54 protein-coding genes, 1 tRNA gene and 1 pseudogene (2 of these 56 cut by a window edge) are annotated in these 57,671 nt (G+C 41.6%); 18 read left to right on the top strand and 38 right to left on the bottom strand.

Annotation, left to right across the window (positions count from 1 at the left end):
- The 3 genes in view from mutL to QVH07_RS12405 are tightly spaced (at most 2 nt apart) and all read left to right on the top strand, a layout consistent with a single transcriptional unit that may run on beyond the window.
- Positions 1-1,236 carry the 3' portion of a DNA mismatch repair endonuclease MutL gene (mutL, locus tag QVH07_RS12415; RefSeq protein ID WP_290000802.1) on the top strand. 597 nt of this gene lie to the left of the window's left edge, so the window shows 1,236 of its 1,833 coding nt (coding positions 598-1,833); its start codon lies off the left edge, out of view; its stop codon occupies positions 1,234-1,236.
- A gap of 2 nt (positions 1,237-1,238) precedes the next feature.
- Entirely contained in the window at positions 1,239-2,030 is a 792-nt protein-coding gene (locus tag QVH07_RS12410) for a rhomboid family intramembrane serine protease (RefSeq protein ID WP_290000801.1), read from the top strand.
- 1 nt (position 2,031) lies between these two features.
- Complete coding sequence (locus QVH07_RS12405; protein WP_290000800.1) at positions 2,032-2,967, top strand: rhomboid family protein; 936 nt, start codon at positions 2,032-2,034, stop codon at positions 2,965-2,967.
- A gap of 9 nt (positions 2,968-2,976) precedes the next feature.
- Here the strand turns inward: QVH07_RS12405 and QVH07_RS12400 are convergent, their stop codons facing one another.
- The 9 genes from QVH07_RS12400 to QVH07_RS12360 all read right to left on the bottom strand — a co-directional run bounded on the left by QVH07_RS12400 (position 2,977) and on the right by QVH07_RS12360 (position 11,785).
- Positions 2,977-3,453, bottom strand: coding sequence for an outer membrane beta-barrel protein (locus QVH07_RS12400; RefSeq protein WP_290000799.1), 477 nt, complete (start codon positions 3,451-3,453; stop codon positions 2,977-2,979).
- A 52-nt stretch (positions 3,454-3,505) separates the two neighbouring features.
- Positions 3,506-6,184, bottom strand: a complete 2,679-nt coding sequence (locus QVH07_RS12395; protein WP_290000798.1) for a TonB-dependent receptor plug domain-containing protein — start codon at positions 6,182-6,184, stop codon at positions 3,506-3,508.
- A 65-nt stretch (positions 6,185-6,249) separates the two neighbouring features.
- Positions 6,250-7,308 (bottom strand): dual-specificity RNA methyltransferase RlmN, encoded by a 1,059-nt coding sequence (rlmN, locus tag QVH07_RS12390; protein WP_290000797.1) that lies wholly within the window; start codon positions 7,306-7,308, stop codon positions 6,250-6,252.
- A gap of 63 nt (positions 7,309-7,371) precedes the next feature.
- Complete coding sequence (locus QVH07_RS12385) at positions 7,372-8,949, bottom strand: M1 family metallopeptidase (RefSeq protein WP_290000796.1); 1,578 nt, start codon at positions 8,947-8,949, stop codon at positions 7,372-7,374.
- 24 nt (positions 8,950-8,973) lie between these two features.
- On the bottom strand, positions 8,974-9,573 hold the full coding sequence (locus tag QVH07_RS12380; protein ID WP_290000795.1) for an HdeD family acid-resistance protein: 600 nt from the start codon (positions 9,571-9,573) through the stop codon (positions 8,974-8,976).
- Between the two features lie 36 nt (positions 9,574-9,609).
- Entirely contained in the window at positions 9,610-10,104 is a 495-nt protein-coding gene (locus QVH07_RS12375; RefSeq protein ID WP_290000794.1) for a GNAT family N-acetyltransferase, read from the bottom strand.
- A gap of 81 nt (positions 10,105-10,185) precedes the next feature.
- Positions 10,186-10,620: a UPF0158 family protein gene (locus QVH07_RS12370; RefSeq protein WP_290000793.1), complete on the bottom strand. Its 435-nt coding sequence runs from the start codon at positions 10,618-10,620 to the stop codon at positions 10,186-10,188.
- A 46-nt stretch (positions 10,621-10,666) separates the two neighbouring features.
- Positions 10,667-11,314, bottom strand: coding sequence for an alpha/beta hydrolase (locus QVH07_RS12365; RefSeq protein ID WP_290000792.1), 648 nt, complete (start codon positions 11,312-11,314; stop codon positions 10,667-10,669).
- The gene (locus tag QVH07_RS12360; RefSeq protein WP_290000791.1) at positions 11,315-11,785 is read right to left on the bottom strand and encodes a cytidine deaminase; all 471 of its coding nucleotides are present in this window, start codon (positions 11,783-11,785) and stop codon (positions 11,315-11,317) included.
- A 123-nt stretch (positions 11,786-11,908) separates the two neighbouring features.
- Between QVH07_RS12360 and QVH07_RS12355 the strand changes: the two genes are divergently transcribed.
- Positions 11,909-13,249: a saccharopine dehydrogenase C-terminal domain-containing protein gene (locus QVH07_RS12355; RefSeq protein WP_290000790.1), complete on the top strand. Its 1,341-nt coding sequence runs from the start codon at positions 11,909-11,911 to the stop codon at positions 13,247-13,249.
- A gap of 4 nt (positions 13,250-13,253) precedes the next feature.
- Here the strand turns inward: QVH07_RS12355 and QVH07_RS12350 are convergent, their stop codons facing one another.
- The 10 genes from QVH07_RS12350 to QVH07_RS12305 form a co-directional block, all read right to left on the bottom strand.
- Positions 13,254-14,303: a DUF4249 domain-containing protein gene (locus QVH07_RS12350; RefSeq protein ID WP_290000789.1), complete on the bottom strand. Its 1,050-nt coding sequence runs from the start codon at positions 14,301-14,303 to the stop codon at positions 13,254-13,256.
- A gap of 27 nt (positions 14,304-14,330) precedes the next feature.
- Complete coding sequence (locus QVH07_RS12345; RefSeq protein WP_290000788.1) at positions 14,331-15,392, bottom strand: DUF4249 domain-containing protein; 1,062 nt, start codon at positions 15,390-15,392, stop codon at positions 14,331-14,333.
- 3 nt (positions 15,393-15,395) lie between these two features.
- Entirely contained in the window at positions 15,396-17,798 is a 2,403-nt protein-coding gene (locus tag QVH07_RS12340) for a TonB-dependent receptor (protein WP_290000787.1), read from the bottom strand.
- Positions 17,799-17,808: 10 nt separating this feature from the next.
- On the bottom strand, positions 17,809-19,269 hold the full coding sequence (locus QVH07_RS12335; protein ID WP_290000786.1) for an IPT/TIG domain-containing protein: 1,461 nt from the start codon (positions 19,267-19,269) through the stop codon (positions 17,809-17,811).
- Between the two features lie 118 nt (positions 19,270-19,387).
- Positions 19,388-20,095 carry a tRNA1(Val) (adenine(37)-N6)-methyltransferase gene (locus tag QVH07_RS12330; protein ID WP_290000785.1) on the bottom strand — a complete coding sequence of 236 codons (708 nt, stop codon included), beginning with the start codon at positions 20,093-20,095 and terminating at the stop codon, positions 19,388-19,390.
- Positions 20,095-20,700, bottom strand: a complete 606-nt coding sequence (locus tag QVH07_RS12325; protein WP_290000784.1) for a DUF2179 domain-containing protein — start codon at positions 20,698-20,700, stop codon at positions 20,095-20,097. Before QVH07_RS12325 ends, QVH07_RS12330 begins: the two co-directional genes overlap by 1 nt.
- Before the next feature lie 69 nt (positions 20,701-20,769).
- Entirely contained in the window at positions 20,770-21,933 is a 1,164-nt protein-coding gene (locus QVH07_RS12320; RefSeq protein WP_290000783.1) for a CynX/NimT family MFS transporter, read from the bottom strand.
- A 55-nt stretch (positions 21,934-21,988) separates the two neighbouring features.
- Positions 21,989-23,017, bottom strand: coding sequence for a ferrochelatase (gene hemH / locus QVH07_RS12315; RefSeq protein ID WP_290000782.1), 1,029 nt, complete (start codon positions 23,015-23,017; stop codon positions 21,989-21,991).
- A 116-nt stretch (positions 23,018-23,133) separates the two neighbouring features.
- Complete coding sequence (locus QVH07_RS12310) at positions 23,134-24,366, bottom strand: cation:proton antiporter (protein WP_290000781.1); 1,233 nt, start codon at positions 24,364-24,366, stop codon at positions 23,134-23,136.
- Between the two features lie 5 nt (positions 24,367-24,371).
- Positions 24,372-25,202, bottom strand: a complete 831-nt coding sequence (locus tag QVH07_RS12305) for a universal stress protein (protein WP_290000780.1) — start codon at positions 25,200-25,202, stop codon at positions 24,372-24,374.
- Between the two features lie 178 nt (positions 25,203-25,380).
- Between QVH07_RS12305 and QVH07_RS12300 the strand changes: the two genes are divergently transcribed.
- From QVH07_RS12300 to QVH07_RS12290, 3 genes are all read left to right on the top strand, one after another.
- On the top strand, positions 25,381-26,973 hold the full coding sequence (locus QVH07_RS12300) for a M14 family metallopeptidase (protein ID WP_290000779.1): 1,593 nt from the start codon (positions 25,381-25,383) through the stop codon (positions 26,971-26,973).
- Positions 26,974-26,976: 3 nt separating this feature from the next.
- Positions 26,977-28,710 (top strand): M14 family metallopeptidase, encoded by a 1,734-nt coding sequence (locus tag QVH07_RS12295; RefSeq protein ID WP_435367063.1) that lies wholly within the window; start codon positions 26,977-26,979, stop codon positions 28,708-28,710.
- 87 nt (positions 28,711-28,797) lie between these two features.
- Entirely contained in the window at positions 28,798-29,706 is a 909-nt protein-coding gene (locus QVH07_RS12290) for a lipid A-modifier LpxR family protein (RefSeq protein WP_290000778.1), read from the top strand.
- Between the two features lie 55 nt (positions 29,707-29,761).
- Here the strand turns inward: QVH07_RS12290 and QVH07_RS12285 are convergent, their stop codons facing one another.
- On the bottom strand, positions 29,762-30,328 hold the full coding sequence (locus QVH07_RS12285) for a hypothetical protein (protein ID WP_290000777.1): 567 nt from the start codon (positions 30,326-30,328) through the stop codon (positions 29,762-29,764).
- Between the two features lie 395 nt (positions 30,329-30,723).
- A complete protein-coding gene (locus tag QVH07_RS12280; protein WP_290000776.1) occupies positions 30,724-31,281 on the bottom strand; it encodes a T9SS type A sorting domain-containing protein in 558 nt (185 codons plus the stop codon).
- Positions 31,282-31,619: 338 nt separating this feature from the next.
- Here QVH07_RS12280 and QVH07_RS12275 point away from each other — a divergent pair.
- Positions 31,620-31,901, top strand: a pseudogene (locus QVH07_RS12275) (DUF427 domain-containing protein).
- 53 nt (positions 31,902-31,954) lie between these two features.
- On the opposite strand, the gene QVH07_RS12270 reads toward QVH07_RS12275, so the two are convergent.
- The 6 genes from QVH07_RS12270 to QVH07_RS12245 all read right to left on the bottom strand — a co-directional run bounded on the left by QVH07_RS12270 (position 31,955) and on the right by QVH07_RS12245 (position 34,788).
- Positions 31,955-32,440, bottom strand: coding sequence for a DUF4252 domain-containing protein (locus tag QVH07_RS12270; protein WP_290000775.1), 486 nt, complete (start codon positions 32,438-32,440; stop codon positions 31,955-31,957).
- A 14-nt stretch (positions 32,441-32,454) separates the two neighbouring features.
- Positions 32,455-32,964 carry a hypothetical protein gene (locus tag QVH07_RS12265; RefSeq protein ID WP_290000774.1) on the bottom strand — a complete coding sequence of 170 codons (510 nt, stop codon included), beginning with the start codon at positions 32,962-32,964 and terminating at the stop codon, positions 32,455-32,457.
- 21 nt (positions 32,965-32,985) lie between these two features.
- Positions 32,986-33,519: a DUF4252 domain-containing protein gene (locus tag QVH07_RS12260; RefSeq protein WP_290000772.1), complete on the bottom strand. Its 534-nt coding sequence runs from the start codon at positions 33,517-33,519 to the stop codon at positions 32,986-32,988.
- Entirely contained in the window at positions 33,516-33,962 is a 447-nt protein-coding gene (locus QVH07_RS12255) for a PG0215 family putative anti-sigma factor (RefSeq protein WP_290000770.1), read from the bottom strand. Before QVH07_RS12255 ends, QVH07_RS12260 begins: the two co-directional genes overlap by 4 nt.
- Positions 33,963-33,964: 2 nt before the next feature.
- Complete coding sequence (locus QVH07_RS12250; RefSeq protein ID WP_290000768.1) at positions 33,965-34,450, bottom strand: GFO_1088 family ECF-type sigma factor; 486 nt, start codon at positions 34,448-34,450, stop codon at positions 33,965-33,967.
- Positions 34,451-34,715: 265 nt separating this feature from the next.
- A tRNA-Phe gene (locus QVH07_RS12245) sits at positions 34,716-34,788 on the bottom strand.
- A gap of 96 nt (positions 34,789-34,884) precedes the next feature.
- Between QVH07_RS12245 and QVH07_RS12240 the strand changes: the two genes are divergently transcribed.
- From QVH07_RS12240 to QVH07_RS12215, 6 genes are all read left to right on the top strand, one after another.
- Positions 34,885-36,219 carry a 4Fe-4S dicluster domain-containing protein gene (locus QVH07_RS12240; RefSeq protein WP_290000766.1) on the top strand — a complete coding sequence of 445 codons (1,335 nt, stop codon included), beginning with the start codon at positions 34,885-34,887 and terminating at the stop codon, positions 36,217-36,219.
- Between the two features lie 108 nt (positions 36,220-36,327).
- On the top strand, positions 36,328-37,122 hold the full coding sequence (locus QVH07_RS12235) for a (Fe-S)-binding protein (RefSeq protein ID WP_290000764.1): 795 nt from the start codon (positions 36,328-36,330) through the stop codon (positions 37,120-37,122).
- A 76-nt stretch (positions 37,123-37,198) separates the two neighbouring features.
- Positions 37,199-37,687 carry a hypothetical protein gene (locus QVH07_RS12230; RefSeq protein ID WP_290000761.1) on the top strand — a complete coding sequence of 163 codons (489 nt, stop codon included), beginning with the start codon at positions 37,199-37,201 and terminating at the stop codon, positions 37,685-37,687.
- Positions 37,688-37,725: 38 nt separating this feature from the next.
- On the top strand, positions 37,726-39,657 hold the full coding sequence (locus tag QVH07_RS12225; protein ID WP_290000759.1) for a CHU_0125 family OmpA-like outer membrane integrity protein: 1,932 nt from the start codon (positions 37,726-37,728) through the stop codon (positions 39,655-39,657).
- A 119-nt stretch (positions 39,658-39,776) separates the two neighbouring features.
- Complete coding sequence (locus QVH07_RS12220) at positions 39,777-40,940, top strand: AIR synthase related protein (protein WP_290000757.1); 1,164 nt, start codon at positions 39,777-39,779, stop codon at positions 40,938-40,940.
- A gap of 2 nt (positions 40,941-40,942) precedes the next feature.
- Positions 40,943-42,301 (top strand): neutral/alkaline non-lysosomal ceramidase N-terminal domain-containing protein, encoded by a 1,359-nt coding sequence (locus QVH07_RS12215; protein ID WP_290000755.1) that lies wholly within the window; start codon positions 40,943-40,945, stop codon positions 42,299-42,301.
- Here QVH07_RS12215 and QVH07_RS12210 read toward each other — a convergent pair.
- Positions 42,291-42,893, bottom strand: a complete 603-nt coding sequence (locus QVH07_RS12210; protein WP_290000753.1) for a methyltransferase — start codon at positions 42,891-42,893, stop codon at positions 42,291-42,293. The two genes, QVH07_RS12215 and QVH07_RS12210, sit on opposite strands and share 11 nt — an antisense overlap.
- A 39-nt stretch (positions 42,894-42,932) precedes the next feature.
- Here QVH07_RS12210 and QVH07_RS12205 point away from each other — a divergent pair, with 39 nt between their 5' ends.
- Positions 42,933-44,291, top strand: coding sequence for an acyl-CoA dehydrogenase family protein (locus QVH07_RS12205; RefSeq protein WP_290000752.1), 1,359 nt, complete (start codon positions 42,933-42,935; stop codon positions 44,289-44,291).
- Here QVH07_RS12205 and QVH07_RS12200 read toward each other — a convergent pair.
- Positions 44,288-45,121 carry a UbiA prenyltransferase family protein gene (locus QVH07_RS12200; RefSeq protein WP_290000750.1) on the bottom strand — a complete coding sequence of 278 codons (834 nt, stop codon included), beginning with the start codon at positions 45,119-45,121 and terminating at the stop codon, positions 44,288-44,290. The genes QVH07_RS12205 and QVH07_RS12200 overlap by 4 nt on opposite strands.
- A gap of 91 nt (positions 45,122-45,212) precedes the next feature.
- On the opposite strand from QVH07_RS12200, the gene QVH07_RS12195 reads away from it, so the two are divergent.
- Complete coding sequence (locus QVH07_RS12195; protein WP_290000748.1) at positions 45,213-45,848, top strand: GDSL-type esterase/lipase family protein; 636 nt, start codon at positions 45,213-45,215, stop codon at positions 45,846-45,848.
- Positions 45,849-45,858: 10 nt separating this feature from the next.
- Here the strand turns inward: QVH07_RS12195 and QVH07_RS12190 are convergent, their stop codons facing one another.
- From QVH07_RS12190 to QVH07_RS12150, 9 genes are all read right to left on the bottom strand, one after another.
- Positions 45,859-47,436, bottom strand: a complete 1,578-nt coding sequence (locus QVH07_RS12190) for a sulfatase family protein (RefSeq protein WP_290000747.1) — start codon at positions 47,434-47,436, stop codon at positions 45,859-45,861.
- A 99-nt stretch (positions 47,437-47,535) separates the two neighbouring features.
- Positions 47,536-48,402, bottom strand: coding sequence for an ATP synthase F1 subunit gamma (gene atpG / locus QVH07_RS12185; RefSeq protein WP_290000746.1), 867 nt, complete (start codon positions 48,400-48,402; stop codon positions 47,536-47,538).
- A gap of 57 nt (positions 48,403-48,459) precedes the next feature.
- Positions 48,460-50,034, bottom strand: coding sequence for a F0F1 ATP synthase subunit alpha (atpA, locus tag QVH07_RS12180; RefSeq protein ID WP_290000744.1), 1,575 nt, complete (start codon positions 50,032-50,034; stop codon positions 48,460-48,462).
- Between the two features lie 27 nt (positions 50,035-50,061).
- Positions 50,062-50,622: an ATP synthase F1 subunit delta gene (gene atpH / locus QVH07_RS12175; protein WP_290000742.1), complete on the bottom strand. Its 561-nt coding sequence runs from the start codon at positions 50,620-50,622 to the stop codon at positions 50,062-50,064.
- Between the two features lie 8 nt (positions 50,623-50,630).
- Positions 50,631-51,125, bottom strand: a complete 495-nt coding sequence (locus QVH07_RS12170) for a F0F1 ATP synthase subunit B (protein WP_290000740.1) — start codon at positions 51,123-51,125, stop codon at positions 50,631-50,633.
- A 73-nt stretch (positions 51,126-51,198) separates the two neighbouring features.
- Complete coding sequence (gene atpE / locus QVH07_RS12165; protein WP_290000739.1) at positions 51,199-51,456, bottom strand: ATP synthase F0 subunit C; 258 nt, start codon at positions 51,454-51,456, stop codon at positions 51,199-51,201.
- A 38-nt stretch (positions 51,457-51,494) separates the two neighbouring features.
- Positions 51,495-52,517, bottom strand: coding sequence for a F0F1 ATP synthase subunit A (atpB, locus tag QVH07_RS12160; protein WP_290000738.1), 1,023 nt, complete (start codon positions 52,515-52,517; stop codon positions 51,495-51,497).
- 19 nt (positions 52,518-52,536) lie between these two features.
- Positions 52,537-52,920, bottom strand: coding sequence for a hypothetical protein (locus tag QVH07_RS12155; RefSeq protein WP_290000736.1), 384 nt, complete (start codon positions 52,918-52,920; stop codon positions 52,537-52,539).
- A 30-nt stretch (positions 52,921-52,950) separates the two neighbouring features.
- Positions 52,951-53,244 carry an AtpZ/AtpI family protein gene (locus QVH07_RS12150; RefSeq protein WP_290000734.1) on the bottom strand — a complete coding sequence of 98 codons (294 nt, stop codon included), beginning with the start codon at positions 53,242-53,244 and terminating at the stop codon, positions 52,951-52,953.
- Positions 53,245-53,325: 81 nt separating this feature from the next.
- Between QVH07_RS12150 and porW the strand changes: the two genes are divergently transcribed.
- Together porW and QVH07_RS12140 are read left to right on the top strand one after the other, a co-directional pair.
- Positions 53,326-55,941, top strand: coding sequence for a type IX secretion system periplasmic lipoprotein PorW/SprE (gene porW / locus QVH07_RS12145; protein WP_290000732.1), 2,616 nt, complete (start codon positions 53,326-53,328; stop codon positions 55,939-55,941).
- 3 nt (positions 55,942-55,944) lie between these two features.
- Positions 55,945-57,671, top strand: partial view of a penicillin-binding protein 1A gene (locus QVH07_RS12140; protein WP_290000731.1) — the 5' portion only. The gene runs 577 nt beyond the window's last position; 1,727 of the gene's 2,304 nt are visible here — the first part of the coding sequence; the start codon lies at positions 55,945-55,947; the stop codon falls past the right edge of the window.

The raw sequence follows: 57,671 nt of genomic DNA, 5'->3' as shown, positions 1-57,671 counted from the left end.
CTGAACCCCGGAAAACTAAGTCAACGGATCGTTGGGATTTTTGGAAAAAACTATCAGGATAAATTGATTCCTGCTGAGGAAAACACCCCTCACCTAAAGGTCAAAGGATATATTGGTAAACCTGAGAACGCGAAGAAAACTCGTGGAGAACAATTTTTCTTTGTAAATAATCGATACATCAGAAGCAGCTATCTTCACCATGCGGTCCACACTGCATTTGAAGGACTCATTCAGCCCGATCAGCACCCCTTTTACGTGCTATTTCTGGAGATAGATCCCTCGCACATTGACATCAATGTACATCCGACCAAAACCGAAATAAAGTTTGACGATGAGCGTACCGTGTATGCCGTTCTTCGATCTTCAGTAAAGCAAGCCCTAGGGGCTCACCATGTCGTGCCTTCCCTCGATTTTTCTATTGATGTAAACTTTCAGGATAAATGGGATAAGGATACAGAAAAACGAGAACAAGTCAGTCGAGAATACAGCTACAGAAGCTTTAATACCCCTGAATACAAAAAAGCGAATCCCTCAGGCTGGGAAAAACTATTCGATGTGGGCCAAAAAGAAGGAAAGTCCGAATCAAGAAAAGATGATGACCTGGAAGTACTTACCTTCCCTAGCAGGGCTATGGAACAAAACGAACCTGGTTCTGAGGCTCTCAGTGAAAATACAGGAGCGACCTTTCAAGTAGAATTGAACTACATAGTAGCCCAATTTTCTTCTGGATTTATCATCATAGACCAGCAAACCGCCCACGAAAGGATTCTTTATGAGCGATATCTGAAGCAGCTACACTCAGCTAAAGGACCCTCCCAACAATGTCTTTTCCCACCGGTGATTGAACTAAGTTCCAATGATTTTCAGTTGGTCAGTGATATTAAGGATGAATTGATAAGTTTAGGATTCCAAATTGAAGAATTCGGAAAGAGTGCTTATCTGATTCAAGGAGTCCCAGCCGACATACAGGTGAAAAATGAAAAAGAGCTTTTTGAGGGACTGGTAGAACAATATAAAAACTTTAAAAATGAGCTCTCTCTGGATAGCAGAGAAAATCTAGCCAGATCTTTAGCGAGAAAGGCATCCCTAAAGAGAGGGCAAAAACTTAGTGGACAGGAAATGGAATTGATCGTAGGTCAATTGTTTTCTTGCCAAAACCCAAATTATGGCTGGGGAGGAAATAAAACCTTTGTCAAACTGGACCTTTCCAGTATTCACTCTTTCTTTGGTAAATAACTATGTTTAGAAATATAACTCCGGTCGTTCAAAACCTGCTTCTGATCAACATTGTACTTTTTGTGGTCAGTGCCTTTTTGTTCCCAAGGCTGAATGATTGGTTCGCACTTTATTACATCAACAGCGCATACTTTCAACCTTTCCAGTTCTTAACCTACATGTTTATGCATGCAGATTTCTGGCACTTGTTTGGAAACATGTTTGGGCTTTTGATTTTCGGTCCATTGCTAGAGCAGTTCCTCGGACCAAAAAAATTACTCACCCTTTGGATGGTTTGTGGAGTGGGTTCAGGGATACTTTATTCTGGATATAATTCATACCGGGTAAATTCTCTTGAAAACAAAATTGAGGCCTTCCAGGCCAATCCAGATCCTGAAGTATTTAATCGCCTTGTGCTTGATAACCGAGGTTATTTTGATCCAGCCATTTTCAATTTTGTGGATGACTACAGTCGAAACCCAAGTGATCAAGTGTACATCGACCGGGCAAATCAAACTTTGAATGCCATCCTTAATATCCAAAGTAATATCCCTATGGTGGGAGCTTCAGGGGCTTTATTTGGAGTTTTAATAGCATTTGCTATGCTTTTTCCAAACACTCAGCTTTTCCTGCTGTTTCCACCTATGCCGGTGAAGGCAAAGTATTTGGTTCTTTTTTATAGTCTTTACACCATTTACAACGTATTTGTAAATAACCCCATGGATAATGTTGCGCATTTCGCCCATTTAAGCGGGTTGGTAATTGGGGCTATATTAGTATACAGATGGAAAAAACAACGTAACAGTTTCTATTAGCATGTACGGTAATTTTTGGGATAATTTAAAAAATGCCTTCAAGCATTCGGACAACAGTCTCTACAAGTTGATCGCAATCAACTTGCTAGTATTTCTGTTCCTGATGGTTTTAAGGGTTTTTCTGACTATTGGAGGTCTGGGAAATATCTATTCAGAAGGAATATCCTTTTTCATGATGCCTGCCTCTGTGGGGAAATTTATACTCCAGCCCTGGAGTGCCTTGACTTACATGTTTATGCATGAGGGATTTTTTCACATCCTTTTTAATATGCTCTTCCTATTTTGGTTTGGTCAGCTGGTCCATCAATTTCTCGGAAGCAGAAAACTCACTAACCTTTATATTTTAGGTGGTTTGGCGGGTGCTGCCTTTTATGTTCTTATCTATAACATTGCGCCATACTTCAGGGATGCAGTAGATAATTCTCTGATGTTAGGAGCTAGTGCAGGGGTTTTTGCGATAGTTGTGGGTGCAGCTACCCTCAGCCCAAACACCACTTTTTTTCTTATTCTGATCGGTCCCGTTAAAATTAAATACATCGCCATTTTCTATGTGATCGTTTCATTTGCAAATACCGCTGGAGCAAATGCTGGCGGTGAATTAGCTCACCTTGGTGGAGCACTTATGGGCTTCATCTATGTGACTCAGCTACGCAAAGGAGTTGATTTAGGAATACCAGTTCAAAAAGTAGGACTCTTTTTTGAAGATCTTTTCTCTGGAAAAAAACGAGGGGTGAAAGTGACTTATAGAAGAGCCAAAAGCTCTGGAACAAGCCCTAAGAAAGCATCTAAAAATGTGAAACCTGAATCAAAGCAGACTAACCCCGAAGAAGCTAGTCAGGAAGAAATCGATAGAATTCTGGATAAAATCGCGGATCGAGGATACGAGTCTCTAAATAAGGATGAGAAAAGAAAGCTATTCGAGTTTTCAAAAAAGTAAAGCCAATTTCTAGAGAGGAAAGGCGAAACCTGCTCTAAAACCCACCTCTTGTAATCCCTGACTTTGGTATCTGAATTCAGTGCTTAAGCCTATCCATTCAGCTAGCCGGATATAAGCTCCCACACCCACATTAGCTCCTTTTAAACTCCTTCTTACCCCGGCTCCATCTGGTTGGGTATCTTCCCAGGTTTGGCTATAGCCAGCCATAAAATAAACTTGTGAGGGTCCTTCGGAAACATAGTACCTCAAGTCAGCACTAAAATTACTTTCTTTTCCAACAGCCGGGAATATGTAAGTGTAGCTTGGCATAATGGCAAAATTATCCGCAAAAAAATACTCAAAACCTCCCCCTATTCCTGGCTCATTCCATCGAAGCCCATAGGTGCCGAAAACATGAACTCTTGAGTTACCTTGTTCTAAAGATTGGGCCTGTAAACTTGAGAATACTAAAAGAAAAAAGAAGGCTGAGAAAAGGAGTTTCTTCATGGCTCTTGGAAAGTTTTTAGAAAAATTAAACCCCTTTTCTCAGCAAAACAAATCAATTTCCGATTACCTTAATTATTCTACCAAGCCTACCCTCTCCATCCATTCCTTCCAAGACCAGAATTTGTTTGGAAGCGACATCAGTATTGTAATATTCTAAAGAAGCGACACCGCTAGAGTCGGTTTCTACGGTTGGATTCCAGTAAACCGTTGCTCGCTTATCGTCCAACGCTTTTCGGACAGGATCTTCGTCGTACATGGGCTGATAAAATTCTTTGGCAGTGGAATACCCTCCGTATTTGGTGACCAGAGTTCCTCCCACACTACTTGCAAGTCCGTATCCCTGTTTGGTGTAAACGGCTATCACTCCATTTGCTCCCTGAGCTCCGAATATTGCCGCCCTTGCAGGGTCTTTAAAAACATCCACACTTTCCACATCACGAACACTCACATTCAATAAAGTCTGAGCGTCGACTGGAATATTATCAAGCAAAAATAATGGATCAGTACCTGCATTAATTGACCCTGGCCCACGAATATTTACACTAACATCAATACCCGAAACAAAAACCTGAACACCAGAAACTCTCCCTTGGATTAACTGGAAAATATTTTGATAGGTAACAGAGGAAGGAATGTCAGCCGGCTTCACCACAGCATCACCATCCCCGTACAGTTTTCTCATCTGAATATCTTCTTCCTCAACAGTCTGACCCTCCACCGTAACACCTTCCAAGTCCACAAAATCCTCCGATTGTTGTGTCATCTGAGTTTGAAGATTTCTTTCCTGGACCGTTGCGGTCAAAGCTTCAGGCCACACGATTTTGCCAGGGTATAAGCCTTGGATTTCAGTAAAAGTAGGGTTGGGCTGAATTACCTCTACATCCACAAAGTTCTTTAATCGATTATCCTCAACGGTTATATTCACAGTGGCCGAATCCAAATAATCCATGTCGCGAAGCATGAAACGTCCATTAGGTCCATATTCCGTGCTCAGAATTTCTATGCCTCCACCAATGATCGCGTTTACTGTACCACCTGAAAGGCCGCGGCGAGTATCCTCCGAATCCGTGACCTGACCCTCAATATTGATTCCTCTTTCAATGAAGTTCTCAATCTTCGGATACTCCATCTTCAAAATCTCATCCCAGGAAAAACGAGTCCAGCCATGAGTCAGCATCACCAAGTCGATTGCCTCTAGATCTGCTTCGTTATTGTCATTGAAATACGCTCCAGGAGAGTAAAGACCTCCCCTGAGATCGGAACTTAATAGTAGAGATGAGAAAATATTCTCCGAAAGTTCATCAAGTTCCACCTGTCCGGCATCCAAAACTGAGAGCGAAAAAGTTCCAGGGGCAGCTATCTCATTTGTTTTACTGTTTAGCGTAAGTTCGATTTTACTTCTCTTGCCCAAATCTCCATTTACTGCCAGGTCCAAATCTAACTGATCATCACCCATAAAAAACACCAGTCTTTCCAACAAGGGTGTCCCCTCACCGGTCAGAATAGTGATTTGGTTAATCCCAGTGATCAGGTTTTCCTTAGGAATTCGTACCCCCCAAATTCCATTGTTTAACTGACCCTGAATCATATAATTTACGATCCCTCTGGTTTGACTTACCAGTAAAAGATCATTAAAATCACCGATACCCTGTACAAAGGCGGTTAAATAACTGGCACTCGGGTTATTCACCACTTGCATGGTCAATCCAGAATCATCTGGTTGAGGAAGCGATACGGTCACGGTTTCACCAGTATTAATTTCCTTCACCTCAGCCACATAGTTTTTACTTTCCGGAGTCATTTCAAACTTACCCAAACCAGCGAAATTAGCCCTGAACTTCACGTCTGCTTGATCGACTATTTGACCTTCAATGATGGCTGGATTACCATCTGGATACACAGCGCGAAATGCCATCTGAGATTTTTTACCTACTAACCAATGGCCACTCTCAGGTAAAAACTGAATGTCTGCAAAGGTCAAACTATAAGGTAATGCCACTCGCTGAGTGACTGGATATGTACCCCCTTCTAGGTAGGTAAGCTCTAAATATTGTGATGGATAAGCTTCACCCGGAATTCTAAATGTCAAAGTAGCCTGACCCTGATCATTTAAAAGTACCGGTTGTGTATGCAGTTCATTATCCTCCGCAACAGCTTTTAATTCAAGCTCCTGATCAGACAAAGGATTCCCTTCTTTATCCACAGCGATCACTTCAACAGAATAGCTTACCTGTTTCCCTATCACTGATATTTCTTTAAAATCCACCTGAGGGAGAAAAGAGCCCCCGGCACCGTCTACCACAGATAGACCTCTGGAAAAGAAATACTCCTTACCAAAATTTTTCATCCAAGAAGTATAGGCTTTGATTTGATATTCTCCGGCATTCCCAAAAAGAGGTAAGGTGAAATTTCCTGCTCCTCGTCCCTGCTCAAGCCGCACTAAACTGCTTTTCAGCAAAAGTCCATTACCATCAAAAAGATCTACATAAAGAGGCTTCGAAAGCGGTGTTGGGATCTGACTACTTCCAGCCGTCACATAGGCGCTGAACCACACATCTTCGCCCAAGGTATAAGTATCTTTATCCAGATGGAGGTAAACTTTCTCTACTGGAAATTCAGCCTGGTATTTATCAAAAAAAGATTGGATTTTTTCTGGAAGGGTCTGTCCGAAAGAGGATGAGGCTGCAAAAAGAAAAATTAAAGCGAAGAGGTAAAAATTTTTTATTCTCATGTAATAGTTGGTTTAATTTAACGAACGCAATTAACCAACTAAGGTTTATAGAATAAAGTATTTTTTCATATTTCTGCCACTTCATTTTTGTTGGCTAGCTGACCACAAGCTGCATCTATGTCTTGTCCACGTGATTTTCGAACCTTCGCAATGATTCCTTCCCGCTCGAGCACACGAATGTACATGTCCACGGATTCCTGGCTTGCTTGCCTAAACTCACCTTCGTCGATAGGATTATATTGAATGATATTCACCTTGGAAGGAATTATTTTACAAAACTTGGCTAGCGCTTTGGCATGTCTTTCATCATCATTCACCCCATCCCAAATCACGTATTCGTACGTTACTTTCCTCTTGGTCTTTTTATACCAATACTGAAGTGCTTCAGCCAAATCTTCCAATGGATTCGAATCATTAATCGGCATTAACTTGGAGCGGGTTTCATTGATTGCGGAATGCAAGGAGACCGCTAGGTTAAACTTAACCTTGTCGTCCGCCAGCTTTTTAATCATTTTTGCCACGCCTACTGTAGAGAGCGTAATTCTTCGTGGTGCCATCCCCAAGCCCTCAGGAGAGGTGATTTTCTCTATGGCATTGAGAACATTGGAATAGTTCAAAAGCGGCTCCCCCATGCCCATAAAGACAATGTTGGTCAAGGGTCGGTTGAAGTAGGTCTCGGCTTCATTTTTTATCGCCACCACCTGATCATAAATCTCATCCGGATTTAGGTTTCTCATCCGTTTTAGTCTGGCTGTTGCACAAAAATTACAGTCCAGACTGCAGCCTACTTGACTGGAGACGCATGCAGTAATTCTCTTTGAAGTCGGTATGAGCACCGACTCCACAATTTTATTATCATAGAGTTTGACCGCATTTTTAATGGTTCCATCATTAGAATGCTGCATGAGATCCACTTCGATATGATTGATGGCAAATTCAGACTTCAATCTCTCTCGGGTGCTTAGAGAGAGGTTAGTCATCTCGTCAAAATTCTTCAAGGACTTATTCCAAAGCCATTCATACACTTGCTTGGCACGGAACTTTTTCTCCCCAATCTCCAGGAAAAACGCTTCTAAATCAGTTAAACTCAACTGACGAATATCCCTTTTTTTCGAATTTTCCATACTGCAAAGGTAGATAATCCCAAATGAAAAAGGAGACCAAAACCTGATCTCCTCTTTCTACTTTCATTTTTGTAACATCAGCCAGCCATTGGGATCAACTATGGGTCGGCTTTCACTGCTCACGATCACTTTCTTTTTACCCAGCATTACTTTTTCCAAGCCTTCGGAAGTCTGTATTTCAACTGGCATCTCAAACTTAATTCCTTCCAAGGAAACACGATATTCATTAGATCCTTTTGGTGTAATTTTAACCTCAGGAACCTTGGTAGACTTAAGGTATAAATCCAAAAATCTCGTCAGGTCTTTACCGGTAAATTCCTTCAGGAAAGAGTAAAAATCATCAGTATCAATTTGATTTTCATAGGTCCAACGCTGATCGGAAGCCAATGCCTTCAAAAAAGGAAAGAACACCTCATCCCCGAGCAGCCATCTAAGTGAATGCATTACATACGCCCCTTTGGTGTAGATTTCCGGATGGTAAGCTTCTTCTTCGGTGCTGTTAGGTTTGCTTACCACCGGCTTTTCATGAGCAATACCTTGACCTACTTCCTTAGCTTTCTCAAGATAGGCCTGTAATCCATCATGCTCCTGATAAAACAACCAATCTCCATAGGCGGTGATACCTTCATGCAACCAAAAATCTGCCCAGTCTCCCACAGAGACTTTATTCCCAAACCACTCATGTCCAAGCTCATGGTGAAGTAACCAATCGTATTTGGTCTGCCCCATAGGAACGAACTGGTAGTTGTTACCATAAGCATTGATCGTCTGGTGTTCCATACCCAAATAAGGCGTTTCGACTATCGCCAACTTATCATCTGGCCATGGATAAGGACCAAAAAACTTTTCATGAGTTCGGGCACTTACTTCGAGAACCTCCAGAAGCTCTTTCGCCTTGGCCTGATTTTCTTTTAAGACGATTACCTCAATTGGAAAGGTTTCACCGCTACTTGACTGGAAATCTGATTTTTCAGAATAAAAAACACCAAGAGTGAAGTTTACATTATAGTTATTAATTGGGTATTGGCTGGACCAATGATATTGAACCTTTTCGCCCTCCTCGGAAGTGCTTTGCAATAATCCATTAGAAGCTACAAAATATCCTTTTGGTACGGTGAAAATGAGATCTACCCCTTCTAAAGGTTCACTGGAAGGGTGGTCTAAGGCTGGCATAAATATCTTTGCCCCTTCGCCCTGAGATGATAACCCCATCCAATGATTCCCAAAACTATCCTTCTCCCAAGTAAAGCCGCCAGTCCATGGAGGATTCAGGGCAATCGGGGTTTTGCCGCTATAATGAATCTCTACTTCATTACAGGTACAATCAATAGGTTTGACGTCCAGCAAATCATTCTCGTGGCTGAATTCGACCTCTTCCCCATTCATAAGAACTTTACTTACCACATATTGGTCAATCAGGTTCAGACGCAAAACATCCAGTTCCTCATTTGATTGAAATTTGACAATACTCCTTCCCGAGATTGTCTGGGTTTCTGGTAAAATCTCCAAATCCAAAGTGTAATGAAGGATTTCAAACTTAGCTTGTAAGGGATCCACAGGACCACCCCAATCCCAATTCTTTTGTCCAAAACAGGATAAATGAAGACCAATTATTAGTAAAAGAATAAGGATTTTTTTCATCGAATTAAATAAAATGTTTCAGCCTTAATCCGCTAAATTTTCCTTAATTGCTTCTTTAGCTTCCTTTACTTTTTTGTGTACATCCTTAAGCTTCAGCGAAAAAATAATTGCTACAATACCAAGAAGAATGAAAACCAGAGCAGTCAAGGTTACGAGCGTCATACCAACAAACCCTGGATTGTAAATCAAAAGAAATGCTAAAATCACTCCACCAATGCTGAGCCATAGCAAACTTTGATACTCAGTACCGGTATCCTTTAAGCTTAGCGCAAAAGAGATCCCAGCAATTGCTCTAAATAAAACACCAAATCCAACATAAAGAGGAAGAGTTACCATACTTAGGCCTGGGTTACTTAGTAAAAGAATACCTATCAGGGTACTAAACCCTCCAGATGCGAGGTACCAACCCCAATTTTCCAATCTTTCTCGATTGCCCAAAGCAAAGGCAATCTCAGCAACACCAGTAGTGATGAAGGAAATACTAAAAATTGTAGCTAGGAGTAAATAGGAGGCCATTGGGGTCTGGAAAACCCATATACCTAAAATAATGAAAACTGCACCTATAATCGTAACTAGGTACCAATGCTTAATTGAATTCTTTAGAGATTTGATTGGATTCGACATGATTAATGATTTATGAATTAAAAATTAGGTTAAAAATTATGCTTTTAATCTGAATAAGGTTTCTAAAAGGGGCACACCAAAATATCTGGAAAGGATGGTACTCTCCCGCTTAAACCCATATTTTTCATAAAGGGACACAGCCGGGTCCTGACCTGATGTGGTATAGAGATATGCTCCCTTGTAATTCATTTCTTGGTAGAAATTTAGCCAATCTTCCATAAGCTCATTTCCAATCCCCTTACCGCGATAGTCCTGCTCCAAAAGTAAAAACCTGAGCTGCGCCATTCGATTTGGTCTGTGCATCAGCACCAGAAAACCCACCATCCTTTCTCCTTCCTCCAAGACCCAAACCCTATCCTTCTTTTCGTCATATTGAGAAAAAAATTCAATAAGGCACTCCATCACATAAGCCTCAAAACCTATAGCCAAATCATGCTCCTCCGAATAGATCCGTCCATGAAGAGAAGCGACCTGACCTAGGTCCCCAGGGACCAAATGATGTCGTATGTTAAGGCCTTTAAAGTCTGGCATTCCTGAAAATAAAAAGAATTAAGGAAAAATGTATTAATTCTTTTTATAGCAAGCTGATGCAGATCGTTTGACCCCAGGGCCTTATGCGGAGTAATTGAAGCTATCCACTTGCTCCATTACCCAGTCTGTATAACGATTGCGCCGGAACTCCTTCCAATCAGCCTTGTATTTTGATTCATCAATCACATACTTAAATGCTGTATTTGCCTTGGGCTTCGCCAAAGCATCTACGAGATCTTCCGCGAGCGTTTTTTCATTGACAAAGCGATCCACAAAATCCTGCATCATTTGATGCTCCTGTGCTGGCTCTAGTTTGGTAAACTCGGCATAATTTTCCGGAGACTCCTCCACATTATCCAGCAGAGTTTCCTCCTGGGGCGTTAATTCGTAATCGAAGTAATCCTCATCGTCAGGCATGTAAAATATTTTCTTCTTATCTAGCTGATAGAAGCAAACCATCCCTTTGAGAAGTTTGGAAGCAATCAAATCAACTTCCTCTTTGTTAAGTGTAAGCATTAAAAGTTCACTAATCGGTAGGTATACGACGGAAAGATAAGAAAGCCTAAATAATTTCAGCCATGACTTTTTCTAAAATTTTTGGAGGAATTTCATGACCTCCCTCAAATCTTACCTCCTGAGCCTCCTTATCGATTTCTGAAAGTCGCTTTCTCTGTGCTCGAATTATTTCCTCGTTCACAAATTCATCTTGATTCCCATAGGCTACAAGAATCCGAGTTTTTCTGAACTGATCCTCCGCCAGATCAATTTTCAAATCATGGGCCAGAACCCCAGCCCAAAGTATCAGGTAATCAGGTTTAATGTGCCACTCATTCACCCATCGGCTACCTGTGGCCGCTCCTTGAGAAAAGCCGAAAACCGCGATTCTTGGCAGGGTGTCATAAACTTTCAAAACCTCAGACATCAGCGAATCTAGATACACTTTGTTATTAGAAATGGCCAATTCTCGCTCATGCCTAGTCATCCAATTAGCACCTATCCTCCCCTCAAAATCTTTCAAATATTGATAGTTCGTCCCTTCCGGGGCAATCACCAAAACATCCTCACCCGCAAATGGTAAGAACTTTCGAATGAAAAAATCAACCAACTGTCCATATCCATGAAAGCAGATCAAAATCAGATTCTCCTTGCCAGTGGGCTCATGTGAAATAGTATACCTAGCTTGGTAAAAAAACGAATGTGTTTTTTTCATTTAATCTGTCAAATCATTAAAAGATAAGGGCAACAACTCTCGCACTCCAGAGATCCTAACTACCTTTCTTTCCGGCATCAAAATCAGGATTTTAATGGCTTTTTTGAATCTGTTTTCTGTTTCTAAAATAGCCTGTCTGCACAACCCACAGGGAGTTACATAGGCCGACTCGTTTTCTCCCTTTCTTTTAGCGGCTATCGCCAAAGCTTCAGGAGGAGTTTCAGGAAAATTTGCACCTACATAGGCCAATAAAGAGCGCTCAGCGCATACTCCAACCGGAAAACTAACATTCTCCTGATTGTTAGAAGTGAAGACCTGACCATCTATTAAACGGGTTGCCGCGCCAACTTGAAAGCCTGAATAAGGCGCATAGGCTTTGGTCAAAGCTTCTTCAGCTGATATAAGGAGTTCCATCTCCATTGGAGAAAGCTCATCCCAATCCAACTTTTCTATACCCCTATGGTCTTGCATTAATTTTCCGGTGTTTCTGTCCAAAATGATAAAAGAATCAAAATAGACTTTTGTTATCGAAAATACCCAAATAAGGTTTTATCTTCGCCTTTTTTCCTCAACTTTAAAGTGAATTACCCAGATATGAATACCATTCTTTTACTCGGTAGTGGCAAGTCTTCTACCTACCTTATTGACTTTCTGGCTGATACAGCCAAAGCCAAAAATCGAAAGCTAATTCTAGCAGATTTAGATTTAGAATCAGCTCAATCCAAACTCAAAGCCAGGCCAAATACGGTAGCAGTAAAGGTGGACCTGAAGGATGAAAACAGCCTAGAGGAACTCGTTGATAAATCTTCTGTGGTCATATCCATGCTTCCAGCCTTTTTACATCCGGTGATAGCGAAAATAGCGCTGAAAAAAAAGAAGCATTTCTTCAGCGCTTCCTATGAATCTCCAGAAATGAAGGAGATGGCTGAAGAGATAAAAAAATCAAATCTCTTTTTCTTGAATGAATGCGGACTTGACCCTGGTATTGACCATATGTCTGCAATGAAAATTATTAACGAATCCAAAGAAAATGGTGAGACCCTCCGTTCTTTCAAGTCTTTCTGCGGTGGGCTTTTGACCCCGGAATTTGAAAACAATCCCTGGAAGTACAAATTCACCTGGAATCCCAGAAATGTGGTCTTGGCAGGACAGGGAACTTCCAGATATATCGAGCAAGGGAGGTTGAAATTTGTCCCCTATCATAAACTTTTTACTCGAATAGACTTGTTTGAATTTGATGAAATAGGCGAGTATGAAGGCTATCCTAATAGAGATTCATTAAGCTATCGCAAAGTGTATGGCCTTGAGGACATCCCAACAATGAGAAGAGGTACACTCCGACGGGTTGGCTTCACCAAGGCTTGGGATGTCTTTGTGCAGCTTGGGCTCACGGAGGATCACTATGAAGTGAATCTACCCGAGGATTTTACCCTGAGGGATTTCTTCAATACTTTCCTACCCTACCATCCAGATCGCACAGTGGAAGAAAAGTTGGGCGATGCATTTCCTAGTCTTGATTTTCCAACATTTGAAAAAATTCAGTGGTTGGGACTGTTCAGTACAGACCCTGTTCCAATGAGGCAAGGTTCTCCTGCCCAGATTCTTCAGAAAATTTTAGAGAAAAGCTGGACGCTGAATCCTGAAGATAGGGACATGATTGTGATGCAGCATAAATTCGAAATTGAAACCTTGAATGGAACAAAAGAGGTGGTATCAAGTCTGGTCTGCAAAGGAGAGGATTCCGTACATACTGCCATGGCAAAAACCGTTGGGCTGCCATTAGCTCTGGCTGTGGACAAATATTTAGATGGTGAGATTTCTTTAACAGGTTTACATATTCCTGTGATTCCAGAAATCTATCACCCTATTCTTGATGCCTTAGAAAAATTCGGAATTGAGTTTAAGGAAAAAGTTACAGTAACCAATCCTGGCTGATTCATTAGGGATTCCAATCCAATGGTGGCTCTTCATTGGCACCCTCTACCACTCTACAGTCATCAGGAATGATCGCAATTGGCTGAACAAAATCAAGCTCGGTGTTCTTGATATAAATCTCTTGTTTGGTTTCTCCGCCTGCCATAAAATATCCTAAGACCACTTCATCGGGATCATCTAGGCTAATCATATTTCCTGTGATCCGAGCGGGTGGAGGATCAAAAACAGATCCACTGATTTCAGCCTGCTGTTTTACTAACCTTAAGAATCTGTAAGCTTCCTGAGAGATACTGATCTGACTCAAATCCACCCTATAAGTATCTGCAAACCTAAGCCCATTATCTGGAATGAAGCCAGCTGGTATTGTGGTACTCAACCCGTTAAAATTATCATCATTTGCTATAAAAATGGATTGATTTCCAGGAGCCGACTCATCTCTCCAACATACAAAACAACAGTCTTTCGGAGCAGGGGCTCTTCCTGGAGGTGGTGTGAAGTATAGATCTGGCCGCGTAAATAAAACGTAAGTTGCCTCAGAATTCCTCCAGAAATAGAAGTTATTTTCCTCCACCGGGTCATTGATATCTACAATGAACTGGACGCCGGATTCTGGATTTACTTCCCCTTCCACCGGAATCTCCACGGATTGGTAACTCACGTTTTCCATCTGGGTAGGTGCTGCTACTTTTTCAGGTAATGAGGTATAAACTTTCCCGTCATTTAATTGAATCTGAAGAGTATAGGAATTCCCAACTTCTGCCTTAAAATTAGATGGAGTTAAATAAGACCCTCTATTATCTAAATCTTCCTGAAGAAAAGTCACATTTCCTAAATTATCCCTTATTACCACTGTAGCCTCCCTTACAGGTCTGATCAAGCCTTCAAAAACGCTTCCATAAGTATCTCCACGAGTAATCCTGATTTGGTGAGCTCGCTCTATCGTGGTCACATATCCTTCAATGGTAAGGTACTGAGGTCCCTCAGGTACCTCTACCACAAATGGATCAATACAGCCCGAAAGGGCAATTAAAGCGAATAAGAAAATCTTTCTCATTATTGACGGTAGATTACTCCTTCCCATTTAATTTGGATTCCAGTTTGGAGGAACTTCTCTGGTAGTATTAGGCAATACCCGACAATCATCTGGAATTATGGTTACTGGCTGACGAAAATCCATATCCACAGCATTAATGTAAATTTCCTGTTTTGCTTCAGCACCTGCCATGAAATAGCCTAGAACCACTTCTTCCGGATTGTCCAGGCTAATCATATTTCCTCGGATATTTGCTGGCGGAGGATCAAAAACAGAACCACTGACTTCTGTCTGTTGCTTAACCAATCGCAAAAACCTATAGGCTTCAGCTGAAACTGAAATCTGACTAATTTCAGCTCTATGGGTTTCAACGAATCTGATACCGTCATCCTCAATAAACCCAACAGGCAGCTTGGTATTCAGACCATTAAAGCTGTCGTCATTCGCGATGAAAATTCCAGTATTTCCAAAGGTTTCCGTTTGGAAGCAAGTATCGCAACAATCCTTAGGATCAGGATCTCTGTTTGGTTCCAGATCGGACGGTCGCTCCGTAAAAAGATCAGGGCGCGTTTTAAGTATAAAAGTAGAAGTCCCTGTTCTCCAAAAATAAAAATTGTCTTGATCTGCGGGATCGTCCAAATCTGCGATCAGTTGCACTCCGGATCTCTCGTTTGTCTCACCCTCTACGGGAATTCTTACTATTTGATAATCCAGACTTTTTATCTCGGGCACAGACTCTATCCTTTCTGGCAAAGAGGTATAAACTTGTCCCTCATTTAGCTGAATTTGTAAAGTATAACTTCTCCCAACCACAGCTCTATAGCCCTCTGGTGTAAAATAACTACCACGGTTATCGAGATCTTCAGCCAAAAAAGTAACATTTCCAAGATTGTCTCTTATAATCACAGTAGCCTCCCGAACAGGTCTAACCAGTCCTTCGAAGGCACTCCCATATGTGGCACTCCTGCTAAGCTTGATAACATGAGGTCCCTCTTCCGTAGTCAAAAAACCCTCTACTGTGAGTAGTTGAGGACCTTCCTCCACATCCACCTCGTATGGATCGATACATGCCAGCAGCAAAAGCAATAACAAATAAATGTATCTCCTCATCCTTTAGAAATTTATTGCATAGCTTAAACTAGGAAGGGGTACACCTAAAATTGCCAAACGCAAAGCCTGAGGTGGTGCACCAGCTTCATCCACGAAGAATAGAGAGAATGGATTCTTTCTTCCATAAACATTCAGAACAGCAAAAGTCCAGTTACCATCAAAGAATTTTCCTTTGCCCTTGAGCTTAAAATTCACAGACATGTCTAGCCTGTGAAAATCCGGAATTCTTTGCTCATTCCTTAAATTGAAGTAAGCCAAGTTATTCCCAGAGAAATCAAATTTCGCCTCAGGGAATGTAACAGGTCGCCCTGTACTATATCCAAATGTTGCTGAAATAGAAGTGTTTGTGCTAACCTTATAATTTCCGATCAACGTAAGCACATGGGGCTTATCAAAATTGGAGGCAAACCATTCTCCATCATTTATAATTTCCTCTTCATACGGTGTAATTACTCGTCTTAAGGAACGGGAGTAGGTATAAGAAACCCAACCCGTCAATCTACCCAGATTCTTTTTGACATAAAGTTCCACACCATAAGACTGACCCTGTGCTGGCACCAGTTCTGTTTCGATGTGGTTTTGCAAAATGAGATTTGCACCATCCTTATACTCAACCACATTTTCCTGATCCTTGTAATAAACCTCAACCGATGTCTCAAAAATATTCCCCTTGAAATTCTTATAGAATCCTAGGGAGTATTGATCCACTACCTGAGGCTCAATAAAGGTATCACTGAGCTTCCAAACATCAGTTGGTGCTATGGTGGCTGTATTAGAAATTAGATGAATAAACTGGTACATTTTATTGTATCCGAGCTTCACAGAAGTAGACTTATTGAAAGAATATCTCAATGACGCTCTGGGACCTAAGCCATCATATGTAGTGATTTGGTCTCCATCTCCGAAGGTGGTTTCACCAATTGCACTTCCATCAGTTACAGGTTGATTTGGGGCATATTCTCTTACCGTTCTTGGGCCCAGGTATTGATAGGTATCATACCTCAACCCGTAGGAAACGCCAACTTTTTCACCCAGCTCAAACTCATGTTGGAAGTGGATTCCTGCTTCTGTCCCGAATTCATCCTGTACTTTTTGAGGCAAAATTCCAGATTCTGGACCGCTCGTAGGTATTAGTTCTCCAGGCTGAATTCTTACCTGTTTATATTCTCCACCTACGGTAATTCTATTTGTTTCAGAAAATCCATATTGGAGAAAAAGCTTTCCTCCGATATCCTCTACTCCAGAATTAAGATCGAAGTCATTTACACTTCCGGCTTCATTAAATATGCTATAATCATATTGCGAAAGGTACCCTAAGGCTTCAAGATTCAGCTTTGGCGTAAGCTGGCTTTTCCACTGCAAGGAGTGACTGGTATTCTTCCAGGAAATCGTGGTATCAGATGCAAAACCGAAGTCGTCATAGCTAGTGTAGAAGCTATAAGTAAATTCATTATTCTCAGACACCGGAGCACTTATGATCAGATTCGCATCATAGAAGGATGCCTGTGAATTTTTCAGGTCTGGATTACTTAAGGAATTTAAAAACCAATTAATGTAAGAGCCTCGAATTCCTCCACGAATAGAAACTTTGTCCTTCACTAAAGGACCGTTTACAGATAGTTTCCCTGAATAATTACTCAGCATCAAATCACCTCCCCATTTATCTACACTCCCGGCTTTTGGGGTAATATCTAAAATGGAAGAGGCTCTCCCTCCAAATCTTGAAGGAATTACCGACTTATAAAGTGTCACCTGATTTACCATGTCAGGATTAAAGGAGGTAAAAAGCCCAAACAAGTGCGTAGGATTATAAACCGGCGCACCAGCAAACTGAATCAGGTTTTGATCTGCGCCTCCACCTCTTACGTTTAATCCCGCTGAGGCCTCTCCTACCTGTGTAACCCCAGGTAAAGTTGCCATGGACTGTATGATATCCACTTCTCCCAAAAAGGGTGGCAACTCCTTAAGTGTATTCATACTGAGGGTCACTGCTCCCATATCCGTAGAACGAATATTTTTATCGGGATCTCGACCAAAAATGACTACATCCTCCAGCTCGAAATCCTCCTGAATCATTCTTATAAGGATTCTTCCATCACCCACAGCAGTAATCGGATATTGAACTTCCTCATATCCCACATATCGAAAGACCAGATTATACTCCGCTCTTTCCAAGACCAAATCAAATGTTCCATTATTATCCGAGACGAAAACCTCACCGGTTTCTGGTAAAGAAACCGTAGCACCCACCAAGGCTTCTCCGGTGATTTCGTCGATTACCCTTGCGGAGATTCTTATGCCATTAAGCTGTCCAATGTCCCGCCCAATAACTTCTCTTTTTACTTCGGTTTGTGCCAAAGCTAAATGTGATAGAAGGAGTAAACAGGCTAGTAAAAGTTTTTTCATGTATTCGAATTTATATGCCTGAAGGATCAAATTTTACTAAGGGTAAGGGTTGATCTCCAACCACAGATAACTCAGGAACTCTCAAGAAATAAAGAAACCCATCACTCACCCAGTAGCCTCCATTTAGATTTTGGGAGATACCAGGCACATCATTTTTTGCTGTCCAAATTCTACTCTCCATATTCCATTCCCACATTTCCGTGGCCCTGCGATATGCACCCACATACACTCGATCTCCGATTACCTGTGCTATGGGATAGCCTTGTCCAGTACTTCCAGGGAAAAAACCTGCTTCTTCCCAAGTATCTGAAAAGGGAATATATTTCACGATGTTACCATTAGAGTTTATGAAATACCTCTCGTTTTGATAGGTGAAACTTCCAAGACTTTGGTCTATAGGAAATGGGGCTTCGGCGATTTGTGTCCAAAGACCAGTACTGGTTTCATATCTCCATCCTGCCTGTGGATTACCTTCTTTTCCACCAATGACAAACAGAAATTCCCCAACTTCGAATGCAATTGATTCCCTGCTGTCAAATGGCATGTCTGCTAATTGAACAAAAGAGCTTCCATTGAACCGATAAAAATTTCGATTGATCAGGAAAGGATCTCTTCCTAGTTCACGAATTCCGCCACCTAGATAATTTTCGGTTGCCCAGCCAAAAGATCGGTTGGTACCTTCAAAAGGTACCTGAACCCAGGAATCTGCCCCAGGATTATATTTGAAGATGTTCGAATAAAAAGAGGTGCCTCTTACAGAACCCAAACCAACAAAAAACTCATCTCCCCTTTGAAAGAATAAGTTATCAATGAGCCTTACATTTTGAGGGAATTGGCTGACTGTCTCATAGGTTCCGATCTGATACTCAAAAGGGAAATCAAAAACCAACTCCCGGTCTTGCACCACCACCCGAAGTGGAACAGTAGCCGAAGTCGTAGCTGATGGGATGATTACTCTTAATCTTGTCTCAAACAGGATTTCAGTAACTGCCGCCTCTTGATCCCCAAAGAAGACCCGGGTATCTTCTGTGAAATTTCTTCCGAATATGAATATCTCAGATCCTTCTTTTCCAAAGTTAGGCTCGAAACTCTCCAGTCCTGGTTCCAAAGTACTCAACTCTATAGTGTTACCAAATTCGAGGCCTGCACCCAAATCCATATAAGCTCGAGCAAAATAAGTCTGCCCTACTTTCAAGCCAGTCACCTCACCAATAAACCTTCCCGGTCCTTCCTTTGGACCGAGGGTAATTAGTATGGGGGAGGTAAAATCCTGATTCTCGGATAACTGAAACCCGTGATCGCTGGGATTGATCGCTTGATTGGTAATTAATCTTCCAAGGAGTCTGGCCTGCTCACCGCTGGTGAGAAGTACTTCCTCGGTCACAAGGATGGTAGTCTCGGGATCGTCTTCTTCACAAGACGAAAAAAGAACCGATGCCATCATGAGCAAAAGAAGCAAATATCGCTGCATGAAAACTTTTCTGGTTTAGTTCAAGATGTCAAAAATAGACTAATTAAGTGTTGAATCAATACCACCAAACTACATTTTAATTAAAATCAAAAGTCAGCGTAAAAAGAGGGTATTTGGATTAAAAATCTAATAAAAATTCCGAGAGTAACCTTTTATACTGCAGGCTGTGCTCTTCAGATTCATCTCTCAGGTATAATTTTTCAAGAGAACCTTCCTTCTCCTCCCAAGAAAATCTTTGGATTTCACGGTGTTGCTTTTTCTTAGGATTGTGGAAAATCTTCAAAGAATAATCCGAATGTAAGCCAGCTGACTTAGCTATCAAGCAAAAGTCCTTCATCTGCCTGGGTGGTAGTATACACCAAAACTCACCCTTAGGCGAAAGCAATCTTTGAATTGATTTAACTAAGTCCTCAAACGACAGACTGTCCGTATGTAAAGCCTTATTTTTTTGAAGATCATTTGATTTCAAATGATCGCTGAAAAAGGGAGGGTTACTGACAATCAAATCAAAGGTGCCTTCTGGAATAAAACCCTGAATGGAACTATGGACAGCTTGAAGACGATCTGAAAAAATACTTGCCATAAAATTTTCCTTGCATTGCATAAAGCCTGCCTTATCTAACTCAATTCCTGTCACCTTAGCATTAGGGAACCTTTGCGCCAGCATCAATGAAATTACTCCAGTTCCCGCTCCAATGTCAAGAATATGCTTTGGGTCACCAGAACTGGCTTTGGCCCCCAACAGCACAGCATCGGTGCTCACTTTCATGGCACAGCGATCCTGATTTACCAAAAACTGCTTGAACTGAAACCAGGAGTTCGCCATTAGTTCCTGGCCCTGCTTAGAAAATTCATATGAAATCTTGGTCTTTGGTCTTCCATCACATTCAGATCATCATCCGATACTCTTTTCACACTTTCGATCGTGTAAAATGCCTTATCATCCAGACTTTTCAATTTGGCGATAAACTCTGGAAGTGCATCCCTTTTCATCACCGTGAAAGTAAGCTGAACTTTTCCATATCGACCTTCGGCACCCACATTGGTAAAGCGGTAATCCTTCTCTCGCATGTAATCCAAAAGTTCGGTTAGAGGCTTGGGAGTGATGACCCGGACCAGCACCCTACCAAGGGCTAGTCTCTCTTCAAAATACATCCCTACATAAGTTCCGGCCCCAAAACCAGAGGCATAAGCAATATAGGATAGTGGGTTATCAATATTTTGGAAAATCTGGCCGATGGCCAAAAGCCAAATCATAGACTCCAAGAATCCTAAAATCGGCACAATGGTTTTTTTGCCATTCATCATAAACATGATGCGAAGAGTATTTATGGACACATCTCCTACCCGTGCAAGGAAAATCAAAACCGGCATTATGAAGTAGGTAAACCAGTCCTCAGAAAGGCCTAAAGAAAGTAGAAAATCACTCATTTATAAAATGGATTTTTGCGGTGCAAAAGTAGCTTATTTTTAAATTATTAAGCCCGAAAAAATCTGATGTCAAATGGTTTTATTTTGGCCGGAGTGATAGCCAAAATAGATGAATAAGCCCGTGAAAATCAGCATGAACCAAATAAGAAAATCCCAATTATTAAAAAGGTCCAGACTCCATCCGAAAAGAAATGGGCCAATGGCTGCCAGGTAATACCCAATGGATTGGACCATAGCCGAAAGATTTGAGGTGGTTTGATCTTCAGATGTGCGCAAAGAAATAAATACATACCCTATACTCAGGCTTGCTCCCATGCAAATTCCAATCACCGTTAAACATAGATAGGTGAGGCATTCCACTTCTATAAGTAAAGCTCCAAAAGCGATAATGTAAAAAGCCCCTATACCTATGGTAAAGGTAGATTGTTGCTTCAGTCGCATGATTAAACTAGGAGCGAAATAAGAGCCAATCAGCCCAAAAAGCTGCATAACAGAAGAAATTACTCCGGCTTCTACAGGACTCCATCCACGATTAATGAGCATATCAGGGAGCCAGGTGGAAAAGGTGAAATAAATCACTGACTGGCTTCCCATGAAAAGGGTGACAAACCAGCCCAATTTTGATTTCCACACGTTTTTACCTCCAATCGTATTTGGCCTGAAACTTCTTTTGCTCCGCAACTGAGGAATCCAAACCAGCAAAGCTAAAAGCATTAAAACTACCCAGGAAGCCAATGAACCTCTCCAGCCTAGATCCAAATCCACTGCGATGGGAACAGAAACTCCGGCTGCCACAGCTGCTGAGAGTGACATCATAGTTGCCATCAAGGCGGTCATCAAACCTAATTTTTGCGGCAACTGGATTTTAATCAAAGGAATCAGAAGAACATTCGCGATTACAATTCCAACTCCCGTCAGGGCGGTTCCAATAAGCAACAAGGAAACATCACCAATCACGCGAATGACAACTCCGAAGGCTAGCAGAGCAATACCAAAAAAAATAGCTTTGCCATAGCCAAGACGCTGTCCAATCTTTGGTGCTACCAAAGAGAAAGACGCGAAAGTCAACAAGGGTAAGGTGGTTAGAAATCCCGCCAACCCATTACTCATCCCTAAATCCTCCCGTATAAACGGAATCAATGGCCCAACCGAAGCTATGGAGGTTCTGAGATTAAGAGAGACCAAAATGATCCCTGCTATCAGAAAAAAATGTCCGGGTTTAGTTGAATTCAAGGTTGGAGTTCAATATCGGTGGCAAAGGTAGCTGAACTCCCTGAATCAATTTGAATTAAGCATGACTTTCCACCAGGTCTTTTACACAATCCACCCAAGTGTCGTTTGAATTAAGGCTGGGAACTAAATCCCAATCTTCTCCACCTAATTCCTCAAATTGCTCCTTGTACTCCTCACCGACTTCCACGGTGGTTTCCAAACAGTCAGCAACAAAGGCAGGTGAGAAAACCAAAACCTTTTTCACTCCTTCATTTGCCAGCTCCTTGATCATGTCCTCTGTATACGGCTTCACCCATGGGTCATTTCCTAATCTAGATTGGAAGCAGGTAACCACTTTATCTTTTGGCAGCCCAAGTTTTTCAGAAACCAATCTGGTGGTATGAAAGCACTGTGCTCTATAGCAGAACTGATTGGATGGACCATAGGCCTCACAGCAGCTTCCAAGCTTACAGTGTCCACCTACTGAGCCTTTACGAATTTGCCTTTCCGGCAAGCCATGATAAGAAAAGAGATACTTATCGTAATCCTGAGCTTTCATCATTTCCTCCCCTAGCTCCTGCCAGGCCTTTAGAAATAGTGGGTGCTCCACAAAGTTGCTGATAAAGGAAATCTCAGGAATAATCTGCCAGCCCCGGGCAATTTCCATCACCCTATCAATCACAGAACCGTTTGTAGCAGAAGCGTACTGAGGGAAAAGAGGAAGGACAATGATTTTTCGAACTTTTGCATCCTGAAGCTTTTTAAGCCCTTCATCAATACTTGGATTCTGATAGCGCATCGCCATGCTTACCACATACTCGCTATTATCGAGCTTTTCGATAAGCTTATCTCTGAGATCTTCGGTATGAAATAGCAGAGGCGAGCCGCGGTCAGTCCAAAGCTTTCTGTATTCTGCTGCGGATTTGGGTGCGCGGAAAGGAGCAATGATGAGATTCACCAACATCCATCTCGGGATAAAAGGGAAATCGATCACTCTTCCATCCATCAGGAATTCGCGAAGATATTTTCTTACATCGCCTGTTTTAGTACTGTCTGGGGTTCCTAGGTTAACCAGCAAGACGCCGATTTTTCCTGTTTTTGCCATGTTTTTGGGGTAGCTTTAAATAACTTACTCAAGACAACTCAAAATTAAGGCAGAAAGTTAGATCCGCCTAATTGAATTTGACAATGATGGTTAGGCTAAAGCTTTCGGACAAAATCCTAACTCCGCCTTCTTGCATAAGCCATGAGTGGCCCGGAAGAAATGCTAGAGAGCAAAGCCAAAATCACCAGGCCAATAAACAAAGACTCAGTTATCAGCCCTGTTTCTAAAGCAATCAAGCCAAGGATGATATCCATACTTCCTCTGGTGCTCATACCAAAACCAACCACTACCGATTCTGACCTTTTTATTCCTGCAAACCTGCCTCCCAAATAGGCTCCAAAGTATTTGGTAAGGAATCCTACAATGACCACCACTCCTACTATTCCAAGGTCAAAGGAATCGATGAAATTGACCTTTAGACCAATCGAAACAAAGAAGATGGGAGCAAAAATATTGTTGATAAATTGGTGAAGAATTTCCTTTGCTTTTTCGGTCAAGTGCTCCGAATCGCCAAAGGCAACACCAATGATGAAAGCTCCAAAAATCGCGTGAATCCCAATAAATTCAGTGAAGGAAGCTGCCAGAAAGCAGATCGCCAGCGACAGGGAAAGTAAACCTCCAGGCCAGGCGAGTTTCTTATTCACCCAAGGTAAAGTCCGATTGATGATCCCCTTTCCGAGCGTTAACATAAAGAAGGTAAACAGCAGAGTTAAACCAATCGTGGGAAGGACTCCAAGTCCATCTTGCCCCGATTCAGAAAGGGATAAAATCACTGAAAACACGATCCAGCCAAGAATGTCCACAATCATCGCTGAGGCAATAATCAAAAGCCCAGTATTGGTTTTGAACAGGTCAAGGTCCATCAGTATTCTGGCAACCACAGCCAATGCAGTAATGGAAATCGCCAAACCAAAAAAAGTAGAAGCGACTATTCGGTCATTGATGTTTACACCCAGAAACTCAGGAAAGGCAAATGCGACCACAAACCCTGCGATTATCGGAAGCACCATGGATGCTACGGCAATTTTCATGGCATTTTTACCCTGATTCCAAACCACCTGCAACTCCACTTCCAGACCGGCTATAAATAGTAATAAGACTACTGCGATTTGAACAAAACCGTCCAAGGCAATATTTGCCATGGGATGGGTGGCAAAAAGGTAATCCTGAATACCGGGAAAGAAATTTCCAAGGATTGTAGGACCAATTATGATCCCTGCAAGAATCTCACCCACTACCGCTGGTTGCTTGAATTTTCTTGCTACCTCTGCAAAAACTCTTGCCATAATCAGCATGACGGCAAGTTGAAGTAGTAGGTTGATAACCTCTTTATGGTTTAGAGTTTCCATCGAGATTACCTTTTAATAAGTAAGAGATTGCAGGGAAGGGTACTAAGGAGTTCTTCCAGATCATGCGGGAAAATTCGATCAAAAAAGTTTAGCCGTTTTCCATCCCCCACCACAAGTAGATCGGCCTCAATTTTCTCACAAAATTTTGCTAACTCTATTGCCCATTTCCCTCCTGTAACTTTAATATTTACCCGAAGATCATCGTGTGGGATTTGATCAAGAATTTTCTGAACGTAATCCATTTCATTTTGGACAAGTTGTCTTCTGGTATTGGCCACTTCCTCTTCGCTGTCTTCACTAGCCGTACCCATTTGAAGACCATACATTTTAATTTCATTAAGAATATGAACTTGATCGGTATGGACTATTTGGGCAAACTTAATTCCCCGCTCTATGACCATTGGAGTGATGGTGAGTTGGGTTCCGTTAATGACCACCTTAGAAAATTTACTAGGCTTGGTCTGGGGGTCAATTAAAGTCATCACTGAGCAATGTGATTTCCGAATAATTTTCCTTGCCACAGAGCCCAGGTAATAAGTCAGAAAGCCCTCTTTTTTTAAAGCTCCGGTGACTAGCAAATCAACGTCATTCTCCCGACAAGCTTCCAGGATCATTTTGACTGGCTTCCCTTCTTTCCAGATTAATTTTGTAGGGAGGTTGGAAAGGCCATTTTCATTCATGGCAACCTGAATTTTTTGTTCAGCTTCCTCTGTTTTTTGGCCCACATGGATCAAAAAAAGCTCGGACTCGAAGGTCTCAACAATACTTCTGGTCTCAGCAAGCAAGGCCTCCATTCTTGGAGAAAAAGCAAAGGCAAGGGCGATTTTCTTAAACATCAGGCGATTCTATTTGACTAAAAAACGGAAAAAAACTTCATCTCTGCAATTGCATTAACAATCCCCACTTATCACTTTGAGTATCCATTCAAGTTGATAAATCTGTACAATAACTATTCTCGGTTAATTGAAAAGCTTTTTTTGGTCAACTTAGACCTGTTTAAGCAAAACGAATTCTATGAAAAAAATACTCATTTTGGGGTTATTCCTGACAGCATTTGCCCTACCGGACCGGGTGTTGGGTCAGTCGGATTACCCAACCTTATCCGAAATTGATTCCCGACTGAATAATTTGGCATCCAATGCCAATGCCGAGCTAATCACGCTAGTTCAAACGGAGGGAGGAAAAGATATTCAAGCCTTAAAAGTAGGAACTGGTAATACGGACGAAAAACCAGCTATTGCGGTAGTTGGCGGAGTCGAAGGCTTCCATGTCCTAAGCGTTGAGCTTGCTCTGCAGTTTGCAGAAAAGCTGGTTAATGAACATGCTGACGCCCTCGAAAACACTACCTTCTTTATTTTCCCAAATATGTCTCCGGATGCTTATCAGCAGTATCATGCTTCCTTAAAGTATCAGCGACGAGGCAATGCCATGTCTATGGACCATGACCGTGACGGAGAAAAAGGCGAAAATGGATACACTGACCTTAATGGAGATGGATTCATCACTTGGATGCGTGTGGAAAATTCTCTCGGGGATTACCTGGTTTCCGAAGAAGATGATCGGGTTTTGGTCAAAGCAGATCCAAGCAAAGGCGAATCAGGAAGCTATTCTGTGTATATGGAAAGTAAGGATGATGATGAAGACGGGAAATTTGCCGAGGATCTAACTGAAGGTGTTGGTTTCAATAAGTCCCTAACTTACAAATTTCCGGTTTTCGAGCCTTTGGCAGGAGATATCGCTGCCTCGCCAGTAGAAACCCGAGCGATGTTGGATTTCCTTTTTGAACAATGGAACATTTTCGCTTTTGTGACTTTCTCGCCAGCAAATAACCTTAGCTCGCCCCTAAAGCACAACGCTTCAGAAGCCAGAAAAAGAGTGGTAGCTTCTATTCTTGCGGAAGACCAAAATCTTAATAAGCTGGTATCTGATAAGTACAATGAAATAGTATCCCAGAAGCCATATAATCAATCGAATCAAGGAACAGATGGTGACTTTTTCCAGTGGGCCTATTTCCATTTTGGTAGATTAAGTTTCAGCACTCCAGGATATTGGACGCCCGAGTTCGGGGGGAAATCAAATGCTGAAGCTAATTATTTGGCATGGGCAGATTCCCTAGGATGGGAAGACAGCTTTGTCCCATGGACAGAAATAGACCATCCTGACTTTCCGGGACAAAAAGTCGAAGTGGGAGGAATTAAGCCATTTTTGATGGTAAATCCACCTTTCGAAAAGGTAGAAGAAATAGCCAGTGAGCATACTGATTTTATTTTGGCTTTGGCAGAAATGCAGCCAAAACTAGAACTTCACAATGTGAAAGTTGAAGATCTGGGAAATGGCCTTAGTCGGGTAAGTGCGGATTTATACAACAATTCTCCTCTACCTACCCATAGTGAATTAGGTGAACGTTCCAGATGGCTTCGTAAAATTAGAGTAGATATGGATGTGGATGAAGACCGCCTGATTTCAGGAAGCCCGATTTCAACTCTCGATGTTTTGGGAGCATTTGAAAAGACCTCCATGAGTTGGGTAGTTCGAGGTAAAGGCAATGTAAGCCTGAAGGTGGGTGCTCCGCATGTAGGTTTTATCAGTGAAACAATTAATCTCTAAGCCATGAAAATTCTAACTACAACAAAAATATTGGTTGCCATGGGATTGATCATGGTAACTTTCATTTCGGAAGCTCAACAGAAGTTTTTCCGCGCAGCGGGGACTCCACATAATCCAAAAGTAGAAATAGCTTTTAACCGTTACTATAGCTATGAAGGTCTAGTAGAGAATCTTCAAAAGATAAATCAGGCATATCCAGAGCTTACTCGACTAGAGAGTATTGGTAAGTCATACGAAGGGAGGGATATCATGATGATTACGATCACGGATTTCTCCGCTGGCGAGGCAGAGGAAAAGCCTGCCATGTGGATAGATGGAAATATCCACTCTAATGAGGTACAAGGCGGGGAGTTTGCCCTATACACTGCATGGTACCTTACTGAGATGTTTCAGGACAATGTATTTATCAAAGAGCTCTTGGCTGATAAGACTTTCTACATTGCCCCCTCAATTAACCCTGATGCGAGAAATAATTATTTCATGGAGCCAAACACCGGGAGTAGCCCAAGGTCAGGTATGATGATTCTGGATAATGATGGGGATGGCCTTGCTGGTGAAGACATGATGGATGATTTAGATGGCAATGGAAGTATCACCATGATGATCCGAAAATCTCCAACTGGAAGGTTTATTAAAGATCCGCAAGACCCAAGACGACTTATTCAAGTAGAAGGCGACCAAAAAGGGGAATACGAATACCTTGGTCAGGAAGGTCTGGACAATGACGGTGATGGAAGGGTGAATGAAGATGGTATTGGCTACTATGATCCGAATCGTGATTGGGGCTGGAACTGGCAACCTGATTATGTTCAAAGAGGTGCCTTAAAATACCCTTTCACCCTTTCCGAAAATAGGTCTGTGATGGAGTTTGTGATGGATCATCCAAACATCGCAGGGGCTCAGAGTTATCATAATTCTGGAGGCATGATTCTCCGCGGGCCAGGAGCTGAAGAGGATGTCGGTACTTACAATAGAGAAGATATCAGAATCTATGATGCCCTAGCCGAGAAAGGTGAAGAACTCATGCCAGGATATCGCTATCTCACGGTTTATAAAGACCTTTATTCAGTTTTTGGTGGAGAGTTAGACTGGTTCTATGGAAACCGAGGAATCTTTACTTATTCTAATGAGTTGATGACATCTTATCTCTATTTCCATGAAAATGCTGGAAGAGGAAATCAGGAGGAGCAGCTCAAGGTAGATAAATATCTCACCTTTGGAGATGCTTTCGTGGACTGGAAGGAATTTGAGCATCCAACCTACGGAACTGTGGAAATAGGTGGTTTCAAGAAAAATTTTGGCCGCGCCCATCCCGGATTCTTACTGGAGCAGGATGCACACAGAAACTCTGCGTTCACCATTTTCCATGCCTATCATACTCCAAAGTTATCCGTGATGGATGTCAAGGAGACTGACTTGGGAGGTGGACTCAAAGAAATCATCGCGACGATATACAATGAGAGAATGATGCCCACTCACGCTTCTCAGGACTTGAAGTATAATATCGAGCGACCTGACTATGTAAGTATTTCCGGTGCCAATGTAGTGGCAGGATTTGTGGTTGAAAATGAGGATATGAAGAGATATTCTGAGCAGAAAAACTCACCTGAAAAAATAGCCGTGGGAAATATCCCAGGAATGTCTGGAGTGAAAGTTCGATGGATTGTAACTGGTGGAAACAACTACACGATTAATGTTGATTCTGCCAAAGGAGGCAAAGCTTCCTGGTCGAAATAAAAAATATTAACCCCAACCTGAAAATCCCTGTTGATCAATCGACAGGGATTTTTTTATGTTTTTCCCCTTCAGATTATATTGAACCCAATGTTCAGATTTACCACTGGTATCATGCTTTTTTTGGTTTTTTTTGAGACAATGGCTCAAAATGACTTAGGGACAAAGCCACGAAAATCACAACTCGTAGTCCGTCTTGACAACGATGCATTTGTAAGCGGAAGGCAGGATCGCTATTACAGCAGTGGACATTACCTGACTTTTTACCACTATTTGGGAAAAGGAAAAAGCCTAAGCATAGGCTTTGGAAACCAAATTTTCACCTCCGACCTGAGGAAAGAGCTAGAACCCGAGGAAATCGACCGGCCCTTCGCTGGGGTGAATTATTTGAAATTTGGATTTCAAAAAAGAAAACCCGGTATAGTCACAGAATTCTCGCTTCTCGGTGGAGTAATTGGAGCCAAATCAGGTGTGGGACAATTTCACAATTGGTATCATGACAATTTCGGCTTCCCAAGAGCAAACGGTTGGGAGAATCAAATCGATGATTCATTCCTATTGAATCTGAATTTGAGAGCCAGCAAAAGTGTGTTTAGATCTGGTAATTTTGAAGTTTTGGCAGATGGGCTAGCTGCAATTGGAAACCTTGAGCAGAGCCTTTCTATTAAACCTAGCATTCGGATAGGAACTTTTGAAGACTTAGAATTCAGCCAAATCAATGGAAGTAGAGTCGGAACCAGGAACCGACAGGAACAGTATTTTCAACTTGGAGTGGAGCTGAAGCAGGTTTTTTTCAATCGAACCATAGATGGAGAATTAATGAACCCTGAGCTCCCACCGGAGTTTGAATCTCAGAATTCTGTGGCAGAGGTATTTGGGGAGTTTATCCTAAACTATAACCACTTCGGTATGGGGTATGGAATCTATTATCGCACGAAAGAAAACGAATCGGCGTCCAACCAAGTCTTCGGTCGCATTACGCTATCATGGCTTTTTTAGGCAAAAAAAATCCCGCCAAAATGAATTGGCGGGATCGCTAGCATAGCTGGTTTAGTTATTTCTTGGTTACATAATCTTCAAATCCTGAAGACGTTTCTACTTTGAAAGTGATTCCCTCGCCGGAAGGTCTTTCCACCTTGTAAACTTTGTGAAGTCCCTGAGGGTCCAACACCATCTCTGAGTGGATTAATCGGCCACCATCGAAGATCAGAACTTTAATCTCTTCCTCTTCTTGATGAGCACTTATCAGTAGCTTATATGTGTCCTCACCTACTTCCGAGAATCTAGAATAAACTACTGGTGTTACCTCAATGTAGTTGGAAACAGTCGCTGAAGTGGACTCACCACTCTGTCCAGTCACCGCTACATCAAATTCACCTTCTTCCATTTGAGATAGGTCATATATCTTTTTGTAACCATCACGCTCTGCAATTCGGTCACGATAGATCAAATCTCCATTTTGATCCATAATCTTTACAATCATGGAACCTTCAGCTTCATCTGTAGAAGCTACCGCCACTTTGCTGGTACCGACCTTTTTGATCGAAAGTTTAGTGGCATCCTGTGCAAACGCTCCTCCTGCAATCCCTGCAGTCAAAAGCAATACGAAAAACTTTTTCATACTTGTTGGTTTAATAGGTTTTCAATTCACAAGGCCTTGGCGTTTCCAATTCCCTATGTATGTTGATACAAACGTAGTATCGATATTTTGGTTATCAAAATTTCAAAAAAAATTATTAATTGTTGCCATTTTCTTAAATTTTGACTTTTAAAATTAATGATATGAAAAATAAGTTCGCAATCGGTTACGGAAATTAGGATTGGAGGAGAAAAATGAGATTATCCAAATTTTATTTGGATAAAAAATATTTTAAAATTTTTTTATTTTATCAATATAAACTATCACTTCTATTGAATTTTGATTAGATCTAAGCTTTGGGGATTATTTGCATAAAGCGTGAAACAAAAAAAATCCCGATGAAAACTTCATCGGGATCTCTATTAATCAGGTTAAAATTAATCTAAGGCTGTTGCAACTTTTGCATTTGACAAGGACTCCACTTTAAAACTTACTCCACTATCAGATGGTCCTTCGACAGTATAAATTTTATGTAGTCCCTGAGGATTGCTCACAGTTTCTGAATGAATCAATTTGTCTTGATCGTAAATAGAAACTTTCACATTGCTAGCAGTAAGCGTGCTTACTAAAAGGCGAAAGCTATTCTCGTCGATTTTGGTCACCCTGGAATAAATGTCTCTTTGAGAACTGTCGGTAAAATTAACTTTGGAATTTTTTACGATTCCATTATCCCCAATAATTTCCACATTGTATGTTCCATACGGTAAAGGCTCCAGATTCAGTTTTGCTGCAAAGGTTTGACCTTTCACTATTCTATCTCTCAAGACCACCTCGCCGTCTTTATTTGACATTTTGATTTGTAAAGTCTCACTTGCAGGTTCATTCAACGCCACAATGACTTTGTCATCTGCAGTTTTCTGGATGTGAATTTTCTCCGTAGCCATTGCTCCAGTAACAATTCCAAGTGTCAAAAGAAGGGTAATTAGATTTTTCATAAGGTTTGATTTAGTTTTATAGGTAAATACTTTTAATGTCTATACACATAAATGAAAACGCCTTTAAATTGAATTAGTTTCATCAATTCAATCTTTTTTTTGACTTTATTATAAAATAAGCCATGAATTAGTAAATAAATGACATCTCATTACTGAAAACCATCCCTAAGATTCTGAGGCATCATGGGCTTTTGTCAAAAGAATCTATTATGGGAATTGCTTCTGACAATGATTATTTGATGAAAAGGGAATTCATCCGAACAGAAATTTTATTAAGTAAAGGACTTTTCCACTTTCGAACCCAAAGCAGTGAATCAGGGTTTTCTAAAATAAAATCTATGAGAGCCATCTGGAACGGCGTGGTAATCGCAGAATCTGACCAAACCATCATTATCGAAAACAATCACTATTTCCCTGAGGAAGCGATCAATAAAGACTTCTTCAAACCTTCGGAAACCCACACGGTTTGTCCCTGGAAAGGAACCGCTTCATATTATACCCTAGAGGTGAATGGAGAGAGAAATGTGGACGCTGCCTGGTTTTATCCTTAACCAAAGCCTGCTGCCAGCGGAATCAAAAATCACGTTGCCTTCTGGAAAGGGGTGAAGGTGGAGAAATAAAAAAACCGATGGATTTCTCCATCGGCTCTTTATAGCTGGTTTAGTTTTAATTATTATTTGTTTGCATAGGCGGTAGCCTTGCTGACCACTTCTCTGTCGAATGTGCCTTCAAGCTCAAAAATCATCAGGCTTCCATCGTCATCAGTCACCAAAACGACCAAATCAGAAATATTATTGTTACCCTTTGAATAGACTGAGATCCCACTATCCTTATCTTCCGTTTCCATGATTAAATCATAGCGCTCCTTATCAAGTCCTTTTTTTATGGCTTTGTACTCAGCCCGGTGATTTTGCCCCATCTCATCCGGAAGGGAGAAAAAGGTCAAATGCTCAATGGACTTGGCTACTGTGGCCATATCATCCTCATCAATATCTATTTTTAAGCCTTCGGCAAAGTTCATGAAGTTCCCCCCAATGTCCATATGGAAGAAATCTTCTTCACCTTTGTATTTTTCATATACGGCTTTTACGGTTTTGCTTTGTGCCTGAGCCGCGAAAACGGCTCCAAAAAGGGCTAAGGTTAGGATTAGCTTTTTCATAATTGTGGTTTGTTTTAGTTATTGGTTAGTTCAATTTTTATTTTCTCATGTAGCTCAGAAGCATTCTCTCCATACTTAAAGTAGAGCAGTTCTGCCTGCTTTTTACTACCTACCAGGAGATAAACTTCTTCAGGAGTTTTGTCTCCACTTTTAGTTGACATGATGACAAAATCATTACTGTCTACTCTCTTGAAACCCTCTTCAAAGCCTTCAGGAATTCCTTCCTCAAAACCCTGAATGATAAGATTCCTATCTAACTTTTTAAGATCGTATACAGCGCTTTTTACCTCTTCAAATTCGTTAAAGTCAAATGTGATATTTGAGCCTACTTCTTTAAATGGAGCTTCATATTTCATAGAAATGTCTTCTACGGCTACACCTTCCATTTCAAAAGGCCAGAGCACTTCTGGCTGCTGAGCATCTTTACCTAGCTTGGTATTGACTGACTGGTACGGATCGCTCTGAGCTTGTACCATCATTGTGGCACATAAAAATAATACGGTGGTATAAATTAATTTTTTCATGTTTTTTCTTTTCTGCACGATTTAAGGTTGATTTTTTCCTTTTCTATATTCTTCCATCCCTGGAATTTCGGTCGTCTCTGCGAGAATATTGAGGTCCTCATAGGTGAATGATCCCAACATGGATAGCAGCGCGAAATCCTCCTGATCTCCTGATACCATCAGTAGTTCCTTAACCAGGCCATTTTCTTCTCTGACCATAAATTTCAGCTTGGAGGATCGATCTTTAACATCCATTAGCTCCTCATATTTATTTGAGGTAAGTGTAGACATGGCGTCTTCGTAAAATTTCAATCCGTCGACCTCATCCGAGCTCAGGATTCTTATACCCTGAATCTTTGATATGATACTTCCCACTTCTTTTGATTCATCATCCTCGGAATTATTCTTTAGGAAACCTCCTGCCATTTGCATCATCTTTGGTGAGATGTACACTCGAGAAAACCTGTCATCCTCAGTATAATTTGAAAAAAACTTCTGGATAGCATCATCTTGAGCTTTGGCCTGAAAGGCCCAAAGCAAAAGTAATACGGGTACTAGTGCGGTTAATTTTTTCATTTATTCATCAGTTCCTGACCAAAAATCTGATTGGTCGTGTTTAAATATTTCAAATCTTCAATCTCCTTCATACTCTCCTTACCTTTAGATAAATTGGTCTGAATCATGGCCAAAGCCATCATCACTTCTTCATAAGCCTCCTTTTCAGCTTTGCGCTGCTCGGTATACTGCCAGACCCAAACGCTGCTGACCAGAATTAAAATTGAAGCAGCCCAATTGAGCCATACCGGGGTGATTCTTCTAACTTTAGTCTCTTTAACTTTTCCCTCTGGCCTTTTTAGCTGAGGCTCCATTTCACTTAATTCGTCGAGGCCACCGAAAAGCAACTTCTCATCTTCAAATCCCTCCACTGCCAGGAGTAATTCTCGAATTTCTTTCTCCTCATCCAGGGAAGTTTCCGCTTCCCAGTATTTATCTAGTAATTCCTTTAATCTGCTTTCCATGCTCATTTCCTTTGGACTTGAATTTTTTCTCTGATCGATTTTCTTGCTCGATGTAGATTGACTTTGACTTGATCTTCTGAGACCTCCAAATAGGAAGCAATCTCCTCATAGGTCAAACCTTCCACTTCTCTGAGCTGGAAAATCTCTCTTTGTTTTTCCGGAAGTCCCTGAACTAATTTCATGACTCTTTGCACCCTTTCGGTGGCATCTGAATCTTCCTCACTCACCTCCATGACATCTTCCACTGCCTGAATCGTTTCGATTCGCTTAGACTGCCTGAAATGCATCAGGGCCTCATTCTTCAAGCTGGTCATTAACCAACCGACAGGATTTGGATGTTCTTTTAACTCGGCTTCTTTTTCCACAGACTTCTCGAAAACATTTTGAAGCAAATCTTCCGCAAGGGCTCTATCCTTTACCCAGAAATATGCGAGTCGGTATAGCTTGCCTCTTTGAGACCAGATATATGCTTCAAAAAATGAACTCATTCGTAGTAGTGATGCACAGGTTTTTGAAATGTTACACTTTGGGACAAAAATTTTTTGACTTTTTTCAAAATCGTAGTTTTTAATGGAGAAAAGCCAGTAAAAAGCCCCATGTTAAGCTTTAGAAAGAATTTAAATAAGATTGAAAAATAGTATGCATGCCGAGTATTTGCTAATTTGCATTAAGTTTTAAACACCCAAAAATGCCAGGAGTTAAGAGAATGGAAATAAAAAAACCCCGAATCGAAATGAATCAAAACGGGGTTTGTGGTGATGAGTGGATTCGAACCACCGACTCACGGATTTTCAGTCCGATGCTCTACCAACTGAGCTACATCACCGTAAAGTGATGCAAAGGTAGGTAATTGGGATTTTGAACCAAATCATTTTAGAAAAAAAATTAAGTACAAACAGCCTTACTTCATAATTACTACTGTATGAGCTTTTTACCCCAAATAATTTTTATCGCCATCCTGGCCGTGGCGGGAATTATATTGACCAAAAGGATCAAATTCCTTCGCAGAAATATCATGCTCGGCAAAGCTGAAACCCGGAATGACCAGCCCGGCGAGCGTTGGAAAACCATGGCGCTCGTGGCTTTTGGCCAGCAAAAGATGTTTAAGCGATTGCTCCCTGCTTTCCTACACCTGCTTATTTATGTGGGATTCGTGGTAATTAACCTTGAAGTATTGGAATTTATTCTGGATGGACTTCTAGGCACGCACCGACTATTCGCACCATTACTTGGCGGTGCCTACACTGTTGCAATGAATGTTTTCGAATTTCTGGCTGTGGCGGTGCTACTCTCTTGCGTGGTATTCCTTACCAGAAGAAATGTTAGTAAGGTGGAGCGGTTCACAAAGCCCGAAATGAAAGGATGGCCGACTCTGGATGCCAACTTGATCCTTGTAATTGAGATCGTTCTGATGGTAGCCATCCTGACCATGAATGCGACAGATCAAATCCTTGCAAACCGGGGAGATGAACATTATGTGGTTCTGGGGACCCTTTTCTTTAGCAGCTTGATTCAGCCACTTTTTGAAGGAATGAGTACAGGGAGCTTAGTGTTCATTGAGCGATTTGCCTGGTGGTTTCATATTGTAGGTATTTTGGCTTTTGCAGTCTATGTCACCTATTCGAAGCACTTGCATATTTTCCTTGCCTTCCCAAACACCTGGTATTCTAATCTGAAACCTAAAGGTGAAATGGTAAATATGCCAGAAGTCACGAATGAAGTAAATATGATGTTGGGTATCCCAACCGAAAATCCTTCAGAGCCCCCTGCCGAAATCCCGAGGTTTGGTGCCAAGGATATCAATGACCTGAGCTGGGTCAATGTCATGAATGCATATTCTTGTACAGAGTGCGGTAGATGCACTAGTGAATGCCCAGCTAATCTGACGGGTAAAAAACTATCCCCAAGAAAGATCATGATGGATGTGAGAGATCGTGCTGAGGAGGTGGGAAAGAGCCTTGATTCTGGCGGGCCGGGACTTGAAGATGGTAAATCCCTTCTTGGAGATTACATCACCAAAGAGGAGCTAAATGCTTGTACAAGTTGTAATGCTTGTGTGGAAGCTTGTCCGGTAAATATCGACCCACTTTCGATTATTTTGAATATGAGAAGATATGTGGCCATGGAAGAATCTGGTACTCCTGCACAGTGGAACGCGATGTACCAAAACATGGAAACTAGTTTCGCTCCATGGAAATTCAGCCCTCAGGATCGATTCAATTGGGCTAATGAAGTGAAAGAAGAAGAGATAAAGTAATTGATAGTTGCAGGTTTTACACATCATAGTTCCAAATCCATCAGTCGACATTCAACATTCGTAAATCCCAGATTGTAAATCATAAATCCCCAAATCGTAAATCACAATATGTCCGAAAATTATAAAGTACCAACTATGGCCGAAATGGCCTCCAAAGGCGAAACTCCTGAAGTTCTTTTTTGGGTGGGTTGTGCCGGATCATTTGACGATCGCTACAAAGCGGTAACCCAGGCCTTTGTGAAAATCCTGAACAAGGTGAACGTAAGCTTTGCCGTTTTAGGCCCTGAAGAAGCCTGTACAGGGGATCCTGCCAGAAGATCAGGAAATGAATTTCTTTTTCAGATGCAGGCGGTAGCAAATATTCAGGTCCTGAATGGGTATGAAGTCAAAAAAGTGGTGACAGCTTGTCCCCATTGTTTCAACACCATTAAAAATGAATACCCGGCCCTTGGCGGAAATTATGAGGTGATTCATCATTCTCAATTTCTTCAGGAATTAATCAATGAAGGAAAAATCGCATTGAAAGGTGGAGGTGAGTTCAAAGGAAAGAAAATCACCTTTCATGACTCTTGCTATCTGGGTCGAGCAAATGATGTCTATGAAGCCCCAAGAGAAGTCATCAAAGCTTTGGACGTAGAATTAGTAGAAATGAAAAGATGCCGTACCAAAGGACTTTGCTGCGGAGCAGGCGGAGCTCAAATGTTTAAAGAACCCGAGCCTGGTAAAAAAGATATTAACATCGAAAGAACGGAAGAAGCCCTGGCTACTGGCGCTAATGCCATTGCTGTGGGGTGCCCCTTTTGCTTAACGATGATGACCGATGGCGTGAAAAACAAAGAGAAAGAGCAAGAGGTGAAGGTTATGGATTTGGCTGAAATGGTTGCCAAGGACATGGGAATTTGATCTTTACAAATTGAATCAATTTGACCCTTTTTGCCGTTAGGTAGAAAGGGTTTTTCTTTGTACAAAATACCTACTTATGTATCTCGAATTTGAGGAAATGCCAGAGGATGCACGAATCTGGATTTATCAGGCTAACAGAAAATTAAATTCCAATGAAATTTCGATGGTGGAAGATCGATTGAAGCAGTTTTGCCAAAACTGGAACACTCATGGAACTTTGATGCCAACTTCTTTTACTATTCTGAATGATCAGATCCTGGTCCTTGCAGTAGATGAAAGTAATCTTGGAGCAAGTGGCTGTTCGATTGATAGTTCTGTAAGGGTTCTTAGTGAAATCGAGAGTGAGCTGGGGCTAAATCTTAGGGATCAAGGAAAGGTTAGTATCAAAAAGAGCGAAGAAGAAATCCAGGTATTACCTGCTCTTGGAATCAAAACAGCTTTGGCAGAAAGCAAAATTTCAGCAGATAAGGAGGTAATCAATCCGAGGATTCAGACCAAAAGAGAGTTGCAACGATTATGGATACCCATCTCGGAAAGCTGGCTAAACAAATACTTTCCAAATTAATTAGTAATATTCCAACCTCTAAGAAAGATCACCTTCAGATGAAACAACATTTTTTCGGAAAGATTTTCGTTCTACTCCTCCTGCTTGGAGCTTGTAAAAGCCTTCAGGAGAAAGGAAATGATCAATTTCTATCGGGTGAATATCAATACGCCATCAATACCTATGGGCAAATTTTGGAGGAGGATCCCGACAATATTGAGGCAAATCAGGTTATCGCAGAAAGCTATAGGCTTTCAAATAGAATTGAAGAGTCTGTACCCTACTACGAGAAGCTAGTAGAAGAAGAACCTTCATTTGAAGCATATTACAGATTGGGTTTGGGCTACAAAGCCCAGCAAGAGTATGAAAAGGCAAATGAGGCCTTTAAGCTTTCAGAAGACTACACTTCAGATCAAGAGTATATAGCTGAAGCCAGAAGACAAACCAAAGCCATTGAACTGGCCGAGGGAATTAGTGACTATTGGGAAAACTATGAGCTGGTTAATTTTCAGGAGTTGAATACTGCGGGTGCAGATTATGCGCCGATCACGAGCGAAGATTACTTTTATTTCACGAGCGGAAGGCAAGCTTCAGGTATTTACGCTGCCGATGGTTCGCCCTATACAAAACTCTTCAGAGCTCGATCTGATGGATTACGAGTAGATGTCAACGGCATACAGGCCTTGCCAGAGTTCAGAAATGAAGAAGGCCTTAATCAGGCTGCAATAGCCATCAGTCCTGATGGAAATACCATTATTTACGCCAGAGGAAATTCACTTTCTCCAAAAGATCTTCCGGAAACAGCTTTGTTCGCCTCCTATTTTAGAGGAGCTGGGTTCACTCAGCCGATTTGGATGGAAGTAAATGAAGATGAATTTTGGTGGAATAGTACTCCGGCATTCAGCCCGGATGGAGAAATACTTTACTTTGCTTCAAATCGTCCAGGCGGGTATGGGGGAATTGACCTTTATAAAGCCACAAAACTTGCGAATGGAGATTTCGGAAACGCGGTAAATCTTGGTCCGAATATCAATACTCCGGGAAATGAGATGTTCCCGCGTCCAGCACCAGATGGGAAATTCTTTTTTGCTTCAGATGGTCAGCCAGGTTATGGAAAGCTGGATTTATTTGTAGCGGAGGTGAATGATGAGGGGGAGCAGATCATCACCAATTTAGGCCCATCCTTCAATAGCAAAATGGATGATTTTGCCATTTCCTTTACTGAGTATCCAAAACAAGGTTTCATTTCATCAGATCGAGAAGGTGGAGCTGGTAATGATGATATCTACTACTTCGAGGATAAAACTCCGAAACCGAAAATCGTGAATGTTCTGCTAAATGTTTTCACCAAGCAGCGAGTTGCCGGAGAGCCAGACGCAGTACTAGAACAAGCAAGAGTAGTGCTCTATGATGCTCAAAACCAACAGATGGATGGTAACTTCTCGAACTCTACGGGTCGGGTGAGGTTCACTTTGGCACCAGATGAGAACTACACTATCATTGCATCAAAATCTGGATATTTCTCCAAGTCTGTCCCTTATACCACAAACGGAAAAACTCCGGATCCATCCACACTAATCCAAGAAGTAACCAATGTAACTCTGGATACCACGATTGTATTGGATCAATTGATTTTGGACAAGTCTATAGTCTTGGAGAATATTTATTACGATTTGGATAAAGCAGATATTCGACCCGATGCGGCCTTGGAGCTAGATAAACTTGTTCAGATCCTAAAGGATAATCCAACCATAAGAATCGAGCTGAGTTCACACGCAGATGCAAGAGCGACCGATGCGTATAATGATGATTTGACTCAACGTAGAGCACAATCAGCTGTAGATTACATCGTTTCTCAAGGAATAGACGCAGACAGGCTGGTGGCGAAGGGATATGGTAAGCGTCAGCTGATTATAGAAAATGCACAGACAGAAGAGGAACATCAGGTTAATCGACGAACAGAATTTAAGGTGATTCAGATTGACCAATAGGCCAGTCTGCCTGCTATGGGATAAAGAACCCTTTGGACATCAGAGTTCAAAGGGTTTTTTTGTATCCAATTAAGGATAATACGTACCTTTGATTCAACAACGACCATCCCTACTCTCATATGAATGAGCGCTATATGCAGCGAGGTGTTTCAGCTTCCAAAGAAGATGTACACAATGCGATCTCAAACCTGGATAAAGGACTTTTCCCAAAGGCATTTTGCAAAATAGTAGAAGACAGCCTCGGAAATGACCCTGAGTACTGCAACATCATGCATGCTGATGGTGCGGGCACCAAATCATCTTTGGCTTATCTCTACTGGAAGGAAACAGGTGACTTAAGTGTCTGGAAGGGAATCGCTCAGGATGCGATTATCATGAATACAGATGATCTGCTTTGCGTAGGTGCCGCCAATAATATTTTGGTATCCTCCACCATAGGAAGGAATAAAAATCTGATTCCTGGAGAGGTGATTTCGGCATTGATAGAAGGTACTGAAGAAGTGCTTCAGACTCTTCGAGATAATGGGGTAAACGCTGTTCTTACAGGAGGGGAAACTGCTGATGTAGGGGATTTGGTCAGAACGGTTATCGTAGACAGTACAGTGACCTGTAGACTGAGGAGAGATCAGGTTATTTCCAATGATCAAATTCAGGCAGGAGATGTAATAGTGGGTCTGGCTTCATATGGGCAAGCCAATTATGAAACTGAATACAATGGTGGAATGGGAAGCAATGGGCTGACCTCAGCCAGACATGATGTATTTAGCAAAGTCTTGAAGACCAAGTATCCCGAGAGTTTTGATCCTGCTGTTCCTGATGATCTTGTTTACACCGGGAAATACAATCTGACAGACAGAGCTCCGGGGACACCTCTGGACATGGGAAAGCTGGTTCTTTCTCCCACCAGGACCTATGCTCCGATTATGGTAGATGTTCTGAATTACATGCGTCAATACATTCATGGTATTGTTCATTGTAGTGGTGGCGCCCAGACCAAAGTTTTACATTTTGTAGATGGAGTTCATGTGATCAAGGACAATCTTTTTGAAACTCCCCCGCTTTTCAAAATTATTCAGGAAGAAAGCGGTACCGAATGGAAGGAAATGTATAAAGTCTTCAATATGGGTCATCGTATGGAAATCTATCTGGATGAAAGGCATGCTGAAGAAATTATGGATATCGCAGAGACCTACGGAATCGAAGCGAAGATCATTGGCCGGGTGGAACCATTCGATGGAAAGAAGGTAACCATCCAGGGTGAGCATGGAACATACGAGTATTAAAAATGGCCCATAAGAAGACTGGCAATAGTCTTTTGAGGTTTATCCTTAGCCTCATTCTAGTTTTAGCGATTCTGGCAATCAGCACACTAACCCTTGTAGACCGTTCACCCATCGACGAGCAGGATTTTTATGTCGAAACCTTCGAAAATCTTGATAATCTCACCTTTGAAAGCAGCTTAGGCGAAAGCTGGTATGTAGGCTGGGCAAAAACCAATATGACCCCGGAGAAGCCGGTAGACCTGGTGGGATATGCTCCTAGGGGAGAATATGAATATGTATCGGATAGTAGCTTTATTAAGGCACTCTCATTGAGCAATGGTAAAAGTAGGGTAGCTTGGCTGAATTATGAGGTCCTTATTGTTCATCCTTATTTGGCAAAGTCGATACAAAACAAAATAGAAGAATCAAATCTGGATATAGATCAGGTCATTTTTACAGCAACTCACACCCATTCCGGTATGGGAGGTTATATGCCTGGACCTCTTGGAAGCATCGCCTTCGGTGGTTTTGATGAAGAAATCGTTGAATTGATTACGGAAAAAAGTTTTGAAGCCCTGCAAAGCGCTATTTCTGGAGAAGATACTTCCAAAATCAGTTTTAGAAAATCAGATGGTTCTGAATGGGTGTCCAATCGATTTGTTAAAGACGGGCCGATAGACCCATTTGTGAGGCAGCTTATCTTCACCAAGGCAGACGGAAAAAAAGCTACGTTTCTTACTTACAGCGCTCACTCCACTTGTCTCACTACTGGTTATATGGGCCTTTCAGGAGACTACCCCTTTTTTCTAACCCAAAACCTCGAAGAGGAGGATTTTGATTTTGCTCTTTTTGCGAGTGGAGCTGTGGGGAGTCATAAACCTAACCGCCCAGGGAATTCCCTGGAAGACACTAAGAGCTATGCCCTTTCCGTCGCTGAGGCAGTTAAATTAAAGATAAACTATTTCGGTACTGTCAATCAACCTAGTCTCGCATATGCTGGACTTAATTTATTGCTTCGTGAACCACATTTAAGAATTACTGATAATCTTCGGCTAAGGCCATGGTTATTCGAATGGCTCGTGGGAGATACCAATCCACATTTTGACCTAACACGAGTAGGAAACACTCTTTTAATTTCATCTAGTGGAGAAATATCCGGAGTATTTTACGAGGAGTGGGAGAAGCTCGCTCGGGCCAATGGCCTGAATCTGATCATTACCAGTTTTAATGGAGGGTACATGGGTTATATTATACCTGATGAGCTTTATGATGAAAATTATCATGAAGCTCGTGAAATGAATTGGTATGGACCTGGAAATGGAACCTATTATGACAATCTCATTCAAATGATGATCAGAAAAGCAGGAGAGCTTACCCCCTGATTTTCCAAACTGAGGATCGAATCCAGCCTTTTTTGAATTTTTTTTCATGGGTTTTTATCAAACCTGCTTCCGATAAGAATTTTTCATAATCCGGAACCTTGTTTCTTGGATATGCAGCGGCTACTTTAAAAAATCTGATCATACTTTTGTGTATCAGTTTTTGTTTGGAGGTAACTGGTGAATAAAAGTCTGTCAAGTAAATTTTCCCATTCTCACTGAGCTTTGACCGACAGGTCTCTAAAAACTCAGTCACTTCCTCATCCTTCAATGTGTCCAAGACAAAGTGTAGCCAAATCTCATCAAAATCAACCTCTGCCGAATCGGCAAAATCACCCAAATAAAAACTTAATCCTGTTTCGTGAAGATTCTTTTTCGCATGCAGGAGCATGGATTCAGATTTTTCCCAGAATTCTCCATATTTCGGGTGCTTAAGATCCAGATAATCGAATCCATCTCCTCCACCTATGATGAGAATTTTCCCAAGACTCCGACCCTCTAAATGAAACAACTTAGCCTCAACTAGACTGGACCCAAAGACAAGCTTTGCCAAGAAAGAATAAAAAGGAGCAACGGAACTGTAAAGATCTTTCACTAGATTAAAGAAAAAGATTTTGAGCCTAAATTCCTGATTATGAAAAATTTCTTCAAAAATATCAGAAACCTGAAAGACCTCTTATCTGGTCTTGATTTAGAAAAAATAGGTGACCTCTCCCGAAAGGTAGATCTTCCAAAAATGGTAGAACTGGTGGGTAAAATGAGTGAGGAGGACCTGTCCAAAATGATGGGGATGCTGAAGGGAGGAAGTAAGCCCAAAGCTATTCCTGCAATCAACGGAGACTTCTATGAGCTTGGAAAATCTCTTTCTAGTGAGGAACGCGAAATCCAACTGAAGGTGAGGGAATTTATGAATAAAGAGATCAAACCGATTGCCAACCACTATTGGAATCGGGCTGAATTTCCCTTCGAAATCATCCCAAAAATGGCTGAGTTGAATATAGCGGGTTTAACATATGAAGGCTACGGTTGCCCCGGAAAATCAGCTTTACTTGAAGGCTTCATTGCCATGGAAATGGCAAGAGTTGACACCTCAACTTCCACTTTTTTTGGGGTCCAAAGTGGTCTTGCCATGGGTTCGATCTATCTCTGTGGATCTGAAGTTCAGAAACAGGAATGGCTTCCAAAAATGCAAAAATTGGAGAAAATAGGAGCTTTTGGTTTGACAGAACCAGAGGTAGGTTCTGGCGCAGCCGGTGGACTAACCACCACCTGTAAAAGACAGGGAGATTCATGGGTTTTGAACGGGCAAAAGAAATGGATTGGAAATGCCACTTTTTCGGATATCACTGTGATCTGGGCAAGAGATTTAGATGACAATCAGGTAAAAGGATTCATAGTCAGGAAGGAAAACCCAGGCTTCAAAGCAGAGAAGATGGAAGACAAAATGGCCTTGAGGATTGTGCAGAATGCCTTGATCACTCTTGAGAACTGCGAAGTTCCGGAAACCGATAGGCTCCAGGAAGCAAACTCCTTCCGGGATACTGCCAAAGTACTGAGGATGACTCGTGCAGGTGTGGCCTGGCAGGCAGTAGGCTGTGCGAGGGGCGCTTATGAACTTGCCCTCGCTTATACCAATGAACGTAAACAGTTCGGAAGACCCATAGCCTCCTTCCAACTAGTCCAAGACCTTTTGGTCACTATGCTTGGCGATCTTACTGCAATGCAAACCATGGTTTTTCGACTGTCTGAAATGCAGGATTCGGATATTTTGCTTGACGAACATGCCTCCCTGGCCAAAGTTTTTTGTACCCTAAGAATGCGTTCCATTGTAGATCATGCAAGGGAGCTCTTCGGGGGAAATGGAATTCTTCTCGAACATGATATCGCCAGATTTGTGGCAGATGCCGAAGCGGTTTACAGTTATGAAGGGACCAAAGAAATTAATTCACTTATCGTGGGTAGAGCAATCACGGGACATAGCGCATTCATCTAGAAAAAAGCAAGAACCCAGGGCAAAGAAAAAATAAGCTCCATTTGAACCCGCTTTCTCTCTGAGCTGAAGTTTTGGTTAAAAAAACTTAGGTAATGAATGGATATCATTAGGAATAAAATCAGAGCAAAAATTCGATAAAAGGACAGAAACGCTATTCCCATCCCAGCTGCAAAAACAAGCAGGATGATCGTAGCGGTACGAATAACTCTTCCAAGTTTCTCTTTAGGTAAAAAAGTGAGGATGGAGTGAGACCCATCCTGTCTATCCTTCTCTTCATCCAGATAGGAAAGCATAAGTAAATTCAAAGTAGCCAATCCAAGGTAGACTGCTGCCAACAGCCAAACGGGTGCATTTAAATCAATTGCCTCCGCTTTATAAAAAGGAAGCCAGGCAATCCCAATTATATAGAATATTGCTGTATTTATTTCCTTCAGCCAGGCCGCCTGAGTTGAAAAATTACGGATCAGGACCATTATCAAAAGAATAACCGCTGCCAGTCCAACGCTGAGATAAAGAGTAGGGCCAAAGCCAAAGTACCAAATACCCAAAATTAAACCAGTGATTATTGCTGCCAATAGCAAGACGGTCAATGGAATTCGATTCTGAAGATGAAATTCATGCCGATCCCAATTACTACCTGAAGGGACTCTTCTCGCATCCTGCAAATGATCAAAAGTGTAAACTGACCATATTGCCAAAGCCAAAAGAGCATAGGGCTCGATGGACAATTCCACTCTTAGAAGTCGTGAAAAAAAATACATTCCAGCTAACCCTCCAAACACCACATCCAGAGACAGCCATGAAATTTTATTCAAAATTGACTTCAACATAAGAGTTCAAAAATAGAGGAATCACCAAGAAGATACATTTCCTTGAGATTAAATGAATGGATTTTTCTATTTTGAAACCAAACCCAAAACCATGAAAACAATTCTTACTCTAGTCCTTTCGATTTTTATATCCATCTCTCTTTTTGCTCAAGAGCCAATAAAGGTGGCTTGTGTCGGGAATAGTATCACTCAGGGACCCGGAAGGGATAACCCAGATAGCTATCCGCTTCAAATGCAAGCTATCCTCGGTGACAGTTATGAGGTGAAGAACTTTGGAGTAAGCGGGAGAACTATGCTAAAGAATGGGGATTACCCTTTTTGGAATGAGCCACAGTTTGAGGAAGTGAAGGAGTTCGCACCAGATATCTTGGTGATCATGTTAGGAACCAATGATTCAAAACCTCAGAATTGGAAATATGCCTCCGAGTTCAGAGCTGACTATCTAGATCTTATATCTGTTTATAAAAAGCATATGCCTGTAGATGGGAAAGTCTATGTCATCCTACCTGTTCCTGTCACAAAGGATAATTTTGGAATTACTGCTTCTGTCATGAATAATGAGCAACGGATGATGCTAATAGATATCGCAGATGAGAGTGGTTCAGAGCTCATTGACCTTTATTCCCCATTTATGGGAAAAGAGGATTTACTTCCTGACGGGGTACATCCGAACACTGAAGGCTTAGGGATCATGGCAAGTGTGATTGCTCGCGCCATTAGACTTTAGGGAAATCAAATCAATCTTTCATAAACCATGTTTGGATCCATTCACCATCGAATGAGTCATTAGATTGAATAGCACCCTCAGTACTTCTCCCATCTTGGATATATTTGACCAAAAGCTGTTCTAGCTCTTCTGCCTTAGCTCTTTCATTAGGATATAGATTTTGAGTTTCAGCGGGATCATTGGCCAGATTATATAACTGCATTGCAGGCAGTCCCTCCTGGGCCGAATCTCCAGGTCTTGGGAAACTCCATCCTCCAGAACCTTTTGAAGTGATCAGTTTCCAGTCTCCCTTACGGATCGCAAAGGTTCCATTAACGGAATGGAATACCGTTCCCTCTCGCTCAAGGTCATCTGATGGATCTGAATTTAATTGGCTAAGAAAACTGAAGCTGTCCTCTCCTTCATTATCCTGCATTTCGTAACCCGTCAGCTCAGCAAACGTAGCCATAAAATCTACCTGAGAGATCAAGGTTGAATTCACAGTGCCTTTGGCGATTGTCGAAGGCCATTTTACAATGGTAGGAACTCTATGTCCTCCTTCATAAATATCTGCTTTGTGGCCACGAAAAGGCCCACTTGGATAATGTCCCATCTCAACCATCTTCTCGAATCCTGCCGCCGGTGAGCAACCATTATCACTAGTAAATATCAGGATGGTATTTTCTTCAATTCCGGCTTCCTTGATGGCCTGATTGAGTTTGCCCATATAATCATCAATCATCATCATAAAGTCCGCATATGGGAGCATTCCACTTTTCCCCTGCCATTCTTTTGTCGGAAGAATCGGTGTATGAGGAGAAGGCAAGGCCAAAAAAAGAAAGAAAGGATTCTCCATTTTGGACTGCTCCGAAATATATTCCATACTCTTCTCGAAAAACACCGGAGTACATTGCTCATGTATGAAGTCAACACTCGTAGGCCCCTCTCTCCACCAGCTATACTCTCCTTGGTCAATTGTAGTTTTGGTTGGAATGCTTGTTAGTGCATTGTTTTCGACATAAACGTATGGAGCGATATCAAGCGAAGCGGGCAATGCTAATGAGTAATCAAAACCTCTTGTACCTGGTCCATTCTCTATTGGCTTATTGAAGTCAAGTTGATCATAGTCCTCGGGATTCCAACCTCCAGGCTTAAACGTTTCTCCCTCCTTTAATCCCCAATCCATTCCCAAATGCCACTTACCGATCATTGCGGTATGATACCCCTGCTTCTGCAGCATGGATCCTAACGTGGTACGATCGGAGGCGATCAAAGCTTTGGATTTTCCTGTAAGGACACCTTCTTTGAGCTTGGTTCTCCAATTATATCGTCCCGTTAGAAGTGCATACCTGGTAGGCGTGCAGACTGCAGAAGTGGTATGAGCATCGGTAAACATCATTCCCTCACTGGCAAGCTCATCAATGTGGGGAGTTTTTATCAAACTTTCCGAATTAAAGGCTCCGATATCACCATAACCCAAATCATCGGCAAGCACAATAATAATATTCGGATTGCTCTTTTTTTCTAATTCAGGCTTCGAGCAGGAGATCAGAAGTATTGGAACGAGAAATAAAAAAATAGAGCTCCGCGAGAGATTAGAGTAAATCATGCTTCAAAATAATACTATTTCAATAAAGCCCCTTCTTCCCAGAAACTAAAAAAGCCATCATCTCATTGATGATGGCTTTAGTAATTATTTTAATTGAGATTATCCAAGTGCATTCGCACCGGCAACAATCTCAAGGATTTCATTTGTAATAGCTGCCTGACGGGTTCTGTTATACATCAACTTGAGCTCTTTTAGCAATTCACCAGCATTTTCAGTCGCTTTGTCCATAGCCGTCATTCTCGCACCATGCTCGGAAGCATTGCTTTCAAGAATCGCTTTGTAGAATTGGATCTTAAGCGAAGTAGGAACTAATTCCTCAATAATGTATGCTCTGGAAGGCTCAAGAATATAATCCGTCTCATTGGTTTTTTCCTCGCCATTCTCTTCAGCTTGCATGGGCAAAAACTGTTCAGTTCGGATGACTTGAGTAGCTACGTTTTTGAATTCGTTAAAAACAAGAACCACCTTATCTACTTCCCCGGAAGTATAAGCCTCCATCGCATATTCAGCAGCTGCTCTTACATTGTCAAAAGACACATCAGAAAACACATCAGCAAAATCACTCTTGACACTGTATTTTGTCTTTCTGGAGAATTCTAGAGCCTTTTTGCCAATCGGAAGAAGCTTAATCTCCTTATTTTCAAACTGCGTTCTGATAGCTTGGTTAGTTGCCTTAATGATGTTTGAATTAAAAGCACCACAAAGCCCCTTATCCGAGGTAATTGGAACGATCAGCACAGTGTTGACTTCTCGATTTCCAGCATAAACAATATCTGCAGCACCCTCAGAGGCCGCCGAAACATTGTTCAGGATGGTTGTAAGTTTTTGGGAATAAGGACGCATCTGCACGATTTTGTCCTGAGCTCTTCTAAGCTTTGCAGCGGAAACCATTTTCATAGCTTTCGTGATCTGCTGAGTAGACTGAACAGAGCTTATTCTCTCTTTTACTTCCTTAAGGTTTGCCATCTGTTTGCTTGGTACTTCTTAAATCCCGGAGTTAAAACTCCGGGATCGAATTATTCATTATGCATATTTAGGAGCTAGTTCAGCAGCTGCTTTAGAGAGAATCTCTCCAGCACCATTGATATCTCCTTTAAGGATTAAATCCAAAGCCTCTGGATAAGTAGAGTCTAGTAAAGTGTAGAACTCCTTCTCAAATGCTCTAGCCTTATCAACTGGCACAGTATCCATAAGTCCTCTGGTAGAAGCATAGATTATCGCAACCTGGTGGGCAACAGAAACTGGTGCATACTGCGCCTGCTTCAAAATCTCCTGATTTCTTCTACCTCTTTCGATTGTTCTCTTGGTAGTAGCATCAAGATCAGAACCGAACTTAGCAAAAGCTTCTAGCTCACGGAACTGTGCCTGATCAAGCTTCAAGGTACCTGCTACCTTCTTCATTGACTTGATCTGAGCATTACCACCCACTCGGGATACAGAGATACCTACGTTAATCGCAGGACGAATACCAGAGTTGAAGAGATTAGTCTCTAGGAAGATCTGACCATCCGTGATAGAAATTACGTTGGTAGGAATATATGCAGAAACGTCACCTGCCTGAGTTTCAATAATCGGAAGAGCTGTTAAAGATCCTCCACCTTTAACGATTGGCTTAAGGCTATCTGGAAGATCATTCATCTGCTGAGCGATCTGATCAGATTTATTTATTTTCGCCGCTCTTTCGAGCAATCTTGAGTGAAGGTAGAATACATCCCCAGGATATGCTTCACGCCCTGGAGGTCTTCTCAATAGAAGAGAGACTTCACGGTAAGCAACGGCCTGCTTCGAAAGATCATCATAAACCACCAATGCAGGGCGTCCTGTATCTCTAAAGAATTCACCGATTGCAGCACCTGTAAATGGAGCAAAGAATTGCATTGGAGCAGGATCTGAAGCAGCAGCAGAAACTACTACAGTGTAAGGAAGTGCACCACCTTTTTCCAAGGCCGCAACAACACCTGCTACAGTAGAAGCTTTTTGGCCGATGGCCACATAAATACAGAATACAGGCTCACCTTTATCGTAGAATTCTTTCTGGTTAAGAATAGTATCGATCACTACAGCAGTTTTACCTGTCTGACGGTCACCGATTACAAGCTCGCGCTGACCTCTACCGATTGGAATCATCGCATCGATAGACTTAATACCTGTTTGAAGAGGCTCAGTTACCGGCTGACGGTAAATTACCCCAGGAGCTTTTCTCTCAAGAGGCATATCATAAAGCTCTCCTGAGATAGGTCCCTTTCCATCTATTGGATTGCCAAGAGTATCCACTACCCTTCCGAGCATCCCTTCGCCAACCTTAATGGAGGCAATTTGCTTAGTTCTTTTTACTGTGTCACCCTCTTTGATCTCCTTGGAGTCACCGAAAAGAACGGCCCCAACATTGTCTTCTTCGAGGTTAAGCACCATTGCTTTCAGTCCATTGTCAAATTCCAACAATTCACCGGATTGTGCTTTGGAAAGTCCGTAAATACGAGCTACACCATCACCCACTTGAAGAACTGTTCCCACTTCTTCAAGCTCAGCAGCGGTTCTCGCCCCTGAGAGTTGTTCTCTCAATATTGCTGAAACTTCATCTGGTCTTACTTCTGCCATGATATGATAAGGTTATAATTGAATGCTTTAAAACTGTTTTTCGTACTGATTAGTGGAAAACTGATTTCTCAATTCTCTCAATTTGCTGCTGATAGAATCATCAAGTAGTTTATCATTCACTCGAAGGATAAATCCTCCAATAATGTCTGCATCTACAGTTTCTATCAATTGCACTTCTTTCAATCCTGAGATTTCCTTCACCACAGTAATAAACTCCTTTCGAAGTTTCTCATCGATTGGGAAAGTGGTAGTCAAATTTGCTACCTGGATGGAAGAGTGCAGGTTATACTGAATCTTAAATTCTTGAGCTACATCCAAAAGAATCCCTTCTCTTTTTTTTCTGGATATGATTTCAAAGAAGGTCATGGTGAGCTTCTGTGCACCCTCTTCGAAAATAGCCTTTAGGATGGCCAGCTTCTTCTCAGAAGAGATGACCGGATTTTTCAGGATAACGCCAAACTCATAATTGGAATTAGCCACCTCAGTCAATTTCTGAAAATCAGCATGCACTTCTTCCAGCTGTTTTTGCTCAAGCGCCAGTCCCAAAATGGACTTTGCATATCGAGATGCTGCTCTGTGATTTGACATTCGTCGGCTTAGTTTAGCTTAAGATCTTTTACAAACTCATCGACAAGCTCTTTTTGAGCTTTGTCATCTGACAAGTTCTTTCTCAATAATTTTTCAGATACCTCAAGGGTTAATGTGGCAACCTGAGTTTTAACCTCTGCCAATGCAGCCTTCTTCTCTGTCTCAATTACTGCCTTAGCTTTTTCAATCATCTCATTACCCGCCTTTGTTGCCTGATCTTTGGCTTCTTCAATCATTCGGGTAGAAGATTCATGAGCCTTTGCAAGGATCTCATCTCTCTCTTTTCTGGCTTCCGCCAAAAGTTTTTCATTCTCGGCCTTAAGATTTGCCATCTCATTTCTGGCGATTTCCGCAGACTTCAAAGCATTCTCAATACTCGATTCTCTTTCTTCTAATGCCTCAAGCATAGGCTTCCAGGCGAATTTGATCAAGATGAAAAGAAGACCTAGGAAGCCTATCAGCTGCCAAAATATGAGTCCGGTTCCGGGAGTAATTAAATCCATGAGGTGTTATGTTTATTTCGGATTGTTCAATAAAGAAAGAAGGGAAAGGAAAACCCTTTCCCTTCTAAATCATTTAGCTGATGCCCGCGATGTTAAGCGCGATCAACAAACAAATAACTGCTGCAAACAAGGATACTACCTCAATCAAAGCTGCAATAATCAACATTGCACCCTGGATCTTACCAGCAGCCTCTGGCTGACGAGCGATAGATTCCATTGCCTGACCACCGATTCTACCGATACCAAGACCTGCGCCAATCGCAACAATTCCTGCACCGATACCAGCTCCCATTAGAGCATACCCTGCGGTCAATAAAATTAGAGTTAACATAGTTTTTGATTTATATAATTGAACAAAGAAATTCCTAATTAATGATCATGAGCATGTTCAGCCACAGCGCTTCCGATGTACATTGCTGAAAACAGCGTGAACACGTAAGCCTGAATGGTTGCGACAAGGATCTCAATCAAATTGATGAAGGTAACCATGAGCGTACTCACGATACCAATAGCAAAAGATTCAAATATGAATGCCAAAGCTATAAAGCCCAAAATCACAATGTGACCCGCGGTGATCGCTACAAAAAGTCGAACCATCAACGCAAATGGCTTGGTGAATAAACCTATTATTTCTACTGGAACAATAATGAGCAACATAGCTGGTGGTACACCAGGAGTTGCGAATACGTGCTTCCAGTAATCTTTATTTCCATTCACATTAGTAATAATGAAAGTCAAAATCGCCAAGGTAAATGTTACAGCAATATTCCCTGTGAGGTTCGCCGCTCCGGGTAATAGTCCGAGTAGGTTACCAAACCAGATAAATAAGAATAAAGTCAATAAATAGGGTACAAATTTTTTGTACTTAGGACCGATAGATTTTTCAGCAATTTCGTCTCTCACAAAAATCACAATCGGCTCAATCAAAGCCGCTGCACCCTTCGGAGCTACAGCCCCGTTTTTCTTATAATGTCCTGCAGCTGAAAGAGCCATCCAAGCTAAAAATGCTAGCACCACAAATAGCATCACAACATTTTTAGTGATAGAAAGCTCAAGGAAGCTTCCCTCATCTACCCTACCTAGATGATCATGCTCATCGATGAAATATCCTTCATGAGCATACTCTTTGCCGAAGGCATGAGTGTCATGATTTTGGAAGTCGGTGGACATGAAAAATTCAAGTCCTCGGTCACCAGAATAGACTATCACAGGAAGTGGAAGTGTGACATGTGTATGACCGAATGTAGCAAAGTGCCATTCATGTGAATCCTTTACGTGATGCATGATAAAGCTCGTCTTATCCTCCTCGGATCCTGCGGCCATTGTTGGGGTGGTGAACCACAACATACATGCTGATAATAAAAGACTTAGGGCCAATAATTTGCGCTTCATCAACTCTTATTTTTGAGGGCTACTTTGAAATCGGGCGCAAGTTAGATATAAAGGTGTAGATATCAAAAGCTAAGTAGAACAAAAAAATCACAAAGAAATCAGCGATAAACAAAATAATATTTTCCACTCCCACCCATGCATAAATCCCGATGAAGGTGATAGATGCTATAAAACGCAAAACCATTCCCAAAACCATAATCTGAAAGAAATTATCTCCAAAAGATTTTAATAGAAAACCATTCAAAACTCCCACCAGAAAGGACACTATGGTCAAGAACGCGTAGATTTCCCAAATCTCCTCATGAATGATCACAGGTAGCAAAAGATTAAGTATGGCGATAAGGCTTGCTACTAGGGCTGCAAAAAGCAAAAACTGGATATGGAGATTTGAAGGAAGCTTCATGACTGATTTTGGCACAAAAGTACTGCTTCCTTATTTATTATCCTGCTGCATTGACTTCCAGAGTTGGTAGAAAGCCAATATTATTGATAGAAAGCAAAAAAGCAGAAGCCAGACTGGGAATTTCATATCGGTTTTGCTCTGAACCCACCAGCCAAAAGCTGTTCCTGCTGCTATCACACCAAATAGCTGGAAGGAGAGACCTATGTACTTGACATAAACTGGTGGTCCTTTGGGCTTTTCAGGCTTATTGCTGTCCATCATAGAGGGGCCAAGTTCATCGAAATTTCTTAAAATTCCACAAATACTACAGGTTGTCTGACCCATCTCTCAAGAAATGAACAAAATGATCGTTCTCAAAATGCAGTAAATCACCTATTTTGGTACTTTATTTGGGTAGTGAAGGAAATGTTTGGAAAGAAATTCTGTCTTGTTTTTTTGATTTTGGCCGTATCAGCCTGTTCTTCAGAACGGAATACGTTTACAAATCGGGCTTTCCATAATCTTACCTCTCACTATAATGCTTTCTACCTCGCGGACACACGAATCAGAGAGGTAGAAAATGAAGTAATCCAAAATTACAAAGAGGACTACACCCAAATTTTACCAGTCTTTATTCCAATAGATTCTGCCACGATTGATTCGAATGAGGAAAAATTGGAAACTTCAAGGGAATTAGCTTCCAAAGCAATTGAGTGGCATAGGATTTCCAAATGGGTGGATGACAGCTATTACCTCCTGGGCAAAATTGACTATCTGCAAGGAAATTTTGATGATGCCCAAAATACTTTCAAATATGTGAATGTAAATGGTAAGGACGATGACTTAAGGCATCAGACCCTTATTGCACTTTTACGACTTTATGTGGATTTGGAAGAGTATGAAAAAGCAAATTTCACTATAGACTACCTTTCCAAAGAAGATATCAATGACGAAAACCGATATGAGCTTTATAGAACATTAGCCTATTATTATGAAAGTCGTGATGATAAAAATGGGGTGTTAGGAGCTTTAGATAAGGCTTTGGAATATGAGCAGGATAAAAAAGAATCCTCCAGAATTAACTTCATACTTGCCCAGAGATATCAAAGAGAGGGATTAGATGCGCTTGCCTTTGACTTCTACAGGAAGGCCCAGGAAGGAAATCCACCGTATGAAAGAAGCTTTTTTGCCCAGCTTTATGCGCAACAAGTTGCGGAATTAAACAAATCTAAAGACTTAAAAAAGGTACGAAACTACTATGAGGATCTTTACAAGGACCCTAAGAATAAGGACTTGAAGGATGTGGTAGTTTATGAGATGGCTTTGTTTGAACAAAAACAGGGCGATACTGAAAAAACTCTTCAGCTATTACATCAGGCAGCTAAAGAACCAGGAAGTAACCCACGTCAGAAGGGCTATATCTATCAAAAGCTGGCTGAAATCAATCTTGATGAATTTCAGGATTATCGAGCTACAAAATATTACCTGGACAGTGCCCTGACTTTCATAAATGAAGCTGACCCCTCAGCAAAAAGGATAAGAGAGCAAAAGGAAAATTTGGACCAGTATGTTTTTCATGTTGAGAGGATAGAACAGAATGATAGTCTCCTCATGCTGTCGCAAAAAAGTCCCGAGGAACAAAAACTTATCGCAGAAAACTTCATAAAAACTGAAGAGGAACGATTACTTAGGGAGGCTGCTGCAGACCAAGAGGAAGAACCAAAAAGCATTTTCGATAACTTACTTGCTTTCAATGACCGCGGAACTACATCCACTTTCTACTTTGACAATAGCCTGGCTATGCAGCAGGGAGCCATTGAATTTCGTCGAACTTGGGGAAGTCGACCACTTCAGGATAATTGGAGAAGAAGTTCCGCTAGCTTTCAGGACACTAATCCCACAATTCCAGAACCTGCCTCGGCAGATTCAGTATCAGTCGAGGACGATAACCCTTTAAGCCAACTTCCCGATGTAGATGAATTACTTGGACAAATTCCTTCATCCCCAGAGGATATTCAAACCCTTAATTCAGAATTGGAGGAATCCTATTTCGAATTGGGGAAGCTTTTATATTTCGATCTTGAAGAAACCGAACAAGGCATAGACAATCTGGAAACCATGATTCGCTTTTACCCCGAGTCACAAAGAAAACCAGAGGCTTACTATCTGCTTTATCTGGCGCAAAAAGATCGCGGAGGAAATTCTCAGCAATACGTTACTCGATTAAACCAAGAGTTTCCCGATTCCAGATTCACCTTTTCGGTAAATAATCCAGATGCTGCCTCGGGTAATTTGGCCTATCTTAAATCTTCTGAGGAATACGAGAAGGCTTATAATGCCTACTTTGCCAGAAACTACAGAGAGTCCAGGGCCATAGTACGAAATGCCCTTCAGCAGTATCCTTTGACCAGAAATACTGAAAGACTTATGCTTTTGGATATCATGAATACCGGGAAAATCGAAAGCAAAACCAATTTCAGAGCAAGACTTGAAGATTATATTGATAATTCACAAGATTCGGCCTTGGTAGAGCTCGCGAAAAACATGCTTTATCCTTTGCTCTCGGAGGAGGAATTGGCGGAATTGAACCCTACCAAAGATGAGGATGAAGAGTCTGGAAAGGGAGCTGAAAAAAATTCGGCGGATGAGTCTGAAGCCATTGACCTGACGGATAGTCCTTATAAAGTTAATAATTCTCAAACGCACATCTTTGTGATCACAATGAACGAGGATGTGGAAGAAGCGGCAGAAAGTTTGCTTGGAGACTTGGAGAATTTCCACGGAACCAAGTTTAAAGGCAAAAGGTTGAGAAATGGAAATATGAAAATGCAGGAAACTGCGATTATCATAATCAGCCCTTTTAATACTGCCGAAGATGCCGATAAATATTATCAGGTATTTTTGGAAGAATTTGAATCTGAAAACTTGCCAGAAGAAGTGATTCAGTCGAGTTTCTATATTTCTATTGAAAACTTCCAAACGCTGAATAGAACAAAAAATATTGAGGAGTATAAGGCCTTCTTCAGGTCGACCTATAAATAAAACATGAGTAAAAAATCTACCACTCAAAAGTCCAATTGGGCGAAAAATACAATCAAATTCCTATGGATAGCCTTTATCGCTGGTTTTTTAGGTTTTGTGCTTTTTGTCTGGATGGTAAGCGTGAATTTTCTTGGCCTATTTGGAGCTCTACCAGACTTCAAGGCCCTTGAAAATCCAGACAGTGAATTAGCATCGGAATTATATTCCTCCGATGGCCTTCTTCTAGGTACTTATTTCCGTGAAAACAGAACCCCGGTTACATACGAAGAACTGGCGCCAAATCTGGTTGATGCACTGATTGCAACCGAAGATATCCGATTCGAAGAGCATTCTGGTATTGATTTCAAAGCAATGGCGAGGGTCTTCGTAAAATCTATCATTCTACGACAGGATGCGGGTGGTGGATCGACTTTGAGCCAGCAAACCGCTAAAAACCTATTTAAAACGCGGACTGCAGAATCCCAAGGAGCCTTGAGTTCAATCCCAGGATTGAGAATGCTCATTATAAAAACTAAGGAGTGGATTGTTGCAACCCAGTTAGAAAAGGCCTATACAAAGAATGAAATTCTGACTCTCTATCTGAATACCTCAGAGTTCGGATCAAACGCCTATGGGATCAAAACCGCAGCCAAAACCTTTTTCAATAAGGAACCTGATGAGCTTGCTGTACAGGAGTCTGCTGTTTTGGTCGGACTTTTCAAAGCTCCAACATATTACAGCCCAGTTTACAATCCCGAAAATTCACTTCGACGAAGGAATACCGTTCTCGGACAGATGAGAAACAATGGGTATATCAGTGAAGAAGAATTTGATTCGCTGTATCAGCTTCCAATCGAGCTCGATTACAAAGTTGCAAACCAAAACCAGGGTATGGCCACCTACCTTCGCGAAATTATTAAGGCAGATTTACTTCAGTGGACCAAAGAAAACTTAAAATCCGATGGCTCTAGCTATGATCTTTTCGGTGATGGTTTGAAAATTTATACTACTGTGGACAGCAGAATGCAACGATACGCAGAAGAAGCAGTCACAGAGCATATGGCTGAGCTACAGGAGAAATTTTATGCTGAGATGAGAGGCAGGGAACCTTGGGTTGATAATGACAACCGGGTTATCCCAGATTTCATTGAAACAGCGGTAAAAAGAACCGAGGCCTATCGACTGCTACGTAATCGCTATGGCAACGATACGGACTCTATTGAAGCCAAACTCAATGAACCGAAACGAATGAAAATATTCTCTTGGGAGGGTGAAATAGATACGGTCATGAGTTCCATGGATTCTTTGAGATATTATAAAAAACTATTACAAGCGGGTTTCATGAGCATGGACCCTACCACGGGTCATATCAAGGCCTGGGTAGGTGGAATAGACCATAAGTATTTTAAGTTTGACCACGTGAAGAGAGGGAAAAGACAGCCAGGCTCCACGTTCAAACCATTTGTTTATGCAGCTGCTATTGAAAATGGCTACAGCCCATGCTACACTGTGGTAGATCAACCCGTTGAGGTTTATATACCGGGACAGCCAGCTTGGTCACCGGCGAACGCTGACGGAAAATTCACTTACGAAAAGATGACCATTCGGAGAGCTATGGCTCAATCGGTCAACTCCATTACGGCATACATGATGAAAAAGCTTAGCCCAAAAATCGTAGTAGAAACCGCGAAAAGGCTGGGAGTTATGAGTGATTTAGAGGAAGTGCCATCACTTGCTCTCGGGGTGAATGA

Origin of the sequence: Algoriphagus sediminis (assembly GCF_030403435.1) — a bacterium.
Taxonomy (GTDB): domain Bacteria; phylum Bacteroidota; class Bacteroidia; order Cytophagales; family Cyclobacteriaceae; genus Algoriphagus; species Algoriphagus sediminis.
Note: the sequence above shows the minus strand (reverse complement) of the source record. Positions and strands in the feature narration are given on the sequence as shown.

Excerpts from the sequence above, each read along its gene's own strand:
- QVH07_RS12410 (WP_290000801.1), top strand. The coding sequence starts at position 1,239 with ATGTTTAGAAATATAACTCCGGTCGTTCAAAACCTGCTTCTGATCAAC.
- QVH07_RS12405 (WP_290000800.1), top strand. The coding sequence starts at position 2,032 with ATGTACGGTAATTTTTGGGATAATTTAAAAAATGCCTTCAAGCATTCG.
- QVH07_RS12400 (WP_290000799.1), bottom strand. The coding sequence starts at position 3,453 with ATGAAGAAACTCCTTTTCTCAGCCTTCTTTTTTCTTTTAGTATTCTCA.
- QVH07_RS12395 (WP_290000798.1), bottom strand. The coding sequence starts at position 6,184 with ATGAGAATAAAAAATTTTTACCTCTTCGCTTTAATTTTTCTTTTTGCA.
- rlmN (WP_290000797.1), bottom strand. The coding sequence starts at position 7,308 with ATGGAAAATTCGAAAAAAAGGGATATTCGTCAGTTGAGTTTAACTGAT.
- QVH07_RS12385 (WP_290000796.1), bottom strand. The coding sequence starts at position 8,949 with ATGAAAAAAATCCTTATTCTTTTACTAATAATTGGTCTTCATTTATCC.
- QVH07_RS12380 (WP_290000795.1), bottom strand. The coding sequence starts at position 9,573 with ATGTCGAATCCAATCAAATCTCTAAAGAATTCAATTAAGCATTGGTAC.
- QVH07_RS12375 (WP_290000794.1), bottom strand. The coding sequence starts at position 10,104 with ATGCCAGACTTTAAAGGCCTTAACATACGACATCATTTGGTCCCTGGG.
- QVH07_RS12370 (WP_290000793.1), bottom strand. The coding sequence starts at position 10,620 with ATGCTTACACTTAACAAAGAGGAAGTTGATTTGATTGCTTCCAAACTT.
- QVH07_RS12365 (WP_290000792.1), bottom strand. The coding sequence starts at position 11,314 with ATGAAAAAAACACATTCGTTTTTTTACCAAGCTAGGTATACTATTTCA.
- QVH07_RS12360 (WP_290000791.1), bottom strand. The coding sequence starts at position 11,785 with ATGCAAGACCATAGGGGTATAGAAAAGTTGGATTGGGATGAGCTTTCT.
- QVH07_RS12355 (WP_290000790.1), top strand. The coding sequence starts at position 11,909 with ATGAATACCATTCTTTTACTCGGTAGTGGCAAGTCTTCTACCTACCTT.
- QVH07_RS12350 (WP_290000789.1), bottom strand. The coding sequence starts at position 14,303 with ATGAGAAAGATTTTCTTATTCGCTTTAATTGCCCTTTCGGGCTGTATT.
- QVH07_RS12345 (WP_290000788.1), bottom strand. The coding sequence starts at position 15,392 with ATGAGGAGATACATTTATTTGTTATTGCTTTTGCTGCTGGCATGTATC.
- QVH07_RS12340 (WP_290000787.1), bottom strand. The coding sequence starts at position 17,798 with ATGAAAAAACTTTTACTAGCCTGTTTACTCCTTCTATCACATTTAGCT.
- QVH07_RS12335 (WP_290000786.1), bottom strand. The coding sequence starts at position 19,269 with ATGCAGCGATATTTGCTTCTTTTGCTCATGATGGCATCGGTTCTTTTT.
- QVH07_RS12330 (WP_290000785.1), bottom strand. The coding sequence starts at position 20,095 with ATGGCGAACTCCTGGTTTCAGTTCAAGCAGTTTTTGGTAAATCAGGAT.
- QVH07_RS12325 (WP_290000784.1), bottom strand. The coding sequence starts at position 20,700 with ATGAGTGATTTTCTACTTTCTTTAGGCCTTTCTGAGGACTGGTTTACC.
- hemH (WP_290000782.1), bottom strand. The coding sequence starts at position 23,017 with ATGGCAAAAACAGGAAAAATCGGCGTCTTGCTGGTTAACCTAGGAACC.
- QVH07_RS12310 (WP_290000781.1), bottom strand. The coding sequence starts at position 24,366 with ATGGAAACTCTAAACCATAAAGAGGTTATCAACCTACTACTTCAACTT.
- QVH07_RS12305 (WP_290000780.1), bottom strand. The coding sequence starts at position 25,202 with ATGTTTAAGAAAATCGCCCTTGCCTTTGCTTTTTCTCCAAGAATGGAG.
- QVH07_RS12300 (WP_290000779.1), top strand. The coding sequence starts at position 25,381 with ATGAAAAAAATACTCATTTTGGGGTTATTCCTGACAGCATTTGCCCTA.
- QVH07_RS12295 (WP_435367063.1), top strand. The coding sequence starts at position 26,977 with ATGAAAATTCTAACTACAACAAAAATATTGGTTGCCATGGGATTGATC.
- QVH07_RS12290 (WP_290000778.1), top strand. The coding sequence starts at position 28,798 with ATGTTCAGATTTACCACTGGTATCATGCTTTTTTTGGTTTTTTTTGAG.
- QVH07_RS12285 (WP_290000777.1), bottom strand. The coding sequence starts at position 30,328 with ATGAAAAAGTTTTTCGTATTGCTTTTGACTGCAGGGATTGCAGGAGGA.
- QVH07_RS12280 (WP_290000776.1), bottom strand. The coding sequence starts at position 31,281 with ATGAAAAATCTAATTACCCTTCTTTTGACACTTGGAATTGTTACTGGA.
- QVH07_RS12270 (WP_290000775.1), bottom strand. The coding sequence starts at position 32,440 with ATGAAAAAGCTAATCCTAACCTTAGCCCTTTTTGGAGCCGTTTTCGCG.
- QVH07_RS12265 (WP_290000774.1), bottom strand. The coding sequence starts at position 32,964 with ATGAAAAAATTAATTTATACCACCGTATTATTTTTATGTGCCACAATG.
- QVH07_RS12260 (WP_290000772.1), bottom strand. The coding sequence starts at position 33,519 with ATGAAAAAATTAACCGCACTAGTACCCGTATTACTTTTGCTTTGGGCC.
- QVH07_RS12255 (WP_290000770.1), bottom strand. The coding sequence starts at position 33,962 with ATGGAAAGCAGATTAAAGGAATTACTAGATAAATACTGGGAAGCGGAA.
- QVH07_RS12250 (WP_290000768.1), bottom strand. The coding sequence starts at position 34,450 with ATGAGTTCATTTTTTGAAGCATATATCTGGTCTCAAAGAGGCAAGCTA.
- QVH07_RS12240 (WP_290000766.1), top strand. The coding sequence starts at position 34,885 with ATGAGCTTTTTACCCCAAATAATTTTTATCGCCATCCTGGCCGTGGCG.
- QVH07_RS12235 (WP_290000764.1), top strand. The coding sequence starts at position 36,328 with ATGTCCGAAAATTATAAAGTACCAACTATGGCCGAAATGGCCTCCAAA.
- QVH07_RS12230 (WP_290000761.1), top strand. The coding sequence starts at position 37,199 with ATGTATCTCGAATTTGAGGAAATGCCAGAGGATGCACGAATCTGGATT.
- QVH07_RS12225 (WP_290000759.1), top strand. The coding sequence starts at position 37,726 with ATGAAACAACATTTTTTCGGAAAGATTTTCGTTCTACTCCTCCTGCTT.
- QVH07_RS12220 (WP_290000757.1), top strand. The coding sequence starts at position 39,777 with ATGAATGAGCGCTATATGCAGCGAGGTGTTTCAGCTTCCAAAGAAGAT.
- QVH07_RS12215 (WP_290000755.1), top strand. The coding sequence starts at position 40,943 with ATGGCCCATAAGAAGACTGGCAATAGTCTTTTGAGGTTTATCCTTAGC.
- QVH07_RS12205 (WP_290000752.1), top strand. The coding sequence starts at position 42,933 with ATGAAAAATTTCTTCAAAAATATCAGAAACCTGAAAGACCTCTTATCT.
- QVH07_RS12200 (WP_290000750.1), bottom strand. The coding sequence starts at position 45,121 with ATGTTGAAGTCAATTTTGAATAAAATTTCATGGCTGTCTCTGGATGTG.
- QVH07_RS12195 (WP_290000748.1), top strand. The coding sequence starts at position 45,213 with ATGAAAACAATTCTTACTCTAGTCCTTTCGATTTTTATATCCATCTCT.
- QVH07_RS12190 (WP_290000747.1), bottom strand. The coding sequence starts at position 47,436 with ATGATTTACTCTAATCTCTCGCGGAGCTCTATTTTTTTATTTCTCGTT.
- atpG (WP_290000746.1), bottom strand. The coding sequence starts at position 48,402 with ATGGCAAACCTTAAGGAAGTAAAAGAGAGAATAAGCTCTGTTCAGTCT.
- atpA (WP_290000744.1), bottom strand. The coding sequence starts at position 50,034 with ATGGCAGAAGTAAGACCAGATGAAGTTTCAGCAATATTGAGAGAACAA.
- atpH (WP_290000742.1), bottom strand. The coding sequence starts at position 50,622 with ATGTCAAATCACAGAGCAGCATCTCGATATGCAAAGTCCATTTTGGGA.
- QVH07_RS12170 (WP_290000740.1), bottom strand. The coding sequence starts at position 51,125 with ATGGATTTAATTACTCCCGGAACCGGACTCATATTTTGGCAGCTGATA.
- atpE (WP_290000739.1), bottom strand. The coding sequence starts at position 51,456 with ATGTTAACTCTAATTTTATTGACCGCAGGGTATGCTCTAATGGGAGCT.
- atpB (WP_290000738.1), bottom strand. The coding sequence starts at position 52,517 with ATGAAGCGCAAATTATTGGCCCTAAGTCTTTTATTATCAGCATGTATG.
- QVH07_RS12155 (WP_290000736.1), bottom strand. The coding sequence starts at position 52,920 with ATGAAGCTTCCTTCAAATCTCCATATCCAGTTTTTGCTTTTTGCAGCC.
- QVH07_RS12150 (WP_290000734.1), bottom strand. The coding sequence starts at position 53,244 with ATGGGTCAGACAACCTGTAGTATTTGTGGAATTTTAAGAAATTTCGAT.
- porW (WP_290000732.1), top strand. The coding sequence starts at position 53,326 with ATGTTTGGAAAGAAATTCTGTCTTGTTTTTTTGATTTTGGCCGTATCA.